The organism is Pararobbsia silviterrae, from assembly GCF_003628125.1.
Classification (GTDB): Bacteria; Pseudomonadota; Gammaproteobacteria; order Burkholderiales; family Burkholderiaceae; genus Pararobbsia; species Pararobbsia silviterrae.
On the sequence record NZ_RBZU01000017.1, the window covers coordinates 57672 to 101496 of the forward strand.

Consider the following 43825-nt stretch of genomic DNA (forward strand, 5'->3'; position numbering starts at 1 on the left):
CGCGAACCTCGGGCCGTCGAGCGAGCACAAGGACACGACGACCAACTACGAGCTCGACAAGACGGTCCGCCATATCGATACGCCGCAAGGCCGCGTACGCCGTCTGAGCGCGGCCGTGCTCGTCAACTACAAGCCGACGGTCGACGCGAAAGGCCACGTCACGATGAAGCCGCTGACCGCCGAGCAGCTCGCGCAGGTCAAGCAGCTTGCGAGCGACGCGATGGGCTTCGACGCGAAGCGCGGCGACTCGCTGAACGTCGTCAACGGCGAGTTCACGGGTCCGAACACGGGTCCCGAACTGCCGTTCTGGAAGCAGCCCGAGACGCTCGACCTGACGAAGACCATCGGCAAGTACGTGCTGATGGCCATGGTCTTCATGATCCTGTTCTTCGGCGTGCTGCGCCCGTGGATGAAGGGCAAGTTCAATCCGCAACCGACGCTCGCCGAGCAGGAAGCCGCGGCGCTCGCCGCGATCGAGGGCCCGACGTCGCTCAACGGCGAAGGCCAGCTCGTCGACGAGAACGGCAACGTCGTCGACGCGATCGGCGAGAACGCGGCGCTCGGCGCGCCGCAGACGACGTCGTTCGACCGCAACCTCGCCTACGCGCGCCAGATCGCGAAGTCCGATCCGAAGGCGGTCGCAAGCGTTATCCAGAACTGGGTGAATGATGAAGGCTGAAGGTCTGACCAAATCCGCGATCCTGCTGATGTCGCTCGGCGAGGATGAGGCGGCCGAGGTATTCAAATACCTCCAGCCGCGCGAAGTGCAGAAGATCGGCGCGACGATGGCCACGCTCAAGCACGTGACGCGCGACCAGATCGACGCCGTGCTCGAGGAATTCCGCCAGGAAGCCGAGCAGTTGTCCGCGCTCTCGCTCGATTCGGGCGAGTACATCCGCGCCGTGCTCACGAAGGCGCTCGGCAACGACAAGGCGTCGGGGCTCATCGAACGCATTCTGCAGGGCGGCGACACGAGCGGCATCGAAGGCCTCAAGTGGATGGACTCGGGCGCGGTCGCCGAACTCATCAAGAACGAACACCCGCAGATCGTCGCGACGATCCTCGTTCACCTCGACCGCGACCAGGCGTCCGAAGTGCTCGAATTCTTCACCGAACGGCTGCGCAACGACGTCGTGCTCCGGATCGCGACGCTCGACGGCATCCAGCCGACGGCGCTGCGCGAACTCAACGACGTGCTCACGAAGCTGCTGTCGGGTTCGGACAACCTCAAGCGCAGCCCGATGGGCGGCGTGCGCGCGGCGGCCGAAATCCTGAACTTCATGAGCGGCACGAACGAGGAATCGGTCGTCTCGAACGTGCGCGGCTACGACGAGGAACTCGCGCAGGCGATCGTCGACCAGATGTTCGTGTTCGACAACCTCATCGACGTCGAGGATCGCGGCATCCAGGTGATCCTCAAGGAAGTCGAGTCGGAATCGCTGATCGTCGCGCTCAAGGGCGCACGGCCCGAGCTCCGCGAGAAGTTCCTCAAGAACATGTCGTCGCGCGCGGCCGAGTTGCTGCGCGAGGATCTCGAGTCGCGCGGCCCGGTCCGCGTGTCCGAAGTCGAAGCCGAGCAGAAGAACATCCTGCAGGTCGTCCGACGCCTTGCCGACGAGGGCGAAATCACGCTCGGCAGCAAGCCTGAAGACCAGTACGTCTAAAGCGAAGAGGGATGTCGTCCATGAGTCGCGGCCAACCCATACCGAAGGAGCGTCTCACAGCGTACGAACGCTGGGAGATGGCGTCCTTCGACCCGCCGCCGCCCCCTCCGCCGCCGCCGCCTCCCGCGCCCGCGGAGCCCGTGCCCGATCCGTGGATCGCCGAGCGCGCGCGCCTCATCGAGGAAACGCGCGCGGCGGCCTATGCCGAAGGCGCGGCCGCCGGCCATGCCGAGGGCTATCAGGCCGGCTTCTCGGCCGGGCATCTCGACGGTCTCAACAAGGGTCTCAGCGATGCGCAGGCTGTCGCGACGCACTTCAAGGCGGTCGCCGACGCGTTCACGACGGCGCTGGCCGCGGCGGACGCCGAGGTGGCCGACGGGATCGTCGCACTCGCTTTCGACGTCGCGCGCGAAGTCGTGCGGCAGAGCATCACGCTCGATCCGACCGTGCTGCTCGGCGCCGTGCGCGAAGTCCTCGCGACGGAGCCCGCCCTCGTCGGCGCGCCGCAGATCGTCGTGAATCCGGCCGATATGCCGGTGCTCGAGGCGTATCTCAAGGAAGAACTCGAGGCGAACGGCTGGACGCTGCATGCCGACCCGGCGATCGAACGCGGCGGCTGCCGCGCGCGCGCCGCGACGGGCGATATCGACGCGACGCTCACGACGCGCTGGAAGCGCGTGCTGCTCGCGCTCGGCCATCAAAGCGAGTGGTAGGCGTCCGACGATGAGCTCGCCCTTGTTGCCCCCGGACCTCAGCGAACTCGAACGCGAGCTCGTCGAGGCCTCGACGCAGGCGCGCAACGCGTACGACAGCGCGGCGCGTCCGCCCGCGTCGTCGCGCGCGAGCACGACATCCGCGGCCGCGAGCCCGCGGACCTATGCACTGCCGCCCGACGATTTCGACGCACCGCCGACGTTCACGCGCGCGAGCGCCCCGGCGGCGCCGCGTATGACGCGCGACGACGGCGTGTCCGATCGCGGCGCGCAAGGCGGCGGATCGAACGGCGCGTTCGCGGGCCGCGAGGATCGCGCGCCGACGATCGACGCGCCGCGCCGCGCCGCGCCGGCATCCGCGCCCGCGCTGCCGCCCGACGATTTCGCGGAACCCGCGCCTCGCGCCCAGGCGCCTGCACCGGCACCCGCACCTGCATCTGCTGCGGCACCCGCACCCGCGCCGGAACCCGCGCCCGTCGCCGCCGCGCGTGCTCCCGAGCCCGTACCGGCACCGCCGACGCCCTCGCCGATCGCCGCACAGCCGGCTCAGGCCGCGGCCCCGGCACCGACTCAGGAACCCGTTCCGGCTCAGGCTCAGGCTCAGGCTCAGGCTCAGGCTCAGGCTCAGGCTCAGGCTCAGGCTCAGGCTCAGGCTCAGGCTCAGGCTCAGGCTCAGGCTCAGGCACCGGCACCGGCACCGGCACCGGCACCGGCACCGACGCAGGATCCCGTTCCGGCTCCCGCCCCGCAAGCGGCTGTCCAGGGCGGCCCCGCCGAACTCGACGAGATGGACTGGACGCCGAGCAAGGCGCGCACGGTCGCCGAACTCGAAGCCGAACTCGACGCGGAACAGGAAGCCGCCGAGCAGCGTCATCACTCGTTCATGGAGCCCGATGCCGCGGCACGTGCGGCCATCGTCGCCACGCACGATCCCGCGCTCGCCTCGAATCCGCATCTGGCCGCGTGGCGCGAACGCATGGCCGCGATCGGCCATGCCGCGCCGCTCGCGCGCCCGCTGCTGCGCAGCGGACGGCTGACCCGCGCGGCCGGTCTCGTGCTCGAAGCCGTCGGGATCCGGATGCCGGTCGGCGCGGGCGCGCTCATCGAATTGCCGCCGGGCAACCCGCTCAAGATGGCCGAAGCCGAAGTCGTCGGCTTCCAGGGCGACCGGCTGTTTCTGATGCCGACGACCGAAGTCGCGGGCCTGCTGCCGGGCGCGCGCGTGTTCCCGCTCGAAGTCGCGCCCGTCGACGATCCGCATGCGGGGCAAAAACGCCTGCCCGTCGGCTTCGGCATGCTCGGTCGCGTCGTCGACTCGGCGGGCCGGCCGCTCGACGGCCTCGGCCCCCTGAACTCGCAAGCCGACGCGTCGCTGCACGGCACGCCGATCAACCCGCTGCTGCGCGACCCGATCCACGCGCCGCTCGACGTCGGCGTGCGCGCGATCAACGCGTTGCTGACCGTCGGACGCGGCCAGCGCATGGGCCTCTTCGCGGGCTCGGGCGTCGGCAAGTCGGTCCTGCTCGGCATGATGGCGCGCTACACGAGCGCCGACGTCATCGTCGTGGGCCTGATCGGCGAACGGGGCCGCGAAGTCAAGGAATTCATCGAGCAGATCCTCGGGCAAGAGGGGATCAAGCGCTCGGTCGTCGTCGCCGCGCCGGCCGACGTCACGCCGCTCATGCGCCTGCAGGGCGCCGCGTACGCGACGACGCTCGCCGAATTTTTCCGCGATCAGGGCTGCAACGTGCTGCTGATCATGGATTCGCTGACGCGCTATGCGATGGCGCAGCGCGAAATCGCGCTCGCGATCGGCGAGCCGCCCGCGACGAAGGGCTATCCGCCGTCGGTGTTCGCGAAGCTGCCCGCGCTCGTCGAGCGCACGGGCAACGGACCGAAGGGCGGCGGCTCGATCACGGCGTTTTATACGGTGCTGACCGAAGGCGACGATCAGCAGGATCCGATCGCCGACTCGGCGCGCGCGATTCTCGACGGCCATGTCGTGCTCTCGCGTACGCTCGCGGAATCGGGCCACTACCCGGCGATCGATATCGAAGCCTCGATCAGCCGCGCGATGGCCGCGCTCGTGACCGACCAGCAATTCGAAGAAGTCCGCAAGTTCAAGCAAACGCTGTCGCGCTACCAGCGCAACCGCGATCTCATCGCGGTCGGCGCGTATGCGCCGGGCCGCGATGCGCAGATCGACCGCGCGATCGCGATGTATCCGCGTCTCGAGATGTTCCTGCAGCAGAAAATGCTCGAACGCGCCGACTATGCGACAAGTATTGCGCAACTCTCCGCATTGTTTTCCAATGCGCAGGGTCAGCACGCATAACCCGACAGGAGATTCAGGATGATCTCGAACGAGTTGCCGCTAGCCACGCTGATCGACCTCGCGAGCGGCGAACTGGACGAAGCGCAACGTGCGCTCGGGCACGCGCAGAAAGTCGCGACCGAGGCCGAAACGCAAACCAATGCGCTGATCAGCTATCGCGACGAATACCGCACGCGTCTCACGACCTCGGCCCAGTCCGGGCTCTCGGGCGCGAACTGGCGCAATTTCCAGACGTTCATCGAGACGCTCGACGCGGCGGTCGAACAGCAGCGCCGCGTGATGGTCTCGGCGCAGCGCAAGCTCGAAGTCGCGCGGAACCACTGGATGGAAAAGCGCCGCAAGCTCACCTCATACGAAGCGCTGGCCGAACGTGCGCGCCTGCGCGAACAAGCGGTGCTCGCGCGACGCGAACAGCGCGAATCCGACGAATATGCGGCCAAGATCGTGCGCATGCGTCGCGACTCCACGCACGACTGATTTCCGGGAACCGAACCATGTTGCCACTCGTCCTTGCCGCCTTGAACAGCGCGACCTCCGTCCTGACCGGTTCGTCGGACGCCGCCGCCTCGAATACGAGCGACGCGTCGACCCTCACGAACAGCTTCAGCGACATGCTGAACGCCGCGAGCGAGAACGCGAGCGCCACGAATTCGATGTCGTCGTCCTCGTATTCGAACACCAGTTACACGCCGACGAACACGGCGTCGAACAGCGCCTCGAATACATCGAACGCGTCGAATACGTCGAACACGTCCAGCGCATCGAATACGTCGAACGCCTCGAACACGTCCAATGCGTCGAACGCGTCCGATTCGTCGTCGAACACGCAAGGCAGCGGATCGACGTCGCAGACGAGCCATCACACGTCGTCGACCGGTTCGCACAGCAGTACGTCGTCGAAATCGAGCGCGTCGAATACGAACACATCGACGGATAGCGCATCCGATCAGGCGGCCGCCGCCGCGCAACAACAGAACGCAGCCGCTGCCGCGGCAGCAGCGGCCGCCGCCGCGGCTGCCGCGCTCGCGAACGGCCAGCAGGCACAGGCCGCCGCGACCGCGACGGCGACCGATTCGACAAAGGCCGCGCAACTGAGCGCCACGGCGACGACCGCGCTCAATAGCGCCGCCGCCGCGCTCGCGAATCAACAGGCCGGCGCCGCGGCGAACGCCGCGGGCCAGGCCGCCGATGAGGCCGACGACGCCGACATCGGCACGGCGCAAGGCGCGTCGGCCCTGCAGGCCGCGCTGAGCATGCTGCAGAAGTCGGGCCTCGCGGTACCGAAGGGCGCCACGGGCGCCGCGTCGACCGCCGCCGCGGCGAAGGGCGCCACGACGAATCTGAACGCAGCCGCCAAGTCGAGCATCGCCAACGGCGCGGCGACGAGCGCGCAAAACGCCTCGACCTCGGATACGCCGACGTCGACGACAGCCGACCCGAAAGCCGCGGATCTCGGCGTGAGCACGTCGAACGCGGCGCAAGCCGCCGACCAGGCCGCGCTTCAGCAGGCGCTTTCGCAAGCGCAGAGCAACGCGGCCGACGCCACTGCGCAGAACACCGGCGCGACCGAAGCCGCGGCGGCCGCCATCGCGGCCGCGCAAAACACGGCGACGCAGCCGTCGCTGGCCGAACAGGCCGGCGCCGCGGCGACGATGTCGATCGACCCGCCCGTGGGCAATACGAACGAATGGGCCGAGGCCCTGTCGCAAAAGGTCGTCTTCCTCTCGAGCGCGCACGAGCAGACCGCACAGCTCAGCCTCAACCCGCCGGACCTCGGTCCGCTGCAGGTCGTGCTCAACGTCGCCGACAAGAACGCGACGGCCATGTTCATGTCGTCGCACCAGCAAGTCCGCGATGCCGTCGAAGCCGCGCTGCCGCAGTTGCGCGACGCGCTCGCGCAAAACGGGATCGGCCTGGGCAGCACGACCGTGTCGGACCAGTCCGCGCAACAGCAATTCGCGTCGTTCGCGCAGCAGGGCAACGGGTCGGGACGAGGGAACGGCGGCGGCTCGGGCCGTTCGCGTTCGAACGACAGCGACGCGAGCGACGATTCGGTGCTCACGCAGACCGTCGCGACGGTCCGCGTCTCGGATCGCGCGGTCGACACGTTTGCCTGACACATCCTCACGCCCCGCGCGTCCGCCGAGACGCGCGGGGTCCTTCTTTCACGAACGCGCCTAAAGGCCCCACCCGACACCGCCGATAAAGAAGACTCGACGGGCCAGTGCGCGCAAGGCGCGCAAACGTCTCGCAAACGCGCGAGTTAGCCGGTTTTACGGCTTCTGTTCCCTCGATCGTGGCGTGCGCGTTCCGCGACAATTCGTTTTGTAAGTACAAGGAATTTCTCCCATGGCATCCACAACCGAAGCGCCCCGCGCGAGCGGCAAGAACACGCTGGTCATCATCCTCGTGGCGGTACTCGTGCTCGTGCTCGCGGGTGGCGGCGCCGCCTTCTGGATGCTGACCAAGCAGAAGAGCAGCGGTCCCGCGACGCCCGCCGTCGTGCAGGCTCCGCCGCCCGTGTTCTTCACGCTCGAGCCGTTCACGGTCAACCTGATCTCGGATGACGGCCAGCGCTACGCGCACGTCGGCATCACGCTGCGCCTGGCCGAAGCCGAAGGCGAGGCGCGTCTGACCGAACACATGCCCGAGCTGCGCAGCCGCATTCTTCTGCTGCTCTCGAACAAGCACCCCGAGGATCTGATTTCGCTCGACGGCAAGCAAAAGCTCGCCACCGAAATCGAAGCCGCGGTCGACCAGCCGTTCACGAACGGCGGTCCGGCGAATCACGTCGCCGAAGTGTTGTTCACCGAATTCGTGGTCCAGTAAGCGAACCAGAGCAGAGCCATGTCGCACGAAGAGTTCCTGTCACAAGAGGAAGTCGACGCCCTCCTGAAGGGCGTCAACGGCGATCAGGAGAGCGCCGAGGCGCGCGGCGGCGGCGCCGACGGCGGGTCTGTACGCCCCTACAACCTGGCGACGCAGGAACGCATCGTCCGCGGCCGCATGCCGACGCTCGAAATCATCAACGAGCGTTTCGCGCGGCTCATGCGCGCCTCGTTGTTCAATTTCATCCGTCGCAGCGCCGAAATATCGATCGGTCAGGTCCGCGTCCAGAAGTACAGCGAGTTCATCCGCAACCTGCCGGTGCCGACGAACCTGAACCTCGTCCACATCAAGCCGCTGCGCGGCACGGCGCTGTTCGTCTTCGATCCGAACCTCGTGTTCCTGATCGTCGACAATCTGTTCGGCGGCGACGGACGTTTCCACACGCGCGTCGAAGGCCGCGATTTCACGCCGACCGAGCAGCGCATCATCCTGCGCCTGCTCAACATCGTGTTCGAGAACTACGGCGCCTCGTGGAAGCCGGTGTTCCCGGTGGAGTTCGAGTACATCCGCGCCGAAGTGCAGACGCAGTTCGCGAACGTCGCGACGCCGAACGAAGTCGTCGTCTCGACGGCGTTCTCGATCGACCTCGGTACGACGGGCGGCCAGATGCACATCTGCATGCCGTATTCGATGATCGAGCCCGTGCGCGACATGCTGTCGAGCCCGCTGCAGGGCGAAGCGCTCGAAATCGACCGCCGCTGGGTGCGTCTGCTGTCGCAGCAGGTGCAGACGGCCTTCGTCGATCTCAAGGTCGAACTCGCCGAGATCGGCACGAATTTTCACCAGATTCTGAATATGCAGGTCGGAGATGTCCTGCCGCTGACGATGCCCGAGCACGTGACCGCGAAGGTCGACGGCGTGCCGGTCATGGACTGCCATTACGGAACTTTCAACGGTCAATATGCGCTGCGCGTCAACAAGATGATCAGCGCCCAGGATCACCAAAAGGACAACGGATATGAGTGACACGACGACTCCGGCGCCGGACGAAGAGCAAAGCGTCGACGATTGGGCGAGCGCGCTCGCCGAGCAGCAAAACGTCGTATCCGCGCCGGTCACGGCATCGGCCGGCGCGAGCGTGTTCCAGCCGCTCGCCGGCGCGCCGCAGACGACGACGCGCAACGACATCGACATGATTCTCGACATCCCGGTCCAGCTGACCGTGGAGCTCGGGCGCACGAAGATCGCGATCAAGAACCTGCTGCAGCTCGCGCAAGGTTCGGTCGTCGAGCTCGACGGCATGGCCGGCGAACCGATGGACGTGCTCGTGAACGGCTGTCTGATCGCGCAGGGCGAAGTCGTCGTGGTCAACGACAAGTTCGGTATCCGGCTGACTGATATCATCACTCCGTCCGAACGGATCCGGAAACTGAATCGATGAAAGCCAGGGCCTGGCGCGCCGCCGCGCGCGCCGCCAGCAGGGTATGGGGCAGCGCGCTCGCGCTGCTTGTGGCAAGCGGGGGGCTCGTCGCCGCGCATGCCGCGGGTGAACAGGCCGCCAGCGGTTCGATCGTCGCATCGGGCGTGGTCGGCGGCGGATTGGGCGGCGCGAGCCGCGCCGCGGCCCGCACGGGCGTCGACACCGGGAGCGCGATTCCGGCGCTCGGTCTCGCAGGTCTCTTCCAATCGTTGTTCGGACTGGCCCTCGTCATCGCGCTGATCTTCGGATGCGCGTGGATCGCACGGCGGCTCGGCCTCAACCGGACCGCGCCGCGTACGGGTCTCGTCAAGCTCGTCAGCACGACGCCGCTCACGCAGAAGGAACGCGTGGTCGTCGTCGAGATCGACGAAACGTGGCTCGTGCTCGGCGTCGCGCCCGGCAGCGTCACGCATCTGCATACCTTGCCCGCGCGCGAAAGCGCGACGGCGTCGCCGGTTTCGCCTCAGGTCGCGCAGTTCGCCACCGATTTTCGCCATCGCCTGAGCGAGAAGCTCGGCAGATCCGCACGTCGCGACGACGACGACATCGGCGCCGCCCGATAACCGCCTCAGCGATCAGACATGAACGACTCACCGACTTCCGCGGTCCCCCAAGCGCGCCGCCGGCTCGTCCGCCGCGTCGCGCTCGGCGCGGCGCTCGCGCTGCCGATGCTGGCGTACGCGCAGAGCACGGGCAGCGCGCCCGGCGGCCTGCCCGCGTTTATCGCGATTCCGGGCGCGAACGGCGGCACGAGCTACTCGCTGCCGATCCAGACGCTGCTGTTCATCACGTCGCTCGGCTTCCTGCCCGCGATCCTGCTGATGATGACGAGCTTCACGCGGATCATCATCGTGCTGTCGCTGTTGCGTCAGGCGATGGGGCTCTCGACGACGCCGCCGAATCAGGTGCTGCTCGGGCTCGCGTTGTTCCTGACGTTCTTCGTGATGTCGCCCGTGCTCGACAACGCGTACCAGAACGCCTACAAGCCGTTCTCCGACGGCACGATCCAGTTCGAGGAAGCCGTCACGCGCGGCGCGCAGCCGTTCAAGCAGTTCATGCTGCGCCAGACGCGCGAGCCCGATCTCGCCCTGTTCGCGAAGATCTCGCACGCCGCGCCGATGAACACGCCGGCCGACGTGCCGCTGTCGCTGCTCGTGCCCGCGTTCGCGACGAGCGAACTCAAGACCGCATTTCAGATCGGCTTCACGATCTTCATTCCGTTCCTGATCATCGACCTCGTCGTGGCGAGCGTGCTGATGTCGATGGGGATGATGATGGTGTCGCCGGCGACGATTTCGTTGCCGTTCAAGCTCATGCTGTTCGTGCTCGTCGACGGATGGCAGCTCATCATCGGCTCGCTCGCGCAGAGCTTCTTCCAATGATCGCGAGGTTGTCATGACGCCAGAATCCGTCATGGGCATTGCCCACCATGCGATGGTCATCGCGCTGACGCTCGCCGCGCCGCTGTTGCTCGTATCGCTCGTCGTCGGTCTCGTCGTGAGCCTGTTCCAGGCCGCGACGCAGATCAACGAATCGACGCTGTCGTTCATCCCGAAGCTGCTCGCCGTGTTCGCGGCGCTCGTGATCGCCGGTCCCTGGATGCTGCACATGATGCTCGACTACATGCGGCAGGTCTTCACGAACATTCCGTCGCTGATCGGCTAGGCGCGCGCGCCGCGCCCGGACGCACGATGCCACGCGCCACACGACGCGCCTTACGACGCACAACGCGACGCACGATGCGGCGCACGCGGATCTCCGGATGATCACGTTCACCTACGCGCAGCTCATGGCCTGGCTCGCGGCCTTCATCTGGCCCGCGACGCGCCTGCTCGCGCTGTTCGCGACCGCGCCGTTCTTCAACCACGCGTCGATCCCCGTGATGGTCAAGGTCGGCATCTCGCTGCTGATCACGATCATCATCGCGCCGAGCCTGCCGGCCTTGCCCGCGATCGGCGTCACGACGCCGATCGGCCTGCTGATCCTGGCCGAGCAGATCCTCATCGGCGCCGCGATCGGCTTCACGATCCAGATCGTCTTCACGGCCATCGAGGCCGCCGCCGACATGGCCGGGCTGCAGATGGGCCTCGGTTTCGCGCAGCTCCTGACGGGCAGCACCGACGGCTCGACCGACGTGCTGTCGCGGCTCATGAACCTCGTGAGCATCCTGGCCTTCCTGTCGATCGACGGGCATCTGCAGGTGCTCGGCACGCTGCTCGACAGCTTCTATCGGATTCCCATCTCGGCGACGCCGATCGCCGCGCTCGGCCTGCATACGGTCGCGGCCTGGGGCGAGACGATCTTTTCAGCGGGCCTGCTGCTGTCGCTGCCGGTCATCATCGCGCTGCTGATCGTGAACCTCTCGCTCGGCGTGCTCAATCGCGCCGCGCCGCAGATCGGCGTGTTCCAGGTCGGCTTTCCGCTGACGCTGTCGGTCGGCTTGCTGATGCTTCAGTGGATGACGCCGAACCTGATGCCGTTCTTCGCGCGGCTGTTCTCGGCCGCGATGGATGCGGTCGTGCGCGTGGTCGGCGGTCTGGGATAGAAGGTTTCCCAAGCGGGCGTGCGCACAGCCCCTCAAGAAGACTCAAGAAGAAGCGGCGGGAGATATCCGAAGGGGTTTGCGGCGGCCGATGACAACGCTGGCCGCCCCGCCTCTTTCGTCACGGAAGCGGGCAAAAAAAAACGGCCACGCTGTGCGTGACCGTTGCGCGTACGTCCCGTACCGATCGAACTGGCCCCCGGAACGCCCCCGTAGCGATTGAACTTTCGTGCCGTCTTCGCGCGGCGTCGCTTATATCTGTATAACGGCAGCGCGGCAGCGGGCTTGAGCCCCGTGAATACCCTGCCCGCGCCGACGTATCAGGTGTTGATGTCCGAGAACAGCGACAGCTTCGCCGTCGACGAATAGGCTTCTTCCGTCGCCTGAAGCTGCGTCTGGATCGTCGAGAGCTGCGAGTAGACGCCGGCCATCGCATCCGTCGTCAGGCCGACGAGGTTGCTGAGCTGCGTCGAGTACGTCGTGCTGACCGTCGAGGTCAGCGTGCTCGTCGCGTTGACTTCGGTTTCGCGCGAGCCGACCGACGCGAGCGTCGTCAGCACCGTCGTGTACGAGTTCGCCACCTGCGAGAGCGCCGTCGCCATCTGGTTCGTGACGTTCGTCTGGCCCGACGCGCTTTGCGACGGCGTCTGGAGCGCCGCGATCGCGTTGTCGATCGTCGCGAAGATGTTGTTTTGCGACGCCGTCGGCGGCGCGACGTTGAACGAGTCGCCATCCGCCGGCGCGCCGTTGATCGTGATCGTCTCGCCCGTGCCGAGCTGGATCGACGAACCGGCCGTGTAGTTCTGCGCCGACGAAACGGTCGGCGGCGTCGCCGAATTGTCGGTGACCGTGTACGTCGTGTTGCCCGACGCATCGACCGCGAACGTCACGGTGTAGCTGTCGGCGTTCGACGCCGCGCCCGACTGCGTCGTCGAGACGACGCCGATCGTGCCCGAGCCGGTGTTCGACGACGATGCCGTCGGGATCGGCGACGTCGCGCCCGGCGTCGCGGACATGAACACATTGCTGCCCGGATCGTTCGTCGCGATCTGGCGCGACGAACTGATCTGCGCGTTGATCACGCCCTGATCGCCGTTGTAGACGACGCCCGCGCCGCTCGGATTGTTCGAGAACGGGGCCGTGCTCGTCTGCGCGCCGCTGAAAATATACTGGCCCGTCGAGTTCGTCGTATTCGCGAGCGCCAGCAACTGGGCGCGATCGGACTCGAGCTCGGTCGCGTACGACGCACGGTCGGTGTCGGTCAGCGAGCCGTTGTTCGCCTGTTCAAGAACCGACTGAATGTTCTGGATCACGGTCGAGACGCTGCTCAGCGTGCTGTCTTCGAGACCCAGCGCCGTCGTGGCCGAATCCTGGTTCGCCGTGTACTGCGTCTGGTTCTGGATCGAGGTCTGGACCTGCACGGACTCCGCAGCGGCGACGGGGTTGTCGCCGGCCAGATTGACCGTCCGGTTCGTCGAGATTTCTTCCTCGAGCGTCACCATCTGCGACGTCTGGTTGGCCATCCCGGCCACGCCGATCGCGTTGATCGTGCTTGTTGCGATACGCATGATGTCGTTTCCTTCGATGTCAGTCGTTGTGCGCGGCTGCGCCGCGCATCACAGATAAGGTCAGGTATCGATGCCGATGATGGCGTCGAAGATCGTGCTTGCCGCCTGGATGACCTTGCTGTTCGCCTGATACATCTGCTCGTAGGTCATCATGTTTTCGGCTTCTTCGTCGAGATTCACGCCCGACACCGACTGCTGTGCCTGCGTGACTTGCGAGATCAGCGTCGTCTGTGCCTGGCTCGCCGTGTTCGACGTCGATTCGGCGTCGCCGATCGCGCCGACGAAGGCCGAGTACGCGCCCGAATACGTCTGGCTGCCGATCGTCGTCTCGTTGAACAGGTTCGCGAGCTGAAGCGCGTTCGTGTTGTCCGACGGCGCAGCCGCGCTTGCGGTCAGCGTGAACGTGTCGCCCGTGGCCGGCGTGCCGCTCATCGTGAACGTCACGCCGCCGACGTTGTACGTCGCGCCCGCCGTCACCGGCACATTGGTCGGCGGCGAATACGTCGTCGCGACGCCGTTGACGGTGACCGTGACGTCCGGCAACGCGTCGCCGGTCGTGGTCTGCGCGAAGTCCAGCGTGCCGGTCGCGTTGACCGTCGCGGTGACGGTGCCCTGCATCATCGCGCCGGTCGGGTAGTACTGCGCGGGCGGCGAGGTGACCGTGATCGTGCCGGTGCCCGTATTCGTCGTGCCCGTCGTGGCGGTCGCCTGCGGCGAACCCGCCGCGATGTCCGATCCGTCCGTGATCGCGACCGACAGCGTCGAGCCGGCCTCGGTCGTATCCGACTGGATCTGGAACGAATCGCCGACGGCGGGATCGGTCGAGATCGCGATCTGCAGACCGTCGACGTTGATCGAGCTGCCCGTGCCCGACGTATCGGCCGTCGCGCTCACCGTGACCGGTGCGCCGCCCGTGGTCGTGTCCTGCAGCGAATAGTTGCCGCCGCCTTCGTAGGTCAGCGTGTAGTTGTCGCCGGTCAGGCTGCTGAGCGTCGAGCCGCCGTAGGTGGCGGTGATCGTCGCGCCGCCCGTATTGGCCGTGGCGGCCGTCACGGTCGGCTGCGTGACGTCGAACAGCGCGCTGCCCTGCGCGCCCGTCAGCGTGACGCCGGCTTCGTTCTGCTCGTTCATCGTCGTCGCGAGCGTGACGGCGATGTTGCCGAGCGCGCGTTGCTGCGGATCGAGCGTCTGGCTGCGGAACTGGAACAGCCCGCCGACCGTGCCCGACGTCAGCACGCTTTCCGAGATCGGAATCGTCGACGTGACGCCGGCGCTGTTCGTGACCTGATAGGCGATGTCGAGTTCGGACGAATTCGACGACGACGCGACCGTCGTCAGGTTGTACGAATACTGGCCGTTGACGAGCGACTGGCCGTTGCCGATCGTCACGTTGATCGAGCCGTCGGCGTTGTCGGTCGTCGTCGCGCCGACGAGCTGGGCCAATTGATTGACCGCCGCGTCGCGCTGATCGAGCAACTGGTTCGCGGGCTGGCCCGACGACGCCTCGGCCGTCACGATCTGCTTGTTCAGCGATGCGATCTGCGACGACAGCGTATTGATCTGCGAAACGGCGCCGGTCAGCTCAGTGTTGATGTCGGAGCGGACGCTGTTGAACTCCTGCGTCACCTCGTTGAACTGCGTCGTCAGCGAATTGATGTCGCCGAGCGCGGCGGCGCGCGCCGACGTGTCGCTCGGACTGTTCGCGACGGTCGAGAGACCCGAGGCCAGCGTCGTCAGCGAGGTCGTGATCCCCGCGGTCGGATCGCTGACGATGTCGTTGAGCTGTTCGGCCGACGAGTTATACGTCGTCAACATGCCGCCCTGCGCGACAGCCGCGTTGAGCTGCTGATTCAGGTATTCGGCGTACTGGCGCTGGACCGTGACGACATTGACGCCCGAGCCCAGATAGCCCGCGCCGAAGTTTTGTCCCGTGGATTCCGAGTAGTCGACGACTTCGCGCGAATACCCCGTCGTCGACGCGTTCGCGATGTTGTTACCCGTCACCGACAGGCCGTACTGCGCGGCATTCAAGCCGGTGGAGCCGATTTGTATGAGCGATTGTGTCATGCGTGATCCTGTGTTGCCGTGACGTCCTGGCACGCGCCGGACGGTGCGGCATCGAATGGCTCAGGCCGGTCAATGACTGCTTAACGGCCCGCACCCACGAAACTTGAGCAGACGAGCGCCCCGGTGAAGCCGTGCTCGCCTTGCCGCGCATTACCTGCCATTTCTTGCTGGTTTCCTGCCGATCCCTGCCGATCTCTGCCAATGCCCGCCCCGGCCCCTGTCTCGGCGCGCCGCGACGCGCGAAACACCGGGACCTCGACGGCTAGACCATCTGATTCATGATCCGCACGAGCTTCTTCGCGTAGGCCGGATCCGTCGCGTAGCCCGCGCGCTGCAGACCGTTCGCGAAGCCGACCGCGTCGTGCGACGACGCGACGGTGTCGGCGTAGCGCGGATTCGAGCGCAGCAGGTTCGCGTAGTCGACCATCGCGTCGTCGTACGAGTCGTACGCGCGGAACTTCGCGCGGACTTTCTGCGCGACGCCGTCGACATACTCGGTCGTCATCGCCATGACCGTGCGGCCCGTCCAGTTCTTGCCGGCCTTGATGCCGAACACGTTGTGCGAGGTCGAGCCGTCGGCTTCGCGGATCTCGTGGCGGCCCCAACCCGATTCGAGCGCCGCGTGCGACAGGATGAAGCGCGCCGGAATGCCCGACGCGGCCGAGGCCGTGCGCGCCGCGCTGCCGAGCTTGTTGACGAAGGCCTGCTTGCGGTCGTCGCCGTCGTAGCCCACGTCCGAGTCGTCGGCGTTGAAATCCTGACCGTTCTGGGCGAGCGACTGCCCCTGCGCATGGGCCGATGCATAGGCCGACTGCGCGAGCATATTGAGCATCGCGTTCGTATTGATCGCGCCCGATGCGCTCGTCGTGCCGTTCGCGTCGTTGCTCATGAGCTGACCGTCGGGTCCGACCTGCATGCCCTGGTTGCGCAGCAGTTGGCCGAGCAAGGCGTCGGCGACGCCGATGCCGCGCGTCGACAGTTGCTGCGCGAGCTGCTGATCGAGCATCGACATGTACTGGTTACCCGCTTCGCTGTCGAGCAGGCCCTTCGACGGCGTCGCATCCTGCATGCTCTTGAGCATCATCTGGATGAACGTCGCGTCGAACTGGCGCGCCGCGAGCTTCGCGCCCGCGAGCGGCGAGTTCTGGACCTGCGTGCGCATCGCCGCGAAGCCGTTCGTGTCGAGCGCGAACCGGTTCGAGATATCGGCCGCGTCGGTGCTGCCGCCCAGCGTGTTCTGCATGCTCAGGTTCGTCATGGCGCGCCCCTTAGATGATTTGGAGGTCGGCGCGCAACGCGCCGGCCGCCTTGATCGATTGGAGGATCGAGATCAGGTCCGCGGGCGTCGCACCGAGTGCGTTGAGCCCCTTGACGACGTCGGCGAGCGACGCGCCGGCCTTGATCATCTGCAGCGAGCCGTTTTCCTGGCGGACCTGGATCTGCGACTGTTGCGTGACCGTGGTCTGCCCGTTCGAGAACGGACCGGGCTGACTGACCTGCGGCGTCGTGTTGACGATGACCGACAGATTGCCGTGCGCGACCGCGCACGTCTGCAACTGGACCATCTGGTTCATCACGACCGAACCGGTCCGTGCGTTGACGATGACCTTCGCGGCCTGCTTCGAAATCGATACGTCGAGGTTCTGGACCTGCGCGAGGAACGCGACCTGCGCGGCCGGGTCGCCGGGCGACTTGATCGCGACCGTGCGGCCGTCGACGGGCACCGCCGTGCCGCCGCCGAACGCGGTGTTGATCGCGTTGGCCACGCGCTGGGCGTTCTCGAAATCCGTTTCGTTGAGCGTCATCTGCAGCGTGCCCGCCTGACCGATGACGGTCGGAACCGCGCGCTCGATCAACGCGCCGTTCGAGATGCGGCCGACGTCGAGCTGGTTGACCTGGACCTTGCTGCCGTTGGCCGACGCGCCCGCGCCCGCGACGAGCACATTGCCCTGCGCGATCGCGTAGACCTCGCCGTCGGCGCCCTTCATCGGCGTCATGAGCAGCGTGCCGCCCTTGAGGCTCTTCGCGTTACCCATCGACGAGACGGTCACGTCGATGCCTTCGCCGGGACGCCCGAACGCGGGCAGATCCGCCGTGACCATGACGGCCGCGACGTTCTTGAGCTGCATATTCGTCGCGCCCGTGACCGTGATGCCGAGACGCGCGAGCATATTCGTCAAGCTCTGCGTCGTGAACGGCGTCTGGGTCGTCTGGTCACCCGTGCCGTCGAGACCGACGACGAGGCCATAGCCGATCAGCGGGTTGTCACGCACGCCCTGGATCTGCGCGAGGTCCTTGAGGCGCTCGGCGTGCGCGGGCTGCGCGAGCGCGCCGAGCGTGGCGCAGGCCACGAGCAACGAGACCGACACGAGCTGCCGGACCATGCGGAATGAGAACGAGGCTTGCATGATCAGAATGGCGCAATGTTGAGGAAGAAGCGCTGCAACCAGCCCATGGTTTCGGCCTCGTTGATATAGCCCTTCGCGCTGTATTCGATCTTCGCGTCCGCGACCTGGTACGACTCGACCGTGTTCGTGCCGGAGACCGTCGTCGGGTTCACGACCCCTGAAAACCGGATGTATTCGTTGCCCTGGTTGATCAGCATCTGCTTCTCGCCGCTGACCATCAGGTTGCCGTTCGCGAGCACCTGCGTGACGGTGACCGTCAGCGTGCCGCTGAACGTGTTCTGCGCCGCCGCGCCGCCGGTCGCCTGGAATGTGTTGTCGCCCGTGACCGAGGTCGCCGAGTGATTGAACAGGCCGCCGACGATGCCGGGCATCGCCGTCGGCGTGAACGTCTCGGAGCCGGCGCGCGAGGCCGACGAGCCGGAGCTCTTCGTCGCGTTGATGTTTTCGGCGATCACGATGGTCAGGATGTCGCCGACGTTGCGCGGCCGGCTGTCCTCGAACAGCGGATGATCCGAATACCCCGTATAGATCGAGCCCGTCGACTGCGCGACGATGGGCCGCGGCGGCGGCATCGCGGTCATCGGCTGCTGCACGAGCGGTTGCTGCGGAATCTGCGCGCACGCCGCGAGCGCCGCGGCCGCGCATGCCGCGAGCGTACGGCGCGTCGCCACGGCCCGCTGGGGCCGCCGAAGCTCGGCTATCAAGGATTCGAGAGATACCATCACTGCCACCATCGTGTTCGGTTCCCGCGCGCGCCGCCCGAGGCGGCGCGCGGCCGGATCCGTTTGCGTTACTGAATACTCGTGAGCTTCTGCAGCATCTGGTCGGACGTCTCGACCGCCTTGCTGTTGAGCTCGTACGCGCGCTGCGTCTGGATCATGTTCACGAGCTCCTGCACGACGTTGACGTTCGACGCCTCGACGTAGCCTTGCTGGAGCGAACCGAGACCGTTGAGGCCCGGCGTGCCGACTTGCGGCGCGCCCGAGGTGCTCGTCTCCGAGAACAGGTTCTGGCCGAGCGCTTCGAGGCCGGCCGGGTTGATGAAGTTCGCGAGCTGGATCGAGCCGATCTGCGTCGCATTGACGTTCGCGGGCGTCGTGATCGTCACGGTGCCGTCGCTGCCGACCGTGAACGACGTCGCGTTCTGCGGAATCGTGATCTGCGGCTGGACCTGATAGCCCTCGGCCGTCACGAGCACGCCGTTCTGGTCGGTCTGGAATTCGCCGTCGCGCGTGTATGCGGTCGTGCCGTCGGGCATCTGGACCTGGAAGAAACCGCTGCCGTTGATCGCGAGATCCTTCGCGTTGGTCGTCTGCGTCAGCGAGCCTTGCGAATACAGACGCTCGGTCGCGACCTCCTGCACACCCGTGCCGAGCTGCATGCCCGAGGGCAGTTGCGTCGTATCGGTCGACGACGCGCCGGGCTGACGCACGGTCTGATACAGCAGATCCTGGAACACGGCCCGCGATCCCTTGAACCCATTGGTACTCACGTTCGCAATGTTGTTCGAGATCACGTCCAGATTCGTTTGCTGCGCGTTCATGCCGGTCGCAGCGATATACAAGGAACGATTCATGGTGTTTCCTAGGAGCTGAAGTTCAGAAGCGCGTTCGCGCTTTGTTCGTTGCTGTCGGCCGTCGAGAGCATCTTCATCTGCATTTCGAACTGCCGCGCGTTGGAGATCATCGAGACCATCGCCTCGACGGGGTTCACGTTACTGGTCTCGACCGCGCCCGAGACGACCTGCACGGTCGGATCGTCGTCGGCGGGCTGCCCGCTCGACGTCCGGAACAGGCCGTCGTCGCCGCGTACCATGTTCGCGTTGCCCGGGTTCACGAGCTTGAGCTTGTCCATCACGGCGATCTGGTTCGGTGAATCGCCGCCGCCGAGCTCGGAGATCGTGCCGTCCTGACCGAACGAGATCGTGCCGCCGGGCGGCACCGAAATCGGACCGCCGTTGCCGAGCACGACGCGGTTTTGCGAGTCCACGAGCTGACCGTTTTCGTCGACGTGGAAGGTGCCGTTACGCGTGTACGCTTCCTGACCCGCCTCGGTCTGCACGGCGAACCAGCCGTCGCCCTGGATCGCGAGATCGGTCGGATTGCCGGTCTTCTGGATGATGCCCGGCGTGTAGTCGGGCGTCGGCGTCGACGACAGCACATAGGTCCGCGTGACGTCGTTGTTGTTCGCCGAAAGCTGGTCCTGCGTCTTCAGCGGCACCGCACGAAAGGCGGACAGCTGGGCGCGAAAGCCCGACGTCGACGTGTTCGCCAGATTGTTCGCAACGGTGGCCTGCTCGTCGAGCGTCTGCGACGCGCCGGTCATTGCGGTGTAGATCAAACGGTCCATAACGGTGCGCTAAAGACGGAAATCGAAAATCCTGCTGCGCCCCGCGGCCGCGCGATACGCGCCGCGACCACGGGTGCACGGGCAAGCCCGTGCGATGCGTCAGTTCAATTAGTTCATCTGGAGCAGCGTCTGGTCGACGGTGTCCTGCGTCTTGATCGTCTGCGCGTTCGCTTGATAGAAGCGTTGCGCCGTGATCAGGTCGACGAGTTCGCCCGTGAGGTCGACGTTCGAGTTTTCGAGCGACTCGGTCTGCAGCGAGCTGAACGTGCCCGATCCGGCGACGCCCAGCGTCGGCTCGCCCGATTCGCCGGTCTGAATCCACTTGTTGCCGCCGACCGGCTGCAAACCGTTGTTGTTGTTGAACGACGCGAGCACGAGCTGCGCGACGGTCTCGGTCAAACCGTTCGAGTACGTGCAGACGACGTCGCCGTTCTCGTCGATCGACGCGCTCACGTAGTTGCCCGCCGCGTTGCCGTCCGGCTGCAAGTTCGCGGTATTGCCGGTGCCGCCGTAAGCGGTCGCGCCCGAGAAGTCGAAGTTGATGCTCATCGGCGTCGTCGCGCCCGTGCCCGGGTCGATGCCCGTCACGAGCACTTCGTTCGTGTTCGTCTGCGTGCCCGTGCCGCCCGCGCTCACGAAGCCCGTCAGCGTCCCCGTGCTCGAGAAGTCCATCGTGCCGATCAGGCCCGTGGTGCCCGCCGTGCCGCTTTGCGATTGAACGAGCGTGCCGTCCTCGGCCGCATAGACGTCGTACGTGATCGGGCTCGACGGCGAGTTGCGCACGTAATAGAGCTGCATCGTGTGCGAATCGCCGAGCGTGTCGTACGTCGTGATCTGGTCCGAGAACGAGTAGCTCGTGTCGTCGGTCGGGTTGAACGGCGTCGTCGTCGGGATCGCGGCGGACGAGTCGAGGTTCAGACCCGTCGCCGTGACGGTCGTGGTCGCCGAGGGCGCCATATTGCCCATCGGGATCTGGATCGGCACCGGGTTCGTCGACGAGACGATGCCGTCCGTGCCGACCGTGTAGCCCGTGACGTTCGCGCCTTCGGCGTCGATCAGATAGCCGTTCGCGTCGGTGTGGAATTCGCCGTCGCGCGAATATTCGATCTCGCCGTTGACCGACATCCGGAAAAAGCCGTTGCCGTTGATCGCGACGTCGAGCGGCACGCCCGTGTTGTCGAACGTCCCCTGGCCGTAGTCCTGTTCGACGCCGACCGTGTTCACGCCGATGCCCGAGGGCGTCGACACCGCGGTCGACACCGTGTTCGCGTACATATCGGCGAAGACCGTCGTACCCGACTTGAAGCCGGTCGTCGACGAGTTCGCGATGTTGTTACCGATCGTGTCGAGTTCGTTGCTCGCGGCGCTCAGACCGCTCAGACCTTGTGAATAGCCCATCGTAGGCCTCCGGATAAATAGGTGTTGCCGAGCGCGCGCGGTATCGCGGCCGCGCTCGATTCAATTCAATTAGATGAGTTCGGCGATCTGGCTCAGCGTCGCCGACGTGCCGTTCGAGAGCTGCAGATTCGTCGTGCCGTCCGAATTCGCGCCGACCGCTTCGATCGTCGAGTACGCGAGCGGGGTCGCCGTGATCGTGCCCGACGAGCCCGTCGCCGTGACCGTGAACGTGTACGAGCCGTTCGCGACCGCGGTGCCCGACGAGTTCTCGCCGTTCCATTCGATCGGCGTCACGCCTTCGGGCTCGGCGCCGAGGTTCAGCGTCTGCACGACGTTGCCGTTCGAGTCCGAGATCGTGACCGTGACGCTGGTCGCCGCGCTCGGAAGCTGGATCCCGATCGGCGTGACGACCTGTTCGGAGTCGCCCGACGAATCGGTGCCGGTGGCCACCGTGATCGTGTTGCCGTCGCTGAGCACGCCCGAGCCCACCAGCGAGCCGGCCTGGAGCTGTTGCGACGTGTTGAGCTGGGTCGCGAGCGAGTCGAGCGACGTTTCGAGGCTGTTGATGCCCGACACGGTGCTGATCTGCGCAAGCTCCGAGGTCATCTGCGTGCTGTCCTCGGGATTGGTCGGGTCCTGGTTCTGAAGCTGCGTGACGAGCAGCGTCAGAAAGGTGGTTTCGAGATCGGACGCGCTGTCGCTCGTGAGGCTGCTGCTCGACGTCGACGACGTACTGCTCGTGCTGGTAACGGAAGAGGTCATGGTGGTCTAGAGAGTCAGGTAGCGAATCAGGTGCCGATCGTCAGCGTCTTCAACATGAGGGTCTTCGCCGTGTTCAACGTTTCCACGTTCGCCTGATACGAGCGCGAGGCCGAGATCATGTTGACCATCTCGTCCACGGGGTTCACGTTCGGCCGCGTCACGTATCCATCGGAATTCGCCGACGGATCGCTCGGGTCGTAGGTCATCTTCATCGGCGTCGGATCGTCGATGACACTGCTGACCGTCACGCCCCCGACCTGCTGGCCGGAGCTCGTGCGCCCGCCGCCGATCGGCTTGACCTGAAACACCACCTGCTTGGCCTTGTATGGCTGGCCGTCAGGTCCGGTCGTACTGTTCGCGTTCGCGAGGTTCGACGCGGTCACGTTCAGACGTTGCGACTCGGCGGTCAGCGCCGAGCCGGCGACGTCGAACACACTCATCATGGAAGGCATGGAATGCGCCCCTTATTCAGATTGCATCGATTTCAAACTGCAGCGCCGAGCCGTTTCCCCGCGTCCCGTTGCTGCCTATGCGTGTGCTGCGTTTGATCCGGCTTCGCCGTGCGCGCCGCGAGACCCTTCGGGCCACCGCCGCGCGAACGCCGATCCCTCTTCAAGTACCCTGTGCTCAAGTGCCCTGCGTGATCGCGGCGAGCATCGCCTTGATCTGGCCCGTGAGAACGGTCATGCCCGTTTCGTAATGCAGCGAGTTGTCGGCGAAGTTCACGCGCTCCGTGTCGAGGTCGACGGTATTGCCGTCGAGGCTCTGCTGGACCGGATTGCGGTAAGCCAACTGACCGTAGAAACCGTTGCCCGTCGTGCCCTGCGCCTGACCGGCGATATGCCCGACGTCGTCCGTCACGAGCTGGAGCCCGCTTTGACCGGACTCGTCGTGGCCGCCTTTCTTGAGCGCCGTCGTCAGGGTCTTCGAGAAATCCATGTCGCGCGCCTCGTACCCCGGCGTGTCGGCATTCGCGATGTTCGAGGACAGCACCTCCTGGCGGTAACCGCGCAGGTTCAGGGCTTCCTGTCCGAACTTCATCTCTGCATCGAGCTTATCGACCATCAAAATCTCCATCATCTGCGCCCAGGGCGCCGGACGACCATATCGCGCGGATCCTCCGCTTCATGCGACGCAAGAAGGGGCTTTTCCGCATGTCAGGCATCTTAGGGGCCGCATGCAACCTGCAATCGGGTGAATAGGCGGGAAAGCGGCCTTCAATTCCTCGTTTTCAGCCGCGAGCCCGGTTCTAGAATTTGCTCCGTGATAAATCCGTCCCGCGAGCGCCATCGGTGCGCCGGGGACGCGCGGTTCGAGCGGAGTAGCGACATGGCCCCACGCAACAAGACGATCGATGGCACGGCGCAACGCGCCGGCTGGCTTGCGCGCGTCGGTGTGCTGGGCGCGGCATTGTCGCTGCCCGCGCTGCCGCTCGCCGCGTTCGCGCAGGAAGCGCCCGGCGGCATGATCGTGATTCCAGGCACGGCCGAAGCGGCGGCGCCGAACGGGGCGAACCCGGCCGGCGGCCGCACGGGCGGCGCGGCGCAGGCTGCCGCCCCCGCGAATGCGAATGCGAATGCGAATGCCGACGCCGAATTCGCCGCGGCCGCGCGCGGCGCGCAGATCGTGATCCCCGGCAACGGCGAGACGGGCGCCAAACGCGCGCCGGTCAATGTCGAGACCGTGCGCGGAGCCGGCGCCAACACGGTCAACGCGACGAACACGACGAACGCGGGCGTTCCGTCCGGCGCGAGCCCGCGCAACGCGAGCGCGGCGCCGGCGTTCGATCCGGCGGCCGCCCTGCTCGCGAATCACCCGGACGCGTCGACCCAGCTCGTCGACGCGGACGAGCCGGCGGCGCCGTCGGCCGCACAAGCGGCACCCCAGCCGGCGCGCCAGCCCGCGGCGCCCGCCGGCGCCGAGGTCGCCCGCCTGCGTGCGCAGGCCGCGGCCGAACTCTCCAACGAGAGCGCGCCCCAAGCGGCGCGGGTCAATACGAACGCCGCGACCGCACAGACGCCGCGCACCGCCGTCAACACCGCCGCCGCAAACCAGACAAACACGCCGAATGCCGCACCCGCCGGCGCGCCGGGCAAGCTCGCGTTCGACGCGCGCGTGAACGTGCCGACCGCGCGCAAGATGCCGTCGCTCGAAACCATCGAGCCGACCCAAAGCATGGGGACCGCGATGTCGCCCGCCGCGCGCTTCGCGGCGGCCGCGGACCTGCGCCACGACGCCGCGCAGGCGGCCTCCGGCGCGGCCGGCAACGCCGCACAGGCGTCGAACGACGACGCCCAGCGCGCGCCGGCGCTGCAACGCGTCCACGCGGCCGCGCCGCAGGTCATCGTCGAATCGTCGAACGGACCGCCGATCGAACACTCGGTCACGATCTCGCACGCCGAACTCGCGGTCGCCGGCGCGGTGCCCGTCGGCAAGCAGGATCCGGCCGTCATCATGAAAGTCGCCGAGGACTTCCTGCGCGAACAGGCCGCGGGTCTGCCCGGCCGCGTGACGATCACCGTGCCGCCCGTCGGTCCGCACGGTCTCGCGGCCTGCGACAACCTCCAGGCATTCATGGCGCCGGGCGCGCCGGTCTGGGGCCGCACGACCGTCGGCGTGCGCTGCGTGGGCGACCGGCCCTGGACGCTCTACGTGCTCGCGCGGATCTCGGTCGAGGCGACGTACTACGTCGCGGCGCGCCAGATCATGCCCGGCGACGTGATCCAGGCGACCGATCTGCTGCCGCGCGACGGCGACCTCGCGGTCATGCCGCGCGCCATCGTCACGGACCCGTCGCAGGCGGTCGGCGCGGTCGCGCAGAACCGGATCACGCCGGGCCTGCCCGTGCGCACCGACCTGATCCGCTCGGTCAATGCGATTCAGCTCGGGCAGACGGTCAAGGTCGTCGCCGAGGGCAACGGATTCTCGATCAGCACCGACGGCAGCGCGCTCAACAACGCGGGCCCGGGCCAGCAGGTGCGCGTCAAGACGGACAACGGTCAAACGGTCGTTGGGACCGCGACGGGTCGTGGCGTCGTACAGATTCCGATGTGACGTACATCTAGTAACAAATGCGTCGCACAAACATTAACTCGTTGTTTTATAGGGATTTTAGGTAAGAAACAGGTCGTTTGGAAGAATCGGTAGGCCGGTGCGAACCGGGGCGAATATAAAGTTCGAGGTGCCCTTGCCGTTAAACGAGGCAAGTCACTCAGAATCAGGAAGCCATCGTGAAAATCGATCCATCCGTCAGCCAGAACAATACGGACATCGGTAGCACCGCCAAGGGCAGCAGCGCAACGGCAGGCGCCGGGACATCGGTCCCCGCGGCGCAGTCGGACGCAACGTCGTCGAACGCGGCATCGTCGTCGAGCAGCGGAGAAGTGAATCTCTCGCCGCTGTCGTCGACGCTGCGCAGCGGCGGCACCGACGTCGGTGATATCGATTTGCAGACCGTCCAACAGATCAAGGACGCGATCAGCAGCAACCAGTTGCCGATCGATACGAGCAAGATTGCCGACGGCCTGCTCGATTCGGTCCGCAGTTTTTTGAAGACGTCGTAACCCGGCGGGTCGTGTGATCCGCCGTGTGCGGAGCGCCAGAAGGCGGTCCGCATCTCATCGGAGCACATGAAATGACTGCTGCATTGCTGGACGCCCTGCAGGAAGAACTCAACGCCGTCGAGGCCTTCACGAAGGTCCTCGAACAGGAAGAAGCCGCGCTGATCGACGGCAACCTGATGGCGGTGCTGCCGGGCATCGTGGAACGCAAGACCGATCTGACCGAGAAACTCTCGAATTTCGGCAAGCAACGCGAGGCCGCGCTGACCGACCTGGGTCTGCCCGCCAGCCGCGAAGGCATGAACACCGCGATCGGCAGCGACAACTCGCTCGCCGATGTCTGGAAAAAGCTGCTGACCCTCGCCGAGCGCGCGCGTGCGCGCAACGTCACCAACGGCCTGCTGATCAAGACACGCATGGACTACAACCATCAGGCGCTGATCGCCTTGCGCCTGGCTGCCGGCGCGCCCGCGATCTACGGCCCCGATGGCCGTCTGCCGATGTCGATGCAAACGCGCTGATCGAACCGATCGCGTCCATCGCGCGCGGCGCCCGTCGCGCGTGCTTCCGATTCAGGCGCCCGGTATTGGGTTGCCGCCCGTGAACGGATCTGGGTGCGTTGACACCGCGGGTGCCTGACCCGTGCGCCGATCCGGCGCGCGGAGTCGGCACGTCGGTGAGCGCCCGCGACGCACAGCATCGCGCGCCTGCATCGCGCGCCCGCATCGCGATACCTGCCTGCCCTTCAGATCTCCGCGCACCCCAGCCGTGACTCGCGCCGCGTTCTTCGCGTATGCGTATCGTCACGGCCCAAAAGCAAACGGCGCTTGGACACGCGTCCAAACGCCGTATGAAAGTGCAACAGCACGAAAGCGAACACTCGAGATCCAGCCGAACGGGCGCACAAGCTTGAATCGTCAAGCGCGCCCCGGATGGAAGCGCCGGACGGACAACGGCCGATCGCTCGATCGGCCGTCACCCCGCGTCTCACAACCCGACGGATCGCCGCGCGCTAGAACGCGTAGAACGGTCCCGTGTAGCCTCCCGCCGTCTTGCCCGTGATGCCCGTATAGATATTGCGGCCATAGAACGCCGGCAGACCCCAGTCGAACGTCGTGTTGTCGCCGAAGTACGTCGTCGTACCCGCCTGATCGTTGAACGCATAGTTGCCCGACGCGGTCAGCGTGTCGACGTTCGCGACCGAGAAGTCGATCGCCTCGTTATTCCCGTTCTGGCCCGACACGACCGCGCTCAACGACTGCGTCGAAGCGGGGCAGTAGAAGATCCCGTCCGAGCACGTCGCGATCGACGACGGGAAGAACATCGAGTTCGAACCGCTGTCGAAAAAACTCGTCGTCAGCGACTGGCCGCCGTACACGGTCGTGATGTTGCCTTCGGTCGTCTGCGCCGTCGCCGTGGTCGCGGTCAGGACGGTCGCGCCGCCGAGCTGGTTGTTCGATTCGGTGTCGATGCCGAACACGAGCACGCCCGTGGCGCTCGACGCGCCCGTCGAGGCGATCGGCGGCAGTTCGAGAATGACGCCGTTGTTGTCGACCGGGAAGAACGTCACCGGGTTGTTGACGACCTGAGCCGACGTGAGCGTCGTCTGCGCGAGATTCGTGCACGTATAGGGGCTCGCGCTCGCGCAGTAGTAGTACATCGGCGTCGCATTCGTGCCCGAATGGCAGTACGAGCAGTCGTCGACTGCCGTGCCCACGCCGAGCACGGCGTTCGCATGCAGCGTCTGCGTCGTGTTCTGGTTCGCGGAACTCTTGCACTCGCTCAACGCCGTGTTGATCGTCGTCGCGCCCGAGCCCGAGACGGTCTGCGTCGTGGTCGGCTGCGGCGCGATGGGATCGCCGATGACCTCGATATTGACGTTCGACGCGGTCTCGCCCGCGATCGTCAGATTCGCGCTGCGGACCGAGCCGAACGCGATGCCGTCGGCGAACGTCATGCACTCGCCGAGCGGATCGGTACCGTGCGGCGACGGCGCCATGACCGGCGTGAGCGCGGTCGACCAGCTCGTCAGCGACGACGCGTTGAGGGCGCTCGCGAGCACGCGGAAGCCGCTCGATCCCGTATCGACCATCACGTTGTTGATCGTCGTGCACTGCGTCGTGCTGCCCGGCGCGCAGAGCGTGACCGTGACCATCGGCACATTGGCCACGACCGTGCCGGTCGCCGCGGGCGCTTGCGCGACCGTCACAACGGCCGCGTTCGCGCCCGGACTCGCGATCACCTGCGTGACCGTCGTGCCGCCGAGGACCGACGAGGTCTGTTGACCGCCCGAGCCCGACGAACCGTCACTGTCGCCGCCCCCGCCGCCGCCGCATGCCGACAACCCGGCGGACAGCACCGCGCACGCCGCGAGCGCGGCCAAGAATTGAATGCTACGCATGACCGGTTCCTCAGCGAATGTCGGACGGACTGACACCGGCCGGGAGCAGGCGCGGCACGTAGGCGCTACCGACGAACGCCTGCGGGTGACCGCCCGAATGGAAGACGATGGCGTCGGTCGCGACGTAGACGGGACCGCGCCGCGGCGTGACCGCCTGTTGGGCCTGATACGCGGCCTGGGTCTGCGCGAGCGCTTCGTCGCCGAGCACCTGGCGCAGCGGCGGGATCGACGCGCCCTGCCACGCGACGCCGAACACGACGCCCGAGACGTTCACGTATTCGCGCACGACCGTCGAATCGGTCAGCGCGATCTGCTGGACGGTATAGCTGCCCGATGCGGCGGCGCGCATCGTGACCGCGCCGGCGCCGGCGCTCTGGCGCACCGCGCCCATATTGAGTCGATCGGTCTCGATCGAGTCCTGTGCCTGGCCCAGCGTTGCGTTCGCATACCCCGACCAGCATACGAGCCCCAACACCGCGGCGAGGCCGTAATGCCGAAAGAAAATCATTTTGGTTTCCTTAATACCCTACTGAATATCGCGCACGCAAAACCTGGTTTCCCACCCGCCCGCACGTCAAGCAAAGCGCCGGATATTACAGGAAATTTCGCGCACTCCCCCGCAATGGCCCGGTCCCCGGCCATCGTGCGCGTCGTGTCCGATCAGGAAACAAGCGAAGCCGGCCGGACGCGCACGGCAAGTCGCTCGTGTGTTTAATTGGTCGGCGCAGCCGTCCACGACTGCTCGCGCAACCGTGCGCGCAGGCGCGAGACGGCCTGCGAATGGAGCTGGCACACGCGCGATTCGCTGACTTCCATGACCGCGCCGATTTCGCGCAGATTCAGGCCGCGCTCGTAGTAGAGGCTCATCAACAGCTTTTCGCGCTCGGGCAGGCGGTCGATCGCTTCGATCAGCGCGCTGCGCAAGTTGTCGTCGAGCAGCGCCGACAGCGGGTCCGAGTGATCGACGCAATAGCGGTCGAGGAACGGTTCGTCGTCGCCGCCGCGATCGAAGTCTTCGTAGTAGATCAGCTGACTGCCGTGCAGATCCTGGAGCATGCCCTGGTAATCCGTGAGCGGCATCTGCATGTGCGCGGCGATTTCGGTCTCGCTCGGCGCGCGGCCGACTTGCTGCTCGACTTCATGGACGGCCTGCTCGACCTCGCGCGAGGTCTTGCGCAGGCTGCGCGGCAGCCAGTCGTTGCTGCGCAGCTCGTCGAGCATCGCGCCGCGGATGCGCTGGCTCGCGTACGTTTCGAACTGCGCGCCCTGGTCTTCCTTGTAGCGGCCCGCGGCGTCGAGCAGACCGATCATGCCGGCCTGGATCAGATCGTCGAGATCCACGCTCGCCGGAAGCTTCGCGACGAGTTGCAGCGCCAACCGCCGTACGAGGGGCGCGTACTGCGCGAGCACCTCGGACTGTGTGACTTTTCCCTGTGGGGTGTACATCATGGGTCTCCCCGTTCAAACGGTCGAAGCAAGCGGCGCGCTCGCCACCCGGTTCGTCGTGCCGCGCGCGGGAGCCTGATTGGGCTGCCGCCACGGCCAGTGCAACAGATCGACCGCGATACGCCGGAAATCCAGCGTTGCCGGCGCGGCCGGGAATGCCTCGACCACCGTGCGGCTGAGCAGCGCCGCGCGCGCAAGGCGCACGTCGAGCGACACCGCGCCCGCGGGCGAGAAGGTGACTGCGAGATAGCGGCTGCCGACGGCCGTCAGGTTCTGGTAGACGCTGTATGCGTCGCTGGCGCTCGTCACGCCGTTGATCAGCACACGGAACTGGTGAATCGCATGGGCGAAATGCAGGCGCTTGACGCATGCGTACGCGCCCGTGATCGACTGCGCGTTCGCGCGCATGACGATCACGACGTCATTGGCTTGCATCGCGATCGGCGACAGCGCGCCCTCGTCGTCGACCTTTGCATCGATGAGCACGACGTCGACGCCGCAGTTCAGCGATGCAAGGGTCTCCGATGCGCGGCCCGCGGGAAGCGAGCCGAGCGGCGAGGCGATCACGCGCACGCGTTCGTCGAATTGGGCCGAGATCTCGTCGATCGTCGCCTTGCCGGCGACCACGTCGGCGAGCGTGCGCACGCGATCGGCGCCGACGGCTTCGATCAGCGATTTCGCATCGCATTGCTCGTCGATGACGAGCACGTCCTTGCCCTGGCGCGCAAGCGCGGCCGCAAGGTTGATGACTGCGCTGCTGGTGCCCGCCTGTTCATCGCCGCCGACGAGCGTCACCACGCGCGGCGCGTCTCGAGCAAGCAAACGACGCAATCCTTCAGCTTGATCCAGAACATGCTTATCCAAGGCGAACCTCACTCAATTCTGCAGTTGAACGTGCTTCTGAGCCGGCCATCACGACCGGAAAATCGTCGTCCGCGGGCGTAAAGGGCGAGCTTTCGCGCGGGATGCAGAACGCGCTCTTCATCAGGAACGGCTTGCGTGCGACATAAAGGTTTTCGGGGACTTTCTGACCCGTCGAGACGTAGTGCACGGGCAAGCGGTAGCGGATCACCGTATCGAGCGCCGCGCCGATGTTCGTCGCCTCGTCGAGCTTGGTCAGGATGCAGCCCGAGAGATCGGTCTGCGCGCCTTGCGACGGATGGCCCCGATACGCGTGCACGACTTCGTTGAGCGTGTCGCCGTGGCTCGTCGCGTTGAGCAGCAGCAGACGCTGAACCGGACGCCCCGTGCCGCAGAGCATCGCGACCTGTTCGGTCAGCGCGCGGTCACGCTGACTCATGCCGATCGTGTCGATCAGCACGATGTGCTTGTTGCGGAGCTCGTCGAGCGTCAGCTTCAGATCGGCCGCATCCTTGACCGCATGGACCGACACGCCGAGGATCTTGCCGTAGATGCGCAACTGCTCGTGCGCGCCGATCCGGTAGCTATCGGTCGTGAGCAGCGCGACGCGGTCGGCGCCGAAACGCATGACGCAGCGCGCCGCGAGTTTCGCGGTCGTGGTCGTCTTGCCGACGCCCGTCGGTCCCATCAGCGCGTAGACGCCGCCCTTCTCCATCATGACGTCTTCGTCGTCGAGCACGGGCAGGTTGCGTTCGATCGCGGCCTTGATCCAGTCGAGGGCCGGGCCCTGTTCCTGAAGGCTTTGCGGCATCCGGTCGAGCAGCAGGTTCGTGAACTGCGCCGAGAAACCCGTCGAAATCAGCGTCTTCGCGATCGCATTGCGCACCGGCTGACGGCGCTGACGATCGCTCCACTGCAGACCCGCGAGCTGCTCCTCGAGCGCGCCGCGCATCGAGTGGATCTCGTCGAGCACCGAGGCCTTCACGCGTTCGAGCAGCGCTTCCTGAAGATCGGCCGACTGCACCGCGATATCGGCCTTGGCCTGCGGCGCGTCGACGGCGCGCTCGGCCGTACGCTCGACGCTGCCGCGGTCCATGCCGCGCTCGGCGGCAGGGGCGGCATCGAGCGTGCGCTCGGCGCTCGGGGTGTCCTGGGCGCGTGCGGGCGACTCTTCCGCCGAACGCGCGCGATGGTGATACGGCGGATCCTTCGCTTCGACGTGATCGAACGCGAACGCCGAGGGCTGCGCGGGTTCGGCGAACTCGTCGCGCGGCGGCGCGATGCGGCCGAGGCCCTTGCTCGCGGCCTCCGAGGCGGTCAGCGGAACGACGTGCTGGTTCGCGTTCGCGAGCGCGGCGCGCGCGGCCATCGCGCGCGCCAGCGAGTCGCCGTGCGATTCCTCATAGGCGGGCGGCTCGGCGAGATACGACTGCGTCGCCGGCGCGGCGGGCGGCAGCTCGGTCGACTGACCGAACGTCGACGCGAACGGGTCGGCGCCGTAGGCGACGGCCGCGCTGCGATACGCGGGCGCCTGCTGGGCGGCGCGCTCGGCGAAGCCGGGCGCCGTCGCGCGGCTCTGCGCGAGGCCGCCGAAGACTTCGCTCGGCTGGCCCGCGGTGCCCGGCGCGGCATAGGCCGTGGCCGACAGCGTGTCGTAGTGCTCGCCCGCGAACAGCGCGCCCGTCAGTTGCGCGTTCTGCGCGGCGATGCCTTGCGGGCTATGCGGGCTCACATATCCGGTCGTTTCGGGCGGTGTCGCATACGGCGAGGCATGCGGACCGAAGCCGCCCGGGCTCGACGCGCCGGCGGGCATGCCCGCTTGCGCACCCATGCCCGCGCCGCCGTGCATCGGCGCCTGCATCGCGCCCGCGCCGTTACCGTTGAATGCGCCGCCTTGCATGCCCGGGTTCATGACCGGCATCGGCTGCGCGCCCGCGAAACCGCCGTGCGCGCCGGGCATGGCGCCCGACGACGGCGGCATGAGGCCGCCCGGCGACGATGCGCCCGCGCCGTACGGCATCGCGCCCGCGGAACCGGGGTCGCGGCGCATGGCGCGCGTCGCGCGGCGTGCGGCCTCGTCGGTCGGCGACGCAAGCGAATGGAGTTCGTCCTCGGCGAGCGCCGTCAGTTCGACGCCCCCCTCGATCGCACGATTCGACAGGACGACGGCGTCGTCGCCGAGCGCCTCACGCACGAGTCGCAGCGCTTCGCGCGACGAGCCGGCGATGAATTTGCGGATCTTCAAGCTTGACCTCCGATCAGCGTCGTCACCTTGATGGTGCGGGTGTCAGGCACCTCGGCGTACGACAAGACTTTCAATTGCGGCATGTTCCGGCGCAGGAAGCGCGCGAGCATCGGACGCAGCGGATGCTGGACCAGCAGCACCGGCGGATTGCCGGCCATCTGCTGGCGTTTGACGGCCTGGTCCGTCTGCTGCATGAGCGTGTTTGCGAGGCCCGGTTCGAGCCCCGGATTCGGGCTCGCGGCCAGCGCTTGCGAGAGCAGCCGTTCGAGCGCGCCTTCGAGGCCGATCACGTGCATTTCGCCCGTGCCGGGGAACCATTGCTGCGTGATCGCGCGGCCGAGCGCGAGACGCACGAGGGCCGTGAGTTCGCCTGCGTCACTCGTGCGCGGCGCGTTGTCGGCGACCGCGTCGAGAATCGTGCGCATGTCGCGAATCGGCACGCCTTCCTCGAGCAGGCCCTGCAGGACCTTTTGCAAGGTCGGCAGCGACACGGTCTTCGGCACGAGATCTTCGGTGAGCTTCGGCGACTCCTTGCCGATGCGTTCGAGCAGCGCCGTGACTTCCTGGCGGCCGAGCAATTCGCCCGCGTGTGTGACGACGAGGTGATTCAGGTGGGTCGCGATGACGGTGCTCGCATCGACGACCGTGTAGCCGTAGACCTGGGCCTGATCGCGCATGTGCTGGTCGATCCAGACCGCGGGCAGACCGAACGCGGGGTCGCGCGTCTGCGTGCCGGTCAGCTGCGCCGAGACCTGGCCCGGATTGATCGCGAGCCATTGACCCGGGAATGCATCGCCGCCGCCCATTTCGACGCCGTTGAGCGCGATCCGGTATGTATTCGGCCGCAGTTCGAGGTTGTCGCGAATGTGCACGACAGGCGGCAGGAAGCCGATTTCCTGCGCGAACTTCTTGCGGATGCCCTTGATGCGCTTGAGCAGTTCGCCGTCCTGAGCGCGATCGACGAGCGGAATCAGGCGATAGCCGACTTCGAGGCCCAGCGAATCGACGAGCGTGACGTCTTCCCAGCTCGCCTCGGGCGCTTCGCTCGCGACGACGGCCGTCGCGGGCGCGGGCGCCGACGTCTTCTTCTGCGCGGCGGTCTCGCGATCGCTGAGCTTGCGCGCGGCATAGATCAACACGCCGCCGAGGCCGAGGAACGCGATATGGGGCATGTTCGGAATCAGCCCCATGATCGCGAGGATGGTGCCCGTGATGCCGAGCACGCGCGGATTCGTGAACAGTTGGCCGACGAGCTGGCTGCCGATGTCTTCGTCGGTCGCGACGCGCGACACGATGACGCCGGCCGCCGTCGAGATCACGAGCGACGGGATCTGCGCGACGAGGCCGTCACCGATCGTGAGCAGCGTGTAGTTCTTCGCCGCGTCGCCGAGGTCCATGCCGTGCTGGAGCACGCCGACGATAAGGCCGCCGACGATATTGATGACCATGATCAGCAGGCCCGCGATCGCGTCGCCGCGCACGAACTTGCTCGCGCCGTCCATCGAGCCGTAGAACTCGGCTTCCTGCGAGACCGCCGCGCGACGCTTGCGCGCCTGATCTTCGTTGATCATGCCCGCGTTGAGGTCGGCGTCGATCGCCATCTGCTTGCCGGGCATCGCATCGAGCGTGAAGCGCGCGGACACTTCGGCGATCCGGCCCGCGCCCTTCGTGATGACCATGAAGTTGATGACCATCAGGATCACGAACACGACGATACCGACGGCGAAGTTTCCGCCGACGAGGAAGTGTCCGAACGCCTCGATGACCTTACCCGCGGCATCGGGGCCCGTATGGCCTTCGAGCAGCACGATCCGCGTCGACGCGACGTTCAGCGACAGGCGCAGCAGCGTCGAGAACAGCAGCACGCTCGGGAACGCGGCGAAGTCGAGCGGCTTCAGCGTGTACATGCTGACGAGCAACACCATGATCGACAGCGCGATGTTGAACGTGAACAGCAGATCGAGCAGGAACGCCGGCAACGGCAGAATCATCATGCCGAGGATCATGACGATCAGAACCGGGCCGGCGAGTGCCTTCGTGTTCCCGCCGGTCAATGCAGCCGGCAATTTGAGCATGGCGCCGCGCGTGGTCATGCAACACTCCCGTATTGGTCGAGTTCGGCTGGCACTTCGAGTTCGGTCGGCGCGACGGGGGCGACGGAGCCCACCGCGCCTTCGGCTTTCCAGCGGCGCAGTTGAAACACCCAGGCCAGCACTTCGGCGACGGCGCTATAGAGCGCGGCCGGGATTTCCTTGTTGAGGTCGACGTTGTAGAACAGCGCGCGCGCAAGCGGCGGCGCTTCGAGCATCGCCACGTTGTGTTCGGCGCCGATCTCGCGGATGCGCGCGGCGACGAGGTCCATGCCCTTGGCGATGACCTTCGGCGCGCGCATCGCGCCGTCGCTGTACTGGAGCGCGACGGCGAAGTGGGTCGGGTTCGTGACGATGACGTCGGCCTGCGGCACGTTGGCCATCATGCGGCGGCGCGCGAGCGCGCGCTGCTGGGCGCGGATCTTTCCCTTGATGTGCGGGTCGCCTTCGCTTTCCTTGAACTCGCGCTTGACCTCTTCCTTGGTCATGCGGAGCTTCTTCGCGAAGCTGTAGAGCTGCCAGGGCACGTCGGCGAGCACGAGCAGCAGGAACGACATCACGATCTTGCCGATCGTGCTGCAGACGATCTGCGCGCCTTCGGTCATCGCGACGCCGAGGGGTTCCGAGAACAGCTGGAGCACCTGGTCCTTGCTCGACACCACCGCCCAGACCGCGATACCGCCGACGACGAGGCACTTGAAGATCGACATCAGCAACTGGACGACCGTGTTCGCCGAGAACATCTTGCCGATGCCGGCGATCGGATCGAGCCGCGCGAAGTTCGGGATCAGCGGCTGCGTCGTGAGCAGCCAGCCGCCGAGCGCCAGCGGCGAGAGAACCGCGGCGAGATAGAGCGCGCCGATGATCGGCGCGGCGGCCGTGGCACCCGTGCTGATGATCATCATGGCCTTGGGCATCATGCGGTCGGGCGCGAGCACGAATGCGCGGTCGAACGTGAAGGCCTCGCGCATCGCGACCTTCAGATGCATCGCGATATTCGTCGCGTTCGCGTAGACCATCCCGAAGCCCGTGACGAGCAGCGCGAACGTCGAGAGTTCGCGCGAACGCGCCACCTGCCCTTCCTCGCGCGCCTTTTCAATGCGCCGCGGGGTAGCGGGTTCGGTTTTCTCGGAATCGCTTTCCTCTGCCACTTGCCTCTCCATGCCCGACACTCGGAGGGAGTGCCAGTGGAGAGAATTATTCCGAATCGGGTCAAGTCACGATCGGGCGAGCAGGGGGGGGAAATTGGCGCAATTCGCGCGATCGAACAGACCGGTAAGCTTGCCCGCAAACCCCTGTCTGGACGGGCTCGGACCCCGATCGGGCCGAACCGGCGTTCGAACGCGAACGGCCCCGGGCATCTCAATTCCGCGCTTGGACGCGCGGCGACACGGCCTTCAGGACGGCACGGCTGTGCCGTTAACCCCTGCCGGCGACCGATCGAGACGGCGTCGGCAAAGCGTCAGCCGATCGAAGACTGAACGTGGTCCGACCGTCGGCCGTACGTCGGCGCGAGTCGGTACGCGATCGGCAGGCGTCGGGGGCGAATCGATAAAAGCGGGGTGATGTCCGCGGCACCCTTTGGCGGGACGGCGCGACGCGGCGGCGCCGTCGTGCAAGGCGGCGGCGCGCTGCGGCCGCGCGCGGGCGAGACCGCCCCGCGCCGTCCGGAACGCTCCGGACGGCGGCACGGCAGACAGGAGGCCATCCGCTCGGCACGCGCGGCCGACCGGATCACGCCGCGCGCGGGAGACGATGCGAGACGCTCAGAAGCCGAGGCTCGTGAGCAGATCGTCGACCTGGTCCTGGTTCGCGACGACGTCGTCGCCTTCGGTGTTGACCTGCGGGCCGTTCATGAGGCTGTCGTTGTTCGCGAGTCCGACGCCGGAGACCACCGCGATGAGTTCCGCGCGACGTTCGGGCGAGATGTTCTCGAGCAACACGGCGAGCAACTGCTGCTCGATGTTGTAGACGACTTCCATGATCTTCTTGATGACCTGACCGGTCAGATCCTGGAAGTCCTGCGCGAGCATGATCTCCATCAGTTGCGAACACGTCGCCTGCGCGTCGTCGGGCACGCGGCCGATGAACGTGCGCGTATCGGCGACCAGCGCGCGCGCTTCCTCGAGCGGCAGCGACGAGTCGTACCACGTCTGCCAGCGGCCATCGAGCTCCTGCGCTTCGGTGCGCATGCGCTCCTGCATCGGCTTGGCGACTTCGATCGCGTTGAGCGCGCGCTCGGCGGCCTGCTCGGTCATGTTCGCGACGTACTTGAGGCGGTCGCGCGCATCGGGAATCGCTTCCGCGGCACGTTCGACCTGCTTGTCGAGCCCGAGCTCGCGCATGCTGTCGCGCAGCATGCGCGTGAGCTGGCCGATCCTGCTCACGAGCTTGTCGTGCGAATCCTCGCCGCCGTCGTCCGCGGCTACGCCTTTCTCAGCAGTGTTCTCCATGATGGCCTCACGCTTCCTTGGCCATCTTCTCGAGAATCTTGCTGAGCTTCTCGTCGAGTGTGGCCGCCGTGAAGGGCTTCACGACGTAGCCGTTCGCGCCGGCCTGGGCCGCCGCGATGATGTTTTCCTTCTTCGCTTCCGCCGTGACCATCAGGACCGGCAGGTTCGCGATCGAGGCGTCGGCACGGATCTCCTTGAGCATCGTGAGACCGTCCATGTTCGGCATGTTCCAGTCCGACACGACGAACTCGAAACCGCCGCCCTTGAGCTTCGCCAGGCCCGCTGCGCCGTCTTCCGCTTCGTCGACGTTCGAGAAACCCAGTTCCTTCAGGAGGTTACGCACGATCCGACGCATCGTCGGAAAGTCGTCGACCACCAGAATTCGCATATTCTTGTCAACCATCACAACTCCCGTTTTTCCGTTGACGGTGCCGATCGCCTTACACGCGATGCGCCCGCTCGCCCATACCCGCGAGGCGTGTCATCACGCGCCCGCACATTTCGTTCAGCGGCACGACTTCGTCCGCCCCCCCCGCTGCAATCGCCTCGCGCGGCATGCCGAACACGATGCAGCTCGCCTCGTCCTGCGCAAAGGTATGCGCGCCCGCGTTATGCATCTCGACCATCCCGGCGGCGCCATCCTTGCCCATGCCCGTCAGGATCACGCCGATCGCGTTCTTGCCCGCGTGCTGCGCCGCCGAGCGGAACAGCACGTCGACCGACGGCCGATGCCGGTTGACCGGCGGACCGTCGTCGAGCAACGCGACATAGTTCGCCCCGCTGCGTCCGAGCGACAGATGCTTGTCGCCCGGCGCGATATACGCATGGCCCGGCAAGACGCGCTCGCCGTGCTCGGCCTCCTTGACCGTGATCCGGCACAGGCCGTTGAGGCGCTGCGCGAACGATCGCGTAAAGCCGGCCGGCATGTGCTGCGTAATCAGCACGCCCGGCGCATCGGGCGGCAACGGCACGAGCACTTCGCGAATCGCCTCGGTACCGCCCGTCGAAGCGCCGATGATAATGAGCTTTTCGGTCGAGATCAGCGGATTGCGAACCAGCGGTGCCGCGGCCGGCGCCGCCGCGGGCGCATGCCCCTGCGGATGCGCGCTCGCCTGCCGCACACGCGCGCGCGACGCCGCACGAATCTTGTCGGCGATCATCGCCGTGTATTCGAGCATGCCGTCGCGAATGCCGACCTTCGGCTTCGTCACAAAGTCGACGGCGCCGAGTTCCAGCGCGCGAAGGGTAATTTCTGAACCGCGTTCCGTCAATGACGAAACCATCAGCACCGGCATCGGACGCAGGCGCATGAGCTTCTCGAGGAAGTCGAGCCCGTCCATGCGCGGCATTTCGACGTCGAGCGTCAGCACGTCCGGGTTGTGCTGCTTGATGAGGTCGCGCGCGACGAGCGGGTCCGGCGCCGTCGCGCAGACCTCCATGTCGGGCTGGCTCCGGATGATCTCGGTCATGAGGCTGCGGACCAGTGCGGAATCATCGACGCACAGGACTTTGATTTTGCGTTGGGCGTTCACGCCTCCTCCATCGTCTTGCCAAGGGTCGACGAGCCCGGGGTTTCGCCCCGGCTGGCGCCGGTCGTCACACCGGGCTTGCCGAACAATTCGATTGACGGCCGCGCGGGCGCGGCCGGTTTGGCGAACAACTCGACCCGCTCGCGCGCGCGTTCGGCGCGCCGCTCGCGCATTTCGCGCGCAAGGCGGTGTTCGAGTTCCGTCACCTGAGTTTCGTGGGCGGCGCGCAGCTTCTTGACCATGACCTGACCGGTCGCGGGGATGAAGCAGACCTTGCGCGGGTGCTGACCCTGCAGGTCCTCGGCCGTGATCCGCACCTTTTCCATCGCGAGATACCGGCGCACGAATTCCGAGTTGCGGTCGCCGATATTGAGCGTCGTCATCGCCGCGAGCACGGCGGCGCCGCCGAAGACCTTGGCCTCGAGGCGTTCGCGCTTCGCGCCGCCCTTGATGAGCTCGTTGAGCAGCACTTCCATCGCGTAGGCGCCGTAGCGCATCGAGTCCGACGTCGCGCGCGCCGCATCGGCGCCGTCGTCGGGCAGCATGAAGTGATTCATGCCGCCGATGCCCGCGTACGGATCCTGGATGCACGCGGCCACGCACGAGCCGAGCACGGTCGTGAGCACCATATCGTCGCGCGTGACGAAAAACTCGTTCGGCAGCAACTTGACGCCGGGGCGCTTGAAGTTGTTGTCGTAGTACTTGTTCGTGGCGACGGGCAGCCCGCTCATGGCGTCACCTCGCGGGCCGGTTCGCCGGCATGCTGGGTCTGCGCGCCGCGCGCCCCGCCGTTCGCGAGTTCGTAGACGGTTTGCCCCTTGAGCCGGAACGAGCGCGATACGTACGTGAAGTTTTCCGAATGGCCCGCGAACAACAGCGCGTCGGGCCGCATGAGCGGCACGAAGCGTTCGAGAATCTTGCCTTGCGTCGGCTTGTCGAAGTAGATCATCACGTTACGGCAGAAGATCACGTCGAACGGCCCCTGCACCGGCCACCGGTCTTCATGCAGGTTCAGGCGCGAGAACGTCAGCAACTGACGCAGCTCCGGACGCACCTTCATCTGGCCCGCGCGCGTGCCCGTGCCCTTCAGGAAGAACCGGCGCAACCGCTCGGGCGACAGGTTCTTGCCCTGGTCGAGCGTGTAGACGCCCGCATCGGCTTTCGCGAGCACCTGCGTATCGATGTCCGTCGCGAGGATCGAGCAGTTGCGCGCGGCATTGCCGAGTGCCTCGTGCAGCGTCATCGCGATCGAATAGGGTTCCTCGCCCGTCGACGCCGCGCAGCACCAGATCGACACGGGGCCGCGCCGCCGCGCGACGAACTCCGACAGGATCGGAAAGTGGTGCGCCTCGCGGAAAAACGAGGTCAGGTTCGTCGTCAGCGAATTCGTGAACGCTTCCCACTCGGCCTCGTCGCGCGTGCGCTCGAGATAGTCGAGATAGTCGCTGAACACGGTCATCGAGCGTGCGCGCAGACGGCGCGCGAGACGGCTGTACACCATGTCGCGCTTGTGATCGGACAGCGAGATGCCCGCCACCTGGTAAATCAGTGCGCGAATGCGTGCGAAGTCGGCATTCGTAAAGACGAAATCGCGCTCGTGACCGGGTACGTCACCGGTCTCGTCTGAGTCACTGCGTCGCAACTGGCGCGCTTCCATATGCCTCTCCTGGCTCGCAAATGCTGCGGATGCTGCGTGCTGCCCAATCTCTCTCGCGCGAACCGCGCGGAAGAGATCGGCATGCTGCGAGCCCCCCGTCTACTTCAAAACGTTTCCCAATCGTCGTCGCTGCTCGTCGTAACCGGCGTGCTGGCCGCACGGCGTTCGGCGACGGGACGCGCGGCCGCGCGGGCGCGCGGCACCGGATCCGCGACCGCTTCGGCGGCCGGCGTCTCGGCGGCGGGGCTCGCCGCTTCGGCGCGCGCCGCGGGCTTCGGATCGGCGACCGGCGCCTTCGGAGCCGGACGCGGATCGGCGGCCTTGGTCAGTGCGGACTGTGCGGCGGCCTTGCGCGGCGCCGGATCGACACGGCGCGATGCGCTCTTCGCAGCGACGGGCTTCGCGGATTTCGCGGACTTCGAGATCGCCGCCGGCTTGAACGCAGCGGCATGCGTACCCGCGTCCGCGCCTTCGACGCGCCAGTTCGCGAGCACTTCGCGCAGCGCGCGGGTCTGGTCCTCGAGCGCGCCGGCCGCGGCCGCCGATTGCTCGACGAGCGCCGCGTTCTGCTGCGTGACGTTGTCCATCTGCGTGACCGCGCGGTTGACCTGTTCGATGCCGCCGCTCTGTTCCTCGGATGCGGCGCTGATCTCGCCCATGATGTCGGTCACGCGCTGCACGGCCTGCACGATCTCGGCCATCGTCTTGCCGGCGCGGCCGACGAGTTCCGAACCGCTCTCGACCTTCTCCGCCGAGTTGCCGATCAATTCCTTGATTTCCTTCGCCGCCGCCGCGCTGCGTTGCGCGAGCGTGCGCACTTCGCCCGCGACGACCGCGAAGCCGCGGCCCTGTTCGCCCGCGCGCGCGGCTTCGACCGCCGCATTCAGCGCGAGGATGTTGGTCTGGAACGCAATGCCTTCGATGACGCCGATGATGTCGGTGACCTTCTTCGAGCTCGCCGAGATCGCGTCCATCGTCGTCACGACCTGGCCGACGACGTCGCCGCCCTGCGAGGCGATGCTCGACGCGCTGACCGCGAGCTGGCTCGCCTGGCGCGCGTTGTCGGCGTTCTGGCGCACCGTCGTCGTGAGTTGCTCCATGCTCGACGCGGTCTGTTGAAGCGACGCGGCTTGCTGCTCGGTACGCGCCGACAGATCCGAATTGCCGTTCGCGATTTCGCGCGCGCCGACGTCGATCGACTCGGCGCCCGTGCGCGCCGCGCGGACCGTCGTCGCGAGGCCGTCGCGAACCTTGCGGATCGCGCCGAACAGGCGGCCGATCTCGTCGGTCGAATTGGCTTCGACGCGCACGGTCAGATCGCCCGACGCGATGCGCTCGCAAAACGACACGCACGCCGCGAGCGGACGCACGACCTTGCGGCTCAGCGAGCTGTAGATCACGGCGAGCACGACGAGCGTCACAAGCGACGTGACCGTGCTCAGGATATTGCCTGCGTCGCCCTTGCCGCTGAAGGTCGGGCCGAAATCGTTCCAGCCGCTGACGAGGGTCAGCACGGCGACGGCGCCGAGCGACATCGTCAGGCTCGCGCGAATGGAGAGGTTCTTAAACATAGCGTGGTCTCGTCACTGCCGGGATCGTGTATGTGTGGGCGCGTCAGGCGGCCATCTGCTCCATCAGGGCCATTTCCTCGCTCGTCATGAGGCGCTCGATATCCATGAGGATCAGCATGCGGCCTTCGACGGTGCCGAGGCCCGTCAGGAATTCGGTGTTCAGCGTCGAGCCGAATTCGGGCGCGGGCTTGATCTGGTCGGTCGTCAGCGTGAGCACGTCCGACACGCCGTCGACGACCATGCCGACGACGCGGCCCGCGACGTTCAGGATGATGACGACGGTGTGATGGTCATAGTCGACGCGCCCAAGATTGAACTTGATGCGCATATCGACGATCGGCACGATGATGCCGCGCAGATTGATGACGCCCTTGACGAAGTCCGGCGCATTCGCGATGCGCGTGACGGTGTCGTATCCGCGGATTTCCTGGACCTTCAGGATGTCGATCCCGTATTCCTCTTCTCCGAGCGCGAAGACGAGGAATTCCTGACCCGCGGCTTCGGCTTCCTGGCCGCGCGCGACGCTTGTGGATTTGTCTGCCATGGTGGTCTCACTCGTTCAATAGATCATGCCGCGGCATGCTGGGTAGGGTGCGGAGCGTGACCGCGATGCAGGTCACGCGCAAGGCGCGACAGCGCTGCGACGTCGACGATCAGCGCGACGCTGCCGTCGCCGAGGATCGTGGCTGCCGAGATGCCGTGCACCTTCCGATAGTTGGTTTCAAGGTTCTTGACGACGACTTGCTGCTGACCGACGAGTTCGTCGACGAGCAGCGCGAACCGGCGGCCTTCGGCCTGCATGATCACGACGATGCCCTGCGTCGGATCGGTCCGCGCATCGGCAACCGTGAACGTCGAATGCAGCTCGATCAGCGGCAGGTATTCGCCGCGCACGCGCACGAGCCGTTCGTTGCCGGCCACCGTGTAGATATCGTCGGATGCGGGCTGCAGCGACTCCATCACGAAGTTCAGCGGCAGGATGAAGATCTCGTTGCCCGTCTTGACGGACATGCCGTCGAGAATCGCGAGCGTGAGCGGCAGGACGATGCGCGTCGTCGTGCCGTGACCGGCGCGCGAGGTGATCTCGACATGGCCGCCCATGCCCTGAATGTTCCGCTTGACGACGTCCATGCCGACGCCGCGGCCCGACACGTCGGTCACCTGCTCGGCCGTCGAGAAGCCCGGCGCGAAGATCAGGTTCCAGACGTCCTCGTCGGGCATGTTCTCGGTCACGCCCGGCAGGCCTTGCTTGAGCGCCTTCGCGAGAATCTTGTCGCGGCGCAGACCGGCGCCGTCGTCCGAGACTTCGATGACGATATTGCCGCCCGCGTGTTCGGCCGACAGGATCAGCTGACCGACCGGATCCTTGCCCGCCGCCGCGCGAACTTCAGGCGTCTCGATCCCGTGGTCGAGACTGTTGCGCACGAGGTGCGTCAGCGGATCGATGATGCGTTCGATCAGGCTCTTGTCGAGTTCGGTCGCCTGACCGAACGTCACGAGTTCGATCTTCTTGCCGAGCTTGCCCGCGAGGTCGCGCACGAGCCGCGGGAAGCGGCTGAACACGTAATCCATCGGCATCATCCGGATCGACATCACGGCTTCCTGCAGATCGCGCGCATTACGCTCGAACTGAACCATGCCGTTGAACAGCCGATCGTGGATGACCGGATCGAAGACGCTTGCCGTCTGCGCGAGCATCGCTTGCGTGATCACGAGTTCGCCGACGAGGTTGATCAGTTGATCGACCTTTTCGACGCCGACGCGAATCGAGCTGCCTTCGCTCGTGGGCGCGGCGGCCGCCGGCGCGCGCGCGGGCGCGTTTTGACCGGCAGCGGCGGCCGATGCCGCGGCGGCCGGCGCGGCGGGTTCATGTGCGACGGGCGCGGCCGCGACAGGC

General features: G+C 66.5%; 41 protein-coding genes and 1 pseudogene (1 of these 42 running past the window's edge). 16 read left to right on the plus strand and 26 right to left on the minus strand.

Annotated elements, in window-relative coordinates; translation table 11 throughout:
* From fliF to fliR, 13 genes are all read left to right on the plus strand, one after another.
* Positions 1-679, plus strand: partial view of a flagellar basal-body MS-ring/collar protein FliF gene (gene fliF, locus D7S86_RS26210; RefSeq protein ID WP_420813309.1) — the end only. 1103 nt of this gene lie to the left of the window's left edge; the window shows 679 of its 1782 coding nt (coding positions 1104-1782); its start codon lies off the left edge, out of view; it ends in the stop codon at positions 677-679.
* A complete protein-coding gene (gene fliG / locus D7S86_RS26215; protein WP_121091025.1) occupies positions 669-1664 on the plus strand; it encodes a flagellar motor switch protein FliG in 996 nt (331 codons plus the stop codon). Before fliF ends, fliG begins: the two co-directional genes overlap by 11 nt.
* Positions 1665-1684: 20 nt before the next feature.
* Positions 1685-2377, plus strand: coding sequence for a flagellar assembly protein FliH (gene fliH, locus D7S86_RS26220; RefSeq protein ID WP_121090954.1), 693 nt, complete (start codon positions 1685-1687; stop codon positions 2375-2377).
* A 10-nt stretch (positions 2378-2387) separates the two neighbouring features.
* A complete protein-coding gene (gene fliI / locus D7S86_RS30560; RefSeq protein ID WP_338069204.1) occupies positions 2388-4712 on the plus strand; it encodes a flagellar protein export ATPase FliI in 2325 nt (774 codons plus the stop codon).
* 18 nt (positions 4713-4730) lie between these two features.
* On the plus strand, positions 4731-5189 hold the full coding sequence (gene fliJ, locus D7S86_RS26235) for a flagellar export protein FliJ (protein ID WP_240648412.1): 459 nt from the start codon (positions 4731-4733) through the stop codon (positions 5187-5189).
* 17 nt (positions 5190-5206) lie between these two features.
* Positions 5207-6829, plus strand: coding sequence for a flagellar hook-length control protein FliK (locus D7S86_RS26240; RefSeq protein ID WP_121090956.1), 1623 nt, complete (start codon positions 5207-5209; stop codon positions 6827-6829).
* Between the two features lie 232 nt (positions 6830-7061).
* Positions 7062-7541 (plus strand): flagellar basal body-associated protein FliL, encoded by a 480-nt coding sequence (fliL, locus tag D7S86_RS26245; RefSeq protein ID WP_121090958.1) that lies wholly within the window; start codon positions 7062-7064, stop codon positions 7539-7541.
* Between the two features lie 18 nt (positions 7542-7559).
* Entirely contained in the window at positions 7560-8567 is a 1008-nt protein-coding gene (gene fliM, locus D7S86_RS26250) for a flagellar motor switch protein FliM (RefSeq protein WP_121090960.1), read from the plus strand.
* Positions 8560-8982, plus strand: coding sequence for a flagellar motor switch protein FliN (gene fliN / locus D7S86_RS26255; RefSeq protein WP_121090962.1), 423 nt, complete (start codon positions 8560-8562; stop codon positions 8980-8982). Before fliM ends, fliN begins: the two co-directional genes overlap by 8 nt.
* Positions 8979-9584 (plus strand): flagellar biosynthetic protein FliO, encoded by a 606-nt coding sequence (gene fliO / locus D7S86_RS26260; protein ID WP_121090964.1) that lies wholly within the window; start codon positions 8979-8981, stop codon positions 9582-9584. The genes fliN and fliO overlap by 4 nt, the downstream gene beginning before the upstream one ends.
* An 18-nt stretch (positions 9585-9602) precedes the next feature.
* A complete protein-coding gene (gene fliP / locus D7S86_RS26265; RefSeq protein ID WP_121090966.1) occupies positions 9603-10403 on the plus strand; it encodes a flagellar type III secretion system pore protein FliP in 801 nt (266 codons plus the stop codon).
* Positions 10404-10416: 13 nt separating this feature from the next.
* A complete protein-coding gene (gene fliQ, locus D7S86_RS26270) occupies positions 10417-10686 on the plus strand; it encodes a flagellar biosynthesis protein FliQ (RefSeq protein ID WP_121090967.1) in 270 nt (89 codons plus the stop codon).
* Positions 10687-10783: 97 nt separating this feature from the next.
* Entirely contained in the window at positions 10784-11566 is a 783-nt protein-coding gene (gene fliR, locus D7S86_RS26275; protein WP_121090969.1) for a flagellar biosynthetic protein FliR, read from the plus strand.
* A 317-nt stretch (positions 11567-11883) separates the two neighbouring features.
* Here fliR and flgL read toward each other — a convergent pair whose 3' ends face one another.
* The 11 genes from flgL to flgB all read right to left on the minus strand — a co-directional run bounded on the left by flgL (position 11884) and on the right by flgB (position 23180).
* Positions 11884-13131, minus strand: coding sequence for a flagellar hook-associated protein FlgL (gene flgL, locus D7S86_RS26280; RefSeq protein ID WP_121090971.1), 1248 nt, complete (start codon positions 13129-13131; stop codon positions 11884-11886).
* A 60-nt stretch (positions 13132-13191) separates the two neighbouring features.
* On the minus strand, positions 13192-15198 hold the full coding sequence (gene flgK / locus D7S86_RS26285; protein ID WP_121090973.1) for a flagellar hook-associated protein FlgK: 2007 nt from the start codon (positions 15196-15198) through the stop codon (positions 13192-13194).
* A 262-nt stretch (positions 15199-15460) separates the two neighbouring features.
* The gene (flgJ, locus tag D7S86_RS26290; protein ID WP_240648413.1) at positions 15461-16456 is read right to left on the minus strand and encodes a flagellar assembly peptidoglycan hydrolase FlgJ; all 996 of its coding nucleotides are present in this window, start codon (positions 16454-16456) and stop codon (positions 15461-15463) included.
* A gap of 10 nt (positions 16457-16466) precedes the next feature.
* The gene (locus tag D7S86_RS26295; RefSeq protein ID WP_121090975.1) at positions 16467-17606 is read right to left on the minus strand and encodes a flagellar basal body P-ring protein FlgI; all 1140 of its coding nucleotides are present in this window, start codon (positions 17604-17606) and stop codon (positions 16467-16469) included.
* Between the two features lie 2 nt (positions 17607-17608).
* A complete protein-coding gene (locus D7S86_RS26300) occupies positions 17609-18328 on the minus strand; it encodes a flagellar basal body L-ring protein FlgH (RefSeq protein WP_121090977.1) in 720 nt (239 codons plus the stop codon).
* 68 nt (positions 18329-18396) lie between these two features.
* Entirely contained in the window at positions 18397-19182 is a 786-nt protein-coding gene (gene flgG / locus D7S86_RS26305) for a flagellar basal-body rod protein FlgG (protein ID WP_121090979.1), read from the minus strand.
* An 8-nt stretch (positions 19183-19190) separates the two neighbouring features.
* Complete coding sequence (flgF, locus tag D7S86_RS26310) at positions 19191-19955, minus strand: flagellar basal-body rod protein FlgF (RefSeq protein ID WP_121090981.1); 765 nt, start codon at positions 19953-19955, stop codon at positions 19191-19193.
* Positions 19956-20063: 108 nt separating this feature from the next.
* A complete protein-coding gene (gene flgE / locus D7S86_RS26315) occupies positions 20064-21353 on the minus strand; it encodes a flagellar hook protein FlgE (protein ID WP_121090983.1) in 1290 nt (429 codons plus the stop codon).
* A gap of 69 nt (positions 21354-21422) precedes the next feature.
* The gene (locus D7S86_RS26320) at positions 21423-22115 is read right to left on the minus strand and encodes a FlgD immunoglobulin-like domain containing protein (RefSeq protein ID WP_205962897.1); all 693 of its coding nucleotides are present in this window, start codon (positions 22113-22115) and stop codon (positions 21423-21425) included.
* A 26-nt stretch (positions 22116-22141) separates the two neighbouring features.
* Complete coding sequence (gene flgC, locus D7S86_RS26325; protein WP_121090985.1) at positions 22142-22567, minus strand: flagellar basal body rod protein FlgC; 426 nt, start codon at positions 22565-22567, stop codon at positions 22142-22144.
* A 175-nt stretch (positions 22568-22742) separates the two neighbouring features.
* Positions 22743-23180 (minus strand): flagellar basal body rod protein FlgB, encoded by a 438-nt coding sequence (flgB, locus tag D7S86_RS26330; RefSeq protein ID WP_121091033.1) that lies wholly within the window; start codon positions 23178-23180, stop codon positions 22743-22745.
* 264 nt (positions 23181-23444) lie between these two features.
* On the opposite strand from flgB, the gene flgA reads away from it, so the two are divergent.
* From flgA to D7S86_RS26345, 3 genes are all read left to right on the plus strand, one after another.
* A complete protein-coding gene (gene flgA / locus D7S86_RS30360; RefSeq protein ID WP_240648414.1) occupies positions 23445-25169 on the plus strand; it encodes a flagellar basal body P-ring formation chaperone FlgA in 1725 nt (574 codons plus the stop codon).
* Positions 25170-25345: 176 nt separating this feature from the next.
* Positions 25346-25678, plus strand: a complete 333-nt coding sequence (gene flgM, locus D7S86_RS26340) for a flagellar biosynthesis anti-sigma factor FlgM (protein WP_158602095.1) — start codon at positions 25346-25348, stop codon at positions 25676-25678.
* A gap of 71 nt (positions 25679-25749) precedes the next feature.
* Positions 25750-26196, plus strand: coding sequence for a flagella synthesis protein FlgN (locus D7S86_RS26345; protein ID WP_121090988.1), 447 nt, complete (start codon positions 25750-25752; stop codon positions 26194-26196).
* A gap of 491 nt (positions 26197-26687) precedes the next feature.
* On the opposite strand, the gene D7S86_RS26350 is transcribed toward D7S86_RS26345, so the two are convergent.
* From D7S86_RS26350 to D7S86_RS26425, 15 genes and pseudogenes are all read right to left on the minus strand, one after another.
* Positions 26688-28076 carry a DUF3443 family protein gene (locus D7S86_RS26350; protein ID WP_121090990.1) on the minus strand — a complete coding sequence of 463 codons (1389 nt, stop codon included), beginning with the start codon at positions 28074-28076 and terminating at the stop codon, positions 26688-26690.
* A gap of 10 nt (positions 28077-28086) precedes the next feature.
* Positions 28087-28584 (minus strand): DUF2844 domain-containing protein, encoded by a 498-nt coding sequence (locus tag D7S86_RS26355; RefSeq protein ID WP_121090992.1) that lies wholly within the window; start codon positions 28582-28584, stop codon positions 28087-28089.
* A gap of 203 nt (positions 28585-28787) precedes the next feature.
* The gene (locus tag D7S86_RS26360; RefSeq protein ID WP_121091037.1) at positions 28788-29522 is read right to left on the minus strand and encodes an RNA polymerase sigma factor FliA; all 735 of its coding nucleotides are present in this window, start codon (positions 29520-29522) and stop codon (positions 28788-28790) included.
* A gap of 15 nt (positions 29523-29537) precedes the next feature.
* Positions 29538-30344 (minus strand): MinD/ParA family ATP-binding protein, encoded by an 807-nt coding sequence (locus tag D7S86_RS26365; protein ID WP_240648415.1) that lies wholly within the window; start codon positions 30342-30344, stop codon positions 29538-29540.
* Positions 30345-30378: 34 nt separating this feature from the next.
* Positions 30379-32628, minus strand: a complete 2250-nt coding sequence (gene flhF / locus D7S86_RS26370; RefSeq protein ID WP_240648416.1) for a flagellar biosynthesis GTPase FlhF — start codon at positions 32626-32628, stop codon at positions 30379-30381.
* On the minus strand, positions 32625-34721 hold the full coding sequence (gene flhA / locus D7S86_RS26380; protein WP_121091000.1) for a flagellar biosynthesis protein FlhA: 2097 nt from the start codon (positions 34719-34721) through the stop codon (positions 32625-32627). Before flhA ends, flhF begins: the two co-directional genes overlap by 4 nt.
* Positions 34718-35869, minus strand: a complete 1152-nt coding sequence (flhB, locus tag D7S86_RS26385; protein ID WP_121091002.1) for a flagellar biosynthesis protein FlhB — start codon at positions 35867-35869, stop codon at positions 34718-34720. Before flhB ends, flhA begins: the two co-directional genes overlap by 4 nt.
* A gap of 615 nt (positions 35870-36484) precedes the next feature.
* Positions 36485-37171, minus strand: coding sequence for a protein phosphatase CheZ (gene cheZ, locus D7S86_RS26390; RefSeq protein WP_121091003.1), 687 nt, complete (start codon positions 37169-37171; stop codon positions 36485-36487).
* Positions 37172-37178: 7 nt separating this feature from the next.
* Positions 37179-37574, minus strand: coding sequence for a chemotaxis response regulator CheY (cheY, locus tag D7S86_RS26395; protein ID WP_121091005.1), 396 nt, complete (start codon positions 37572-37574; stop codon positions 37179-37181).
* A 37-nt stretch (positions 37575-37611) separates the two neighbouring features.
* Positions 37612-38703, minus strand: coding sequence for a protein-glutamate methylesterase/protein-glutamine glutaminase (locus tag D7S86_RS26400; protein WP_121091007.1), 1092 nt, complete (start codon positions 38701-38703; stop codon positions 37612-37614).
* The gene (cheD, locus tag D7S86_RS26405) at positions 38700-39431 is read right to left on the minus strand and encodes a chemoreceptor glutamine deamidase CheD (RefSeq protein ID WP_121091009.1); all 732 of its coding nucleotides are present in this window, start codon (positions 39429-39431) and stop codon (positions 38700-38702) included. Before cheD ends, D7S86_RS26400 begins: the two co-directional genes overlap by 4 nt.
* Positions 39428-40357: a CheR family methyltransferase gene (locus tag D7S86_RS26410; protein ID WP_121091011.1), complete on the minus strand. Its 930-nt coding sequence runs from the start codon at positions 40355-40357 to the stop codon at positions 39428-39430. The genes cheD and D7S86_RS26410 overlap by 4 nt, the downstream gene beginning before the upstream one ends.
* A gap of 104 nt (positions 40358-40461) precedes the next feature.
* Positions 40462-41802, minus strand: a pseudogene (locus tag D7S86_RS26415) (methyl-accepting chemotaxis protein); the annotation flags it as partial.
* A gap of 169 nt (positions 41803-41971) precedes the next feature.
* Complete coding sequence (locus D7S86_RS26420; RefSeq protein ID WP_121091015.1) at positions 41972-42472, minus strand: chemotaxis protein CheW; 501 nt, start codon at positions 42470-42472, stop codon at positions 41972-41974.
* 23 nt (positions 42473-42495) lie between these two features.
* Positions 42496-43825, minus strand: a 1330-nt coding sequence (locus D7S86_RS26425; protein ID WP_205962898.1) for a chemotaxis protein CheW, incomplete at its 5' end; no start/stop codon positions are given.

Excerpts from the sequence above, each read along its gene's own strand:
- fliG (WP_121091025.1), top strand. The coding sequence starts at position 669 with ATGAAGGCTGAAGGTCTGACCAAATCCGCGATCCTGCTGATGTCGCTC.
- flgJ (WP_240648413.1), bottom strand. The coding sequence starts at position 16,456 with ATGACGAACCTGAGCATGCAGAACACGCTGGGCGGCAGCACCGACGCG.
- D7S86_RS26295 (WP_121090975.1), bottom strand. The coding sequence starts at position 17,606 with ATGCAAGCCTCGTTCTCATTCCGCATGGTCCGGCAGCTCGTGTCGGTC.
- D7S86_RS26360 (WP_121091037.1), bottom strand. The coding sequence starts at position 29,522 with ATGTACACCCCACAGGGAAAAGTCACACAGTCCGAGGTGCTCGCGCAG.
- fliR (WP_121090969.1), top strand. The coding sequence starts at position 10,784 with ATGATCACGTTCACCTACGCGCAGCTCATGGCCTGGCTCGCGGCCTTC.
- flgE (WP_121090983.1), bottom strand. The coding sequence starts at position 21,353 with ATGGGCTATTCACAAGGTCTGAGCGGTCTGAGCGCCGCGAGCAACGAA.
- fliP (WP_121090966.1), top strand. The coding sequence starts at position 9,603 with ATGAACGACTCACCGACTTCCGCGGTCCCCCAAGCGCGCCGCCGGCTC.
- cheD (WP_121091009.1), bottom strand. The coding sequence starts at position 39,431 with ATGAGCGGGCTGCCCGTCGCCACGAACAAGTACTACGACAACAACTTC.
- flhA (WP_121091000.1), bottom strand. The coding sequence starts at position 34,721 with ATGACCACGCGCGGCGCCATGCTCAAATTGCCGGCTGCATTGACCGGC.
- D7S86_RS26320 (WP_205962897.1), bottom strand. The coding sequence starts at position 22,115 with ATGACCTCTTCCGTTACCAGCACGAGCAGTACGTCGTCGACGTCGAGC.
- flgG (WP_121090979.1), bottom strand. The coding sequence starts at position 19,182 with ATGAATCGTTCCTTGTATATCGCTGCGACCGGCATGAACGCGCAGCAA.
- D7S86_RS26300 (WP_121090977.1), bottom strand. The coding sequence starts at position 18,328 with ATGGTATCTCTCGAATCCTTGATAGCCGAGCTTCGGCGGCCCCAGCGG.
- fliO (WP_121090964.1), top strand. The coding sequence starts at position 8,979 with ATGAAAGCCAGGGCCTGGCGCGCCGCCGCGCGCGCCGCCAGCAGGGTA.
- D7S86_RS26355 (WP_121090992.1), bottom strand. The coding sequence starts at position 28,584 with ATGATTTTCTTTCGGCATTACGGCCTCGCCGCGGTGTTGGGGCTCGTA.
- D7S86_RS26410 (WP_121091011.1), bottom strand. The coding sequence starts at position 40,357 with ATGGAAGCGCGCCAGTTGCGACGCAGTGACTCAGACGAGACCGGTGAC.
- fliM (WP_121090960.1), top strand. The coding sequence starts at position 7,560 with ATGTCGCACGAAGAGTTCCTGTCACAAGAGGAAGTCGACGCCCTCCTG.
- cheY (WP_121091005.1), bottom strand. The coding sequence starts at position 37,574 with ATGGTTGACAAGAATATGCGAATTCTGGTGGTCGACGACTTTCCGACG.
- flgK (WP_121090973.1), bottom strand. The coding sequence starts at position 15,198 with ATGACACAATCGCTCATACAAATCGGCTCCACCGGCTTGAATGCCGCG.
- flgA (WP_240648414.1), top strand. The coding sequence starts at position 23,445 with ATGGCCCCACGCAACAAGACGATCGATGGCACGGCGCAACGCGCCGGC.
- flgB (WP_121091033.1), bottom strand. The coding sequence starts at position 23,180 with ATGGTCGATAAGCTCGATGCAGAGATGAAGTTCGGACAGGAAGCCCTG.
- fliL (WP_121090958.1), top strand. The coding sequence starts at position 7,062 with ATGGCATCCACAACCGAAGCGCCCCGCGCGAGCGGCAAGAACACGCTG.
- fliI (WP_338069204.1), top strand. The coding sequence starts at position 2,388 with ATGAGCTCGCCCTTGTTGCCCCCGGACCTCAGCGAACTCGAACGCGAG.
- fliH (WP_121090954.1), top strand. The coding sequence starts at position 1,685 with ATGAGTCGCGGCCAACCCATACCGAAGGAGCGTCTCACAGCGTACGAA.
- D7S86_RS26420 (WP_121091015.1), bottom strand. The coding sequence starts at position 42,472 with ATGGCAGACAAATCCACAAGCGTCGCGCGCGGCCAGGAAGCCGAAGCC.
- flgF (WP_121090981.1), bottom strand. The coding sequence starts at position 19,955 with ATGGACCGTTTGATCTACACCGCAATGACCGGCGCGTCGCAGACGCTC.
- fliQ (WP_121090967.1), top strand. The coding sequence starts at position 10,417 with ATGACGCCAGAATCCGTCATGGGCATTGCCCACCATGCGATGGTCATC.
- fliN (WP_121090962.1), top strand. The coding sequence starts at position 8,560 with ATGAGTGACACGACGACTCCGGCGCCGGACGAAGAGCAAAGCGTCGAC.
- D7S86_RS26240 (WP_121090956.1), top strand. The coding sequence starts at position 5,207 with ATGTTGCCACTCGTCCTTGCCGCCTTGAACAGCGCGACCTCCGTCCTG.
- flgL (WP_121090971.1), bottom strand. The coding sequence starts at position 13,131 with ATGCGTATCGCAACAAGCACGATCAACGCGATCGGCGTGGCCGGGATG.
- D7S86_RS26345 (WP_121090988.1), top strand. The coding sequence starts at position 25,750 with ATGACTGCTGCATTGCTGGACGCCCTGCAGGAAGAACTCAACGCCGTC.
- fliJ (WP_240648412.1), top strand. The coding sequence starts at position 4,731 with ATGATCTCGAACGAGTTGCCGCTAGCCACGCTGATCGACCTCGCGAGC.
- flgC (WP_121090985.1), bottom strand. The coding sequence starts at position 22,567 with ATGCCTTCCATGATGAGTGTGTTCGACGTCGCCGGCTCGGCGCTGACC.
- cheZ (WP_121091003.1), bottom strand. The coding sequence starts at position 37,171 with ATGGAGAACACTGCTGAGAAAGGCGTAGCCGCGGACGACGGCGGCGAG.
- D7S86_RS26350 (WP_121090990.1), bottom strand. The coding sequence starts at position 28,076 with ATGCGTAGCATTCAATTCTTGGCCGCGCTCGCGGCGTGCGCGGTGCTG.